We start from the raw sequence: 56108 nt of genomic DNA, 5'->3' as shown, positions 1-56108 counted from the left end.
CAATGCGGTATTCGACGTAGGCCAGCTGGGCGTCCCTGCCGTAGTTGATTAATTGACGATGCCCGCCAACGTGGGACCGTCTTTGTTACCCTTTAAATGCTAATACCCACCCTCCGCGCCCGGCGGGCGGTAGAAGCGGTAGCGGGTGACGGCGCCGTCGATCAGATGCTTTTTCAGGCGCTTGCGCATCTTGTCGGCGTCTTCGATCGTGACGCAGACGAGGCGGGTGCCGCCTGAGGGGAGGGCTTCGATCGCGCTGATCGCGACCTTTGCCGTCTTGCACGATTGGGCGACGTCGCTTTCGGGCAGCGTGACGTTCATCGCGCGGGTCATGGCGTCACCGGCGCGGCGGCGTGGGCGCGGATGGCGGTGGCGACGCGGGCATAGCCCTCGTCGCTCGCGGTCGCGATGGCGAGCGGGCGGCCGCCGAGTTCGGGGTGTTCGGTGTTGAGGAAGGCGATCGCGGTGTCGCGGGCGCTTTCGGTTCCGGTGCCGCCGAGGGTCAGCCAGGCGAGCTGGCTGATATTGCCCTGGCGCCGCGCATCTTCGCGCGCGAGCGGGGCGGCGCGCTTGCGGAAGAAATTGTTCGAGCGCGTCTTTGCGGGAGCGGCGGCTTTTGTATCGGATTGGGGCTTCGGATTCATGGGCAGCGCGGCTCCTCTTGCGTAAGCGGGAGCACGGCCTGTCTCTCGGTCGCGGTGGCTTACGAGAATGCGTACCGCGATTATGTCTATATGGGGGCGCGGGGGCGGATTGTAAGCACCCGTTGCGTGTTTCCGATAGGTCGCGGCCCCTCCACCACCGCTACGCGGCGGTCCCCCTCCCCATCGCTTCGCGACAGGGAGGATTGCGCTTGGGCTTACGCGCCGTTCGCCGCGCTGAGGATGGCGCGGACGCTGGCGGTGGCGACGTCGGTGTCGAGGCCGCAGCCGAACAGGCTTTTGCCGTCGGCGGTGCGACATTCGACATAGGCGGCGGCTTGCACCGTGCTGCCCTGGCCGATTGCGTGCTCGCTATAGTCGATGATGTCCATCACCGGGCCGCCGCTCTCGCTGAGCGCGGCGATCACGCTGGACATCAGGCCGTTGCCGCGGCCGCTGACGCTGCGCGGGGTGCCGTCGATCATGAGCTTGCCCGCGAAAATGCGGTCGGCGCCCGAATGGGTTTCGGACCAGTCGACGAGCTGGAAGCGCTTGTTCTCGGTGGCGAGATATTTGCCCTCGAACGCCTGCCAGATGTCTTCGGCGCCCAGCTCGCGGCTGGTCTCATCCGCCAGTGCCTGCACGACATGGCTGAAGCTTGCCTGCATTTTCTTGGGCAGTTTCAGCCCCTTGTCCTGTTCGATTACCCAGGCGACGCCGCCTTTGCCCGACTGGCTGTTGACGCGGATCACCGCTTCATAGCTGCGGCCGAGGTCGGCGGGATCGATGGGGAGATAGGGGACTTCCCACGTCTCGTCATTCTGGCGTTCGCGCGCGGCGAAGCCTTTCTTGATCGCGTCCTGATGGCTGCCCGAAAAGGCCGTGTAGACCAGCTCGCCGCCATAGGGGTGGCGCGGGTGGACGGGGAGCTGGTTGCAATATTCGACCGTCTGGATGACCTCGTCGATGTTCGAGAAGTCCAGTTCGGGGTCGACGCCCTGCGTGTACATGTTGAGCGCAATGGTGACGAGGCAGGTGTTGCCGGTGCGCTCGCCATTGCCGAACAGGCAGCCCTCGACGCGATCGGCGCCCGCGAGCAGGCCGAGTTCGGCCGCCGCGACGCCGGTGCCGCGGTCATTGTGGGTGTGCAGGCTGATCAATGCGCGGTCGCGGTTCGGCAAATTCTTGGCGAAATATTCGATCTGATCGGCATAGATATTCGCCGTCGAGGCCTCGACCGTCGCGGGGAGGTTGAGGATGATCGGATTTTCGGCGGTCGGTTGCAGTATCTCCATCACCGCTTCGCACACCTCGATCGAGAAATCGATTTCGGCGGTCGAGAAGGTTTCGGGGCTATATTCGAAACGCCAGTTGGTTTGCGGCAGGCGCGCGGCATTGTCGCGCAGCTGCTTGGCGCCGTCGATCGCGATCTGCTTGATTTCGGGCATTTCCATGCCGAAGACGATCTTGCGCCACGCGGGGCTGACCGCATTATAGAGGTGGACGATTGCCGTCTTTGCGCCCGCGAGGCTGTCGAAGCTGGTGCGGATGAGGTCGGCGCGCGCCTGGGTCAGCACCTGTACCGTCACATCGTCGGGGATGCGGCCGTTCTGGACGAGGCCGGAGATGAAGTCGAACTCGGTCGCGCCCGCGCTGGGGAAGCCGACTTCGATCTCTTTCAGGCCGACGCGGCAGAGCAGGTCGAAGAAGCGCGCTTTCTTTTCGGCATCCATCGGGTCGATCAGCGCCTGATTGCCGTCGCGCATGTCGGTGGAAAGCCAGATCGGCGCCTTGGTGGTGACGCGGCTGGGCCATTCGCGGTTCGTCAAGGGAACCTGCGGGAAGGCGCGATATTTGACCGAAGGGTCGCGGAGCATGGTCATGGTCTTTTGGTTCTTCTGCGAAAGGGTGGTTTTGGCCGGCTTACCCTTGGGCGATCGCGCGCCACCTTGGGCGCAGCGTTATCGTCACGCCCAAGGGCGTGTAAGTCGCAGAAGTAGGAGCCCGTTGTGGCGCATGGCCACGCTCTGACATGAAAATGTCGTGTTTGGCAAGGGGGAAGGTGGGAAAATTGCGTTGCGTGGCCCTGCTGCGCCACCCCCGTGAAGGCGGGGATGGCGCGCGGGAGGCCGTCAGGCAGCCTTGCTGCTCTGCTCTTCGGACTCGTCTTCGTCGTCTTCCTCTTCCCACGGCTCGAAGATTTCATCCTCGATCATATTGGCGATCGCGTGGACGCGGATGCCGATCACCCAGTCCTCAAGCGGGCCTTCCCATGCCGCCTCGACCGTGGACGGCGTATCGGCGCCGCCGCCTGAGGGGCGATCGCCGACGAGGTCGAAATCCTGAACGCCGTCGGCGGGCGGATTGATATAGACATGGGGATCGAGCTGGAGGTTCGTCCAGCCCGCGGTGGGGGTGATGCCCTCGGCCTCGACGGTCAGCAGGGCTTTTTCCTCGTCGCCGCCAATATAGGCGTTCACTTCGACAATTTCGCGTACCAGTTCGCTCATCACACGCGCTCCTTGTGAACAAGAGGCGGGGTCGGGGAGACCCCGGCTCTGACTTACCGGCGGCATGTGACAGATTGGAGTGTGGCTAGCCCTTGACCCAGCCCACTGCGGGATCATTGAAGTCGATCACGTCGGCGAGTTCGCGGACATTGGGATAGCCATAGCCGACGAGGTTGATGAAGGTCTGGATATTGAGCGCGAGCGCGGCCGACTTCATCGGTACGGGAGCGGCGTCGTTGCGGAAATTATTGTTGCAATAAATGAGGATAGGGCGGTCCGGGTCGGCGCCGATCACCGCAGCGAGGCTGTCGGCGGTGAAGTCGGTGAGCGGCAGGTTGACCGCGCCGACGATATGCCCGCGCGCAAAAGCATCCTTTGAGCGCGCGTCGAGGAGGAGAATGCCGGGCTTGGCGGCTTCGGCCTTGAAGGCGGCGAAGGGGAGAAGGCGCGCTTCGCGCTCTGGTGCGACGCGGGCGGTGAGCGCCTGGAAGGCGGGATAGTCGATTTGCGGGTTGGTTTGCGCGAGCGCCGGGGAGGCGGTCAGCGCGAGGGCGAAAGCGAGTGGCAGGGTTTTGCGCATGATGATCCTCCCTTGATGATGGGAGGGTAAGCGCGGGTTGCTGGATGGGCGATGAACACCCAATCCGTTGTCATCCCCGCGTAAGCGGGGACCCAGCTTGGGCAGCACAAGGCCTCACTGGGTCCCCGCTTTCGCGGGGATGACGAGAATATTGAGGTGGTTTTACTGCTTTTCGAACGCGGCGTGGATTTCGAGTTCGACGAGGTCGCTGACCACCGGGATGCCATAGTTCACGCCGAAATCGCTGCGGCGGATCTTGGTTTCGGCGTCGAAGCCGATCGTGGCTTTCTTGTTATAGGGGTTGGTGCCGGCGCCGTGGAAGTCGACGTCGAGCGTCACCTGTTTGGTCACGCCATTGAGGGTGAGGTTACCGGTGACCTTGGCTTCGTCGCCCTCATCGTCGAGGACGACGCGGGTCGAGACGAATTTGGCGTCGGCGGGGGCGGGGCCGAAAAAGTCGGCCTTGCCGCCGTCCTTGCCCGCGCGCAGCAGATGGTCGGTGAGGCCGGCGCTGGCGGTGGTGACCTTTGACACCGGGATCGTCACGTCGACCTTCGACGCGGCGGGATTGGCGGGATCGATCACGAGGGTGCCGGTGACGTCGCCGAAAATGCCCGAATATTTGCTGAAGCCGAAATGATCGACTTCCCAGACGACCATCGTGTGTCCGGCATCGGCGGCGTAGGTGCCCGCGGTGACGCGCGTTTTGTCGGGGGCGCCGGGGACGCCCGAGGGGGCCTGTGCGATGACGACGGGGACGGCGACGACGGCGAGCGCGAGAATGGCGATGGGAGCAATGCGACGCATGTGGGGGGCCTCCTGTTTGTTCGGAAGCGCGAAGGCTATGCGACGCAAGGGGGCGGCGTCAATTGCGCGTACCGAAACGCTGGGTTTCCGGCCGCGCGATCAGTCGGCCGCGCGGCGTTCCTCGAACCACTGGCGCAGCATCGCCGACGTGCAGCCGGTGAAGCCATAGCTGCCGACGGGCGAGCAGCTGTTGGGGCGGGTGGCGCGGGCGATATTGTCATACCCCTCGACCGCCGAGGCCCATGAGCCGCCGCCGACCGGGGTGTCGTCCTTCAGCTCTTCGCGCAGTTCCTTCGGGACGCGATAGCGTTCGCTTTCGGGTTGCTGCGCGCAGACGATGATCTCGTCACCCACCGGTTCGGGGCAGGGTTCGTCGCCATAGGTATAAAGGACCGAGGTTTTCTGCGGCGGCGTGCCGGTCTGCGCGAGGCTTTGGTCGAAGGCGTGCGCGGGCGCAGCGAGGGCGAGCGCGGCGAAGATCGGGAAGAGGAGGGCAGGCTTTTTCATTGCAAACAGGCATTCCCTTGGCGTCCATCCCCTGCGTATCACGCTAGCGCCGCGAGATGAACCTAAGCCGAACTATCATGCCCTCCGGCAATGGTTGCCGCCCCTTGATGATGGAGATGGTTTCGCTTCCCGTTCAGTTCAAGGCACGGCATTTCGATTTGGCGTTGTTCATCGCCGGACTGTCCATGAAGCAAAGGACATATTTGTTCCCGCTCGACAGAATGAAGGAATAGGAGGAGATGTTTTCGGAGAACATCTCCGTCTCATAATTGTTGAACCCGACGATCCTCCACCCTGTATTGAGAAGCTCGGTCATCGATTGGGTGAGCGGGACCCAATCGGTGGTGCGCTCATGACTGTCGACAGGTTCCGGTTTTTTGCGCGCCTCGGCACTGGCGAGGGGGAAGACCATCAGGAGCAGCGTGAGAAACAGGCCGGGTTTTTGCATTTTTCGTTCTCCGGGAAGGAGTTAGGGGGATGTTCGGTGTATCCGAATATCAGCCCGGCGCGTCAAGCGACGCCGCGATGACATTCCAGACTTGCGCCAGTTCGTCGGGCTCGATGCAATAGGGCGGCATGACGTAGACGGTGTTGCCGAGCGGGCGGAGGAGGACGCCATGGTCGCGGTAGAAGGCGATCAGGCGCGGCGCGAGGTTCGAGAGATAGCCCGAGTCCGGAACGACGATGTCGAGCGCGGCGATGGTGCCGAGGCGGCGCGGATTGGCGACGCGCGGGTTATGGCCGAGCATCGACAGGTGCGCGCCTTGCGCGACGGCGAGCGCGTCGATGCGTTGCTGGACGGGTTCGTCGCGCCAGATTTCGAGGTTCGCGTTCGCGGCGGCGCAGGCGATCGGGTTCGCGGTGTAGCTGCTCGAATGATAGAAGGTTTTCGCTCGGTCGGTTGACCAGTGGGCGGCGAAGATCGGCTCGATGCAGAGGGTGACGGCGAGTGGGAGGCTGCCGCCGGTCAGGCCTTTGGACAGGCAGACGATGTCGGGGATGACGCCCGCCTGATCGCAGGCGAAGCGGGTGCCGGTGCGGCCCCAGCCGGTCATCACTTCGTCGGCGATGAAGAGGACGCCGTGGCGTGCACAGATGCTGCGCATTTCGGCGAGCACCCATGCCGGATAGATGAGCATGCCGCCGGCCCCGAGGATGAGCGGTTCGACGATGAAGGCGGCGGGCTTTTGCGCGCAGGCGGCTTCGAGCGCGTCGAGCGTCGCTTGTTCCAGGCCTTCGTGCGGGAAGGGGATGGTATCGACGTCGAACAGCAAGGGCTGCCACGCCCGGTTGTAGACGCCGCGCTCGCCGACCGACATCGTGCCGATCGTGTCGCCATGATAGCTATGTTCGAGGACGAGGATGCGGCTGCGCGGCTCGCCGATATTATACCAGTAGCCGAGCGCCATTTTGAGCGCGACCTCGACGCTGGTCGATCCTGAATCCGAGAAGAAGACGCGGGTGAGCGGATCGGGGGTGATGCGGATCAGCTCGGCGGCGAGCATTTCGGCGGGTTCGTGGGTCCAGCCGGCGAAGATGAGCTGGTCGAGCTTTTCGGACTGCGCGCGGATCGCGGCCATGATGCGCGGGTGGGCGTGGCCGTGGGTGGTGACCCACCAGCTGGAGATGGCGTCGATCCAGCTGTTGTCCTGCGCGTCGTAGAGGCGCGCGCCTTCGGCTCGGGCGATCAGCGGCGTGGGGTCGCCGAGGCCGTGCTGGGTGAAGGGGTGCCAGATGGGGGATTGGTGCGAGGTCATGCTGTGCGCCCTACAACCATTTGTCATTCCCGCGAAAGCGGGAACCCAGTTCTGCCGTTGCGTTTGGGAATGGCACCCTGTGGGTGGAGTATTTTGTTCGCTGGGTCCCCGCTTTCGCGGGGATGACGAAGTGGGGGAGGGGGGACGAGATTTAGCGGAAGTCGGCGATGTCGAAGTTCGCGGCGAAAGCGGCAGCAAGGTTTTCGCTCGTCAGCGGATCGATGACCGGCAGGCGGCCCAAGCGGCGGATGCCGCTGATTTCGGCGATCGTTGTCTCGCTGTCGGGCACCGGATCGCCGAGAAAGGCGAGGCCGTGGATCGGGACATTGCGCGACCGAAGCGCCTCGATCGTCAGCAGGCTGTGGTTGATCGTCCCGAGCATCGTGCGGGCGCAGACGATCACCGGGATTTGCCATTTCGCAAACAGGTCGGCGTATAGGGTGGTGCGGGTGACGGGGACGAGCGCGCCGCCGGCGCCCTCGACGATGAAGTTGCCGGGCGGCGGCGTGAGCGTTTCGACGTCGATATTAACGCCGTCAACTTCGGCGGCATAGTGTGGCGAGGCGGGAGTGATGAGGCGGTGGGCTTCGGGGTGGATGGCGACCCCGGCGAGGCGGGCGACGACCTCGCTGTCACTCTCTTCTTCGAGGCCGGCCTGAATCGGCTTCCAGTAGGAAGCGCGGGTCGCCTGCGCCAAAGCCGCAGAAAAGATAGTTTTTCCAATGCCGGTGTCGGTGCCGGTGACGATGAAGCGGGTCATGCGTCGGCCATGGCGGCGGCGAGGGCGTCGGCCATTGCGTCAATGTTATCTTCGTCAACATTGAGCGTGATCGCGATGCGGAGACGGGCGGTTCCCTGCGCCACCGTCGGCGGGCGGATGCCGCGAATGTCGAAGCCCGCAGCCTGCAGTGCGGTCGCGATCCGCATCGTGCGGTCATTCTCGCCGATGATGACGGGCTGGATCTGGGTGCCGCTGGCGGTGATGCCGAGCGGGGCGAGGCGCGCCTCGGTGTGGCGGACAAGCGCGGCGAGGCGCGCTTGTCGTTCAGGCTGGGTCGCGACGATTTCGAGGCCCTGGCGGACGAGCCACGCCATCAACGGCGACGGCGCGGTCGAGAAGATGAAGGGGCGGCCGCGGTTGACGAGAAAGTCGGTGACGACGCGCGGGGCGCAGAGCAGCGCGCCTTCGCAGCCGAGCGCCTTGCCGCAGGTGTGGAGGGTGATCAGATTGTCGCGGCGCGCGAGGTCGCTGGCCAGTCCCGCGCCATTGGCGCCGTAGACGCCGGTGGCATGGGCTTCGTCGACGATCAGCACCGCGTCGAAGCGGTCGGCGACGGCGGCGAGTTCGGCCAGCGGGGCGCGGTCGCCGTCCATGCTGTAGAGGCTTTCGACCGCGATCCACGGCGTTCCTGAGCCGCCACCCGCGCGCCAGCGCGCGATGATGTCGGCGAAGGCCTGCGGATCATTGTGCGCGGCGGCGATGCTGCCCGCGCGGGCGAGGCGCATGCCGTCGTGCGCGCTGGCGTGGATGAGCTCGTCATGGACGATCAGGTCGCCGCGCTGCGGCAGCGTCGCGAACAGCGCGGCGTTGGCGGCGAAGCCGGTCGAGAAATAGAGCGCGGCCTCGCTATCATAATGGCGCGCGGCGTGGGCCTCGAGCGCTTCATGTTCGGCGTGATTGCCGCGCAGCAGGCGCGAGCCGCCTGATCCGGCGGGGATGCCCTGCGCGATCCCGGCGGTCAGCGCGTCGCGCAACGCTTCGGAATCGGCGAGGCCAAGATAGTCGTTCGAGGCGAAGTCGACGCCCGCGCGCGGAGCGAGCGCGCGGAGGCGGGTTTCGGCAGCAAGCGCGCGAAGATCGCGGTGATGGGCGGAGAAGGGAGAGGCGCGGCCCGGCATCGGCGTTCCTTAGAATATGGGGTCGAAATGGCAAACCCGCGCGGTGCAGTTCAACCGGCTTTCTGGGCGAGCCGTTCTTCGCTGGTCATGCGGTGGGGTTTGGCGATGGGTTCGAGGGTTTTGCTGTCGAAAAGCTCGCATTTCCGGCGATCGCCCGACACGAGATCCTTGATCATCCGGGGGAAGAAGCGCCGCATCAGCGCCCCCATGCTCATCTTCGGCAAGTGGCTGGTGTCGCCGACGCCTTCCTCTGTGAAGAGATGCCCGCGGGGCGGGCCGACCAGCCGCGCGCGCGCCGCTGGGTCGCAGGCGCCGAGCTGGGTCGTGATGTAGGGGATTTTGCCATTGGCGTAGGTGTTGAACAGCGGGGTGCGGCAGCATTTGGCATACCAGCGCAGCGTCGGCTTGTCGGTCAGGTGGACGCAGGCGAGCTGGTCGCGGCCCGATGCGATGTGCACGCGCGCGCATCGCGACTGATAGAGCGAGGCGCCGCCATGCTCGTCGAGCATCTGTCCGGCATGGCCGAGATGGTGGGCGAGATATTGGCAATCGGCGCAGTGGCAGACGACATGGTCGCCCTGATCGGGGCCGACGCGTAGCAGCGTGCCCGAGACCGTTCCGCATTCGCAGGCAAAGGGGAGGTCGGATGTCATTGCCCGGCCTTAGTCCTTTGCCTGCGTTTGCGAAAGTGATCGCCGGGGCAGAGCCGGCGGTCGTTAATCCTCCCCATGGCCTGCGGCCACAGGGAGGATTGGCCGTCAGTTCTTCGACTTGTCGACCAGCTGGTTCTTGGCGATCCACGGCATCATCGCGCGCAGTTCGCCGCCGACCTGTTCGATCTGGTGCGCTGCGGCGGCCTTGCGGCTTGCCTTGAGTTCGGGCTGACCAGCCTGGTTGTCGAGGACGAAATCCTTGACGAAACGGCCCGACTGAATGTCCTCCAGCACGCGCTTCATTTCGGCCTTGGTTTCGGCGGTGATGATGCGCGGGCCGGTCTTGATGTCACCATATTCGGCGGTGTTCGAGATCGAGTAGCGCATGTTGGCGATGCCGCCTTCATAGAGAAGATCGACGATCAGCTTGGTTTCGTGGAGGCATTCGAAATAGGCCATTTCGGGGGCGTAACCCGCTTCGACCAGCGTTTCGAACCCGGCCTGGATCAGGTGGGTGACGCCGCCGCACAGAACGGCCTGTTCGCCGAAGAGGTCGGTTTCGCACTCTTCCTTGAAGGTCGTCTCGATGATCCCGCTGCGCCCGCCGCCGACGGCCGAGGCATAGGAGAGGGCGAGCGCCTTGGCGAAGCCGTTACCGGCGTTGCCGCTGGCTTCCTGCGCGACTGCGATCAGGCAGGGGACGCCGCCGCCCTTTTGATATTCGCTGCGCACCGTGTGGCCGGGGCCCTTGGGGGCGACCATGAAGACGTCGATGTCGGGGCGTGCTTCGATCAGGCCGAAGTGGATGTTGAGGCCGTGCGCGAAAGCGAGCGCTGCACCGGGCTTCATGTTCGGGCCGATGTCGTCGGCGTAGATTTTCGCCTGATGCTCGTCAGGAGCGGCGATCATGATCACGTCGGCCCATGCAGCGGCTTCCTTGTTGGTCATGACCTTGAAGCCCGCAGCTTCGGCCTTCTTCGCGGTCGCCGAACCGGCGCGCAGCGCGATGGCGACTTCGGTGACGCCGCTGTCGCGCATATTCTGTGCGTGGGCGTGGCCCTGGCTGCCGTAACCGACAACGGCGACCTTTTTGCCCTTGATCAGATCCTGGTCGGCGTCGCGATCATAATAAACTTGCATGTCATTCTTCCTCATCTTGTTGTTCGTCATGCCGGGCCTGATCCGGCATCCATGGACCCCGGATCAAGTCCGGGGTGACGAGTGTTGGAAACGCAATCTGTAATAATTTAAGCCGCCTCCGCCCCGCGGGCGATGGCGACGACCCCGGTGCGGCCGACTTCGACGAGGCCGCATTCGCGCATCAGAGCGACGAAGCGATCGATTTTCTCGCTCGCGCCGGTGATTTCGAAAATGAAGCTGGTGATCGTCGTATCGACGACCTTCGCGCGGAAGACATCGGCGAGGCGCAGCGCCTCGATCCGCTTGTCGCCGGTGCCCGCGACCTTGACCAGCGCGATCTCGCGCTCGACATGCGCGCCCGCGTCGGTGAGGTCGGTGACCTTGTGGACGGGGACGAGCCGGTCGAGCTGAGCGATGATCTGGTCGATGATCGGTGGCGGGCCATTGGTGACGATGGTGATCCGCGACAGCGCATGGTCCGAACTGATGTCCGCGACGGTCAGGCTTTCGATATTATAGCCGCGCGCGGTGAACAGCCCGGTGATCTTGGCGAGCACCCCGGCTTCGTTATCGACGGTGATGGCGAGCACATGGCGCTCGCCGGCTTCTGTTTGAATTTTCATCAGATTACACCAGTGCCTTGGCTTCGTCGTCCATCGTGCCGGTGACGTCGCTCGGCTGGAGGATCATGTCGGTATGGGCGGCCCCCGATGGGATCATAGGGAAGCAGTTGGCAAGTTGTGCGACGCGGCAATCGACAATCACCGGACCCGGGGTGTTGATCATCGTCTGGATGCCGTCCTCCAGCTCACCGAAATTGTCGATGCGCAGGCCGGTCCAGCCATAGGCGTCGGCGAGCTTCACGAAATCGGGCAGGCTGTCCGAATAGCTGTTCGAATAGCGGCTTTCATAGGTGAGTTCCTGCCACTGGCGAACCATCCCCATCCACTGATTGTTGAGGATGAAGATTTTGACCGGCAGGCGGTACTGGCTGACCGTCCCCATTTCCTGAATGTTCATCTGGAGCGAAGCTTCGCCCGCGATGCAGATGACGAGGCGACCCGGGTGCGCGATCTGCGCGCCGACGGCGGCGGGAAAGCCATAGCCCATCGTACCGAGGCCGCCGCTGGTGAGCCAGCGGTTGGGGCCGCGGAAGCCGAAATGCTGCGCCGCCCACATCTGATGCTGACCGACCTCGGTCGTGATGATCGGGTCCATCGCATGGGTCGCATCGTACAGCGCCTTGACCGCGCGCTGCGGCATGATTTCGGCGGCATCCTCTTTCTTCTCGGGGAAGTCGAGGCAGCGCGTTGCGCGCCAGCCGTCGATGCGCCGCCACCATTCGCCAAGGTCGCGCGGCTTGTGGCCGGCGGTCTGCCAGCCCGCAATGATCGCGTCGAGCGCGCGGCCGGCGTCGCCGACGATCGCGAGGTCGACGGGAACGATCTTGTTCACCGAGCTGCGGTCGATGTCGATGTGGATCTTTTTCGCTTCGGGCGCGAAGGCGTCGAGGCGCCCGGTCACCCGGTCGTCGAAGCGCGCGCCGACCGCGATGATCAGGTCGGCGCGGTTCATCGCCATGTTCGATTCATAGGTCCCGTGCATGCCGAGCATGCCGAGCCACTTGTCGTCGTCGCACGGAAAGGCACCGAGCCCCATCAGGGTCGAGGTGATCGGCGCGCCGGTGAGCGCGACGAGCTGACGCAAGGCCGCACTCGCATCGGGGCCGGCGTTGATCACGCCGCCGCCGGTGTAGAAGACCGGGCGTTCGGACGCGGCGATCATCGCGACGGCTTCGGCGATCGCCGCGCTGTCGGGTTCGACCTGCGGGCGATAGCTTTTATGCTCGATCATGTCGGGCACGATATATTTGCCGGTCGCGACCTGAACATTTTTCGGAATGTCGATCACCACCGGGCCGGGGCGACCGTGGGTCGCGATATAGAAAGCCTCGTGCATGATCGGGCCGAGCCGCGCCGGGTCCATCACCAGATAATTATGCTTGGTGCAGTGGCGCGTGATGCCGACCGTGTCACATTCCTGAAAGGCGTCGGTGCCGATCAGCGTCGTTGGAACCTGGCCGGTCAGCACGACCATCGGGATCGAATCCATCAGCGCGTCGGTGATGCCGGTGACGGCATTGGTCGCGCCGGGGCCTGAGGTCACGAGCACGACGCCGGGCTTGCCGGTCGAGCGGGCGTAACCCTCCGCCGCATGGGTCGCCGCCTGTTCGTGGCGGACGAGAATATGCTGGATCGTCGGATGCTTGAAGAGCGCGTCATAGATGGGAAGGACCGCGCCGCCCGGATAGCCGAACACCGTATCGACCCCAAGGTCGACCAGCGCCTGAACCACCATGTCGGCACCACTCATTTCCGTCACGACTATGCTCCTTCCGTCTTGTGCAGGCGCACGAACCTGTGCGCCCGAGCCGCGCGCTTGTGCGCCGCAGCAAGGTTGCGGGCAATAGGTATATGATTCTATCTTGTCAACAAGCTATCGCGTAATATTATTGCTAATTCATCGATATTGTCGATTGATAATGACGTTTCGTGGCGTGGCCAATCGGCAGGGGGTTGGTTACGGAACCACGTACTTTGGCGCTTCAGATATTGCCGCGTCGCCGCCTGAGCGAGAGTGAGCGCTTCGGCGCGGTCGATCTCGCCCGCCAGATGGCGCGCGATTTGCGGCACCCCGATCGCGCGCATCGCGGGAAGATCGGGGTCGAGGCCGCGCGCGAGCAGCGCCTCCGCCTCGTCGATCGCACCGGCGTCGAACATCATCTCGAGCCGGCGGTCGCAGCGCTCGCGCAGCCAGTCGCGCGGTGGCAGGAGGATCAGCGGGGTGAGGGCGATGGTGTCGGCGATCCCGCCTTCGCGGGCGCCGTGCCAGTCGGCCAGCGGCCGGCCGGTCGAGCGGACGACCTCGAGCGCGCGGGCGACGCGGGTGGTGTCGGCGGGGTGAAGGCGCGCGGCGGCGGCGGGGTCGTGCTGCGCGAGCGCGGCGTGCGCGTCGGCGACCTCCATCGCGCGGACCGCAGCGCGAATCCCGGGATCGATTTCGGGCACCGGCGCGATGCCGAAGAGCAATGTGCTCATATAGAGGCCGGTGCCGCCGACGAGGATGGGGAGTGCTCCCGCGGCATGGGCGTCGGCGATTTCCGCAGTGGCGTCGGCCGCCCAGCGCGCGGCATTATAGGCCTCGGCGCCGTCGATGCAGCCGAACAGGCGGTGCGGGATGCCCGCCATTTCATCCTCCGTCGGGCGTGCCGACAAGATCGCGAGGTCGGCATAGACCTGGCTTGCGTCGGCGTTGATCACCACCGCGTTCGGGACAATTTGGGCGAGCGCGACCGCCAATGCACTCTTGCCGCTGGCGGTGGGTCCGGCGATAAGCGCAACAGGAGGACTGGCCTGAGAGGGCTGGGGCCGGAAAGATGATGAAGGAGATGCCATGTTCGTCGCAACGCTGATAGCAGCCGGGAAGCTGACGGGCGAGGTGGTCCGCGAAGCAATCGACCGGCTCGATGCGACGGGGCATGATGTCGGCGCGCCACACTGGCTGGACGAGGGCGATGCCGCCGATATCGTCTTTCACGGCAGCCTGGTCAGCGCCCGCGCCGAACTGGCGAAAATGGATCATGGCGCACTCGACGTCATCGTCCAGCCGCTGGGCGACCGCACCAAGAAGCTGATCATCGCCGACATGGATTCGACGATGATTACCGTCGAATGTATCGACGAACTCGCCGATTATGCCGGGCTGAAGCCGCAGATTGCGGCGATCACCGAACGCGCGATGCGCGGCGAACTGGATTTCCGCGCCGCGCTGACCGAGCGCGTCGGGCTGCTCGGCGGGATGGCCGAATCGGTGCTGGCCGAATGTCGGATGGAGCGCGTGCGGCTGACCCGCGGCGCGCGGACCCTGGTGCAGACGATGAAGGCGCATGGCGCACATTCGGTGCTGATCTCGGGCGGCTTCACCGCCTTTGCTCGCCCGGTGGGCGAAGCGATCGGGTTCGATAAGGTGATCGCGAACGAACTGGAGATTGCGGACGGCAAGCTGACCGGGCGCGTGATCGAGCCGATCGTCGATGCGAGCACCAAGCTGGAGACGCTGAAGGCCGAAGCGGCGGCGCACGGCCTGCCGCTGGCCGAGACGCTGGCGGTCGGCGACGGCGCGAACGATATTCCGATGATTACCGCGGCGGGGCTGGGGGTCGGCTATTATCCGCATCCGGCGGCGGCCGAAGCCGCTGCGGCGGTGGTGCGGCATCATGATTTGAGCGCGCTGCTGTGGGCGCAGGGCTATTCGCGGCGGAGTTGGGTGCTGGGGTAGAGAGCATCCTGTCCGGCCGGCTCGTCTCTGGCTTCTGGGCATGGCACGGACCGTATCGGCCTCGCCGGTGACAGGAAAAGGCGCCGAATCCGGACTGAAACGGCAGCGGGCGAGAGGCAATGATGATGACGAAGCACCGCATCTATTCGATGAGCGTCGCGAGCGTCTATCCGCATTATATCGCCAAGGCGGAGAAGAAGGGGCGGACGAAGGCCGAGGTTGACGAGATTATTCGCTGGCTGACCGGCTACAGCCAGACGGGGCTGGAGGGCGAATTGGCGAAAGGCACGACGTTCGAGGATTTCTTTGCCGCCGCACCCAAGCTGAACCCCGCGCGCGAATTGATCACCGGAGTGATCTGCGGCATCCGGGTCGAGACTATCGAAGAGCCGTTGATGCGCGAATTGCGCTATCTCGACAAGTTGATCGACGAACTCGCTCGGGGGAAGGCGATGGAGAAGATATTACGGAATTAGGCGGGTTTCGACCCGACATAGCCCCCGCCTTCGCGGGGGGACGCCTTGGCCGTCGGAAAAGCTGGACCCCGGATCAAGTCCGTGGTGACGAAGGGCCGGGAACGATTGGGAGCAGACGAGCGATCCTCCCTGTGCCGCAGGCATGGAGAGGTGGCAGGCGCCGTAGGTGGCTGACGGAGGGGCAGGAGCGCCTCGGCCCCTCCACCGCCGCTTCGCGGCGGTCCCCCTCCCCATCGCTTCGCGACAGGGAGGATGCTTCCCCTGCCAGCGCGCGCCCATCAAAGCCATTTGCCTAGGCTGTATTGTGATTGTAATACGCGAACCAAGCATGACATGGTTCCGTAAAGCCCCAACCCCCGATCCGATCCCCGCCGCGATGGCGGGCGCGCCCTTGGTCGACGCGGACGCGTCGGCGGCGCCCGAATCGCGCCGTCGCAAATGGGCTCGCCGCATCGCGCGCGGCTTTGCGGTTTTCTGCGTCGCCTTCATCCTCCTTGTCGGCTGGCTCGCACTCACCGCGCCCTTGTCGAAGTCGCTCGAGCCGATCGCCCCGCCGCAGATCACCTTGCTCGCGTCCAACGGGTCGCCGATCGCGCGCATCGGGGCGATCGTCGATACGCCGGTGAAGGCGAAGGCGTTGCCCAAGCATGTCACCGGCGCCTTTCTCGCGATCGAGGATCGGCGTTTCTACAGCCATTGGGGCATCGATCCGCGCAGCATCGCGCGCGCGGTGTGGAGCAATGTCACTGGCGGGCGGACGCAGGGCGGCAGCACGATCACTCAGCAGCTCGCGAAATTCACCTTTCTGACGCCGAAGCGCACGCTGGGGCGCAAGGCGCGCGAGGCGCTGATCGCTTTCTGGCTCGAGGCGTGGCTGACCAAGGACGAGATTCTCGAACGCTATTTGTCGAACGCTTATTTCGGCGACAACACCTATGGGCTGCGCGCGGCGTCGATGCATTATTTCTATCGCCAGCCCGAGAAGCTGACCCCGGCGCAGGCGGCGATGCTTGCGGGGCTGGTGCAGGCGCCGTCGCGCCTCGCGCCGACCAAGAACCCCGACCTTGCCGAAAAGCGGATGCGGCTGGTTCTCAATGCGATGGCGGCCACCGGCTATCTCACCGAGCGTGAGGCGAAGTCGCTGCGCGCGCCGCGGATCGACGTGCGCAGCCGCAACACCTTGCCCACCGGCACCTATTTCGCCGACTGGGCGCTGCCCGAGGCGCGTAAATTGAGCGATGTCGGCTATTCGCGCGAGACGATCACCACGACGCTCGACGCACGGCTTCAGGGCGTCGCGCGGCGGGTGACCGGCCGCGCCGGGCTGGGCAAGGCGCAGGTCGCGCTCGTCGCGATGCGCCCGAATGGCGAGGTTGTGGCGATGGTCGGCGGGCGCGACTATGCGGCATCGCCCTTCAACCGCGTGACGCAGGCACGGCGCCAGCCGGGGTCGACCTTCAAATTATTCGTCTATCTGGCGGCGCTCCGCGACGGCTGGAAACCCGATGACCGGATCGGCAATGAGGCGATTGAAACCGGATCGTACCGGCCGAAAAATGCCGGTGGGGCCTATTCGCCGTCGCTCACGCTCGAGGATGCGTTTGCGACGTCGAGCAATGTTGCCGCGGTGCGGTTGCTGCGCGAGGTTGGCGACGACAAGGTGATCCGCATGGCGCGCGACCTGGGCGTCACCGCGCCGATGGCGGAGGGCGACCCGAGCCTTGCGCTCGGAACGTCGAGCATGACGCTGCTCGAACTCACCGCCGCCTATGCTGCGGTCGCGGCGAACAGCTATCCGGTCAAACCGCACGCCTTTCAGGCCGAGGAAATGGGCTGGTTCGAAAGCCTGTTCCGGGGGCCCAGCCGTTTCGGGTCGAAGGAACATGACGCGATCGAACAGATGCTGCGCGCCGCAGTCAACCGTGGCACCGGCCGTGCGGCGCGGCTTCCGCAGGCCAATTTTGGCAAGACCGGGACCAGCCAGGACAATCGTGACGCGCTGTTCGTCGGCTATGCCAATGGTCTGGTCGTCGGGGTGTGGATCGGCAATGACGATAATTCGCCGCTTCAGGGCATATCGGGCGGCGGCCTGCCCGCGCGGATCTGGCGCGATTTCATGACCGAGGCGCATGGCCAGAAGCAGCAGCGCAAGGCGCCCGCGCCAGCGACCGACCCGCGCGGTCCGGTCCAGCCGCTCGACATTCCCGACATTGGGGCGATTCCGGTCGGCGAGAAAACGCGCCTCGGGATCGAGGGGGGTGATGCGGTGATCACGACCGAGATTAGCGGCAATCGCATCGACTTGCGCCTGCCGATCGACCGGCCTCCGCCCGCCGCCGAGCCCGCGCCGCCCCCGCCGTAGCGAGGTCTAGGGAAATTTCCGCTGTCCACCATCCGCGCGCCGCGATAGCGTCGCCGCGATGATATCTCCCCGTTCCAGCGCGCCTGCGCCTTTCTGTTTCTGGACCCCAATATGCTGATCGTCGAATCCCATGAAGCCCAGCCCTGGCCCGATGTTCTCGATTGGGAAGCGCGGGCGGGGGAGGCGGTGGCCGCCGCGCTCAAGCTGACGCCCTTTGCGAGCCTTGCCGATGCGGCGCCGATGGTCGAGGTCGCGGTGCGGCTGACCGACGATGCCGAGGTTCAGACGCTCAACCGCGATTTCCGGGGCAAGGACAAGCCGACCAATGTGCTGTCCTTTCCGCAGGTGCAGGCCGATCTGCTCGAAAGTCTGTCGAACAGCGACGACGGCGAAATATTGCTCGGCGATATCGTGCTGGCGCGCGAGACCTGCGCGCGCGAGGCGGAGGAAAAGGGGATTTCGCTGGCCGACCATGCGACCCATCTGATCGTCCATGGCGCGCTGCATCTGGTCGGTTACGACCATATCGACGACCCCGAAGCATCGGCGATGGAGGCGTTGGAAGTGAAAGCGCTTGCATCGCTGGGCATCGCCAATCCATATGCGTGAGTTGGATTAACTTAGGATACACAGAGCATCATGCCCGACGACCAGGGATCTTCGACCCGATCGGAAGAGGACAGTAGATCCGGCCTTTGGGCCGGCATACGGACATTGTTGTTCGGCGGCGCGAACGAGCCCTCGCTGCGCGAGCAGATTGAGGATGTCATCGACGAAGCCGAAGAAGAGGGGCAGGATCGGCGCGGCAGCAGCGTCGTCGGCGATTTGTCGCCGATCGAGCGCAAGATGCTGCGCAATCTTCTGCATTTTGGCGAACAGACGGTCGACGATGTCGCGGTGCCGCGCGCCGATATCATCGCGATTTCCGAAAGTGCGAGCTTTGCCGACATCATCGCGCTGTTCGTAGAGGCGGGCCACAGCCGCCTGCCGGTGTATCGCGAGACGCTCGATGAAGTGGTCGGGATGATCCACGTCAAGGATGTGTTCGCGGTGCTCGCCGAAGGGCGCCCGCCACCCCCGCTGATCGACCTGCTGCGCCAGCCGCTTTACGTGCCGCAATCGATGGGGGTGCTCGACCTGCTCGCCGACATGCGCGCGCAGCGCACCCATCTGGCGATCGTCATCGACGAATATTCGGGGACCGAGGGGCTGGTCACGATCGAGGATCTGGTCGAGGAAATCGTCGGCGAGATTGAGGATGAGTATGATGACGAGCCGGTGCTGCTGTTCACGCCCGGCGAAAATGGCTGTTGGGAGGCCGATGCGCGCGCCGAACTCGACGACGTCGGCGAAGCGATCGATCCGCGGCTTGTCGAGGTCGAGGAGGATGTCGACACGCTCGGCGGCCTCGCCGCTGTCCTCGCAGGTCATGTGCCCGAGGTCGGCGAGATATTGCTCCACCCGAGCGGCTGGCGCATCGAGGTGACCGAGGCCGACGAGCGCCGCGTCCACCGCCTGCGGCTCCATCCGCCGGTGGCGGTCGACCTTGAGGCGCCGCTGGAACGCCCTGACGACTATTGATGGCGATGGCCGACGCAATTGCCTTTGCGCCGCGATGGGACTAGCGCGGCGCGATGGACGTTTCGGATCTACGCATCGCCCTCTTCAGCGGCAATTACAACATGACGGTCGACGGCGCCAACAAGGCGCTGAACCGTCTGGTCGGCTATCTTCTGGAGCAGGGAGCGGCGGTGCGGGTCTATTCGCCGACCGTCGCCAACCCCGATTTCGAACCGACCGGCGACCTTGTCAGCGTGCCGTCCTTCGCGATTCCGGGGCGTGCCGAATATCGTATTCCAGTGTCTTTTTCGTCGCGGGTGCGGCAGGATATTGCCGAGTTTGCACCCAATATTCTCCATATTTCCAGCCCCGATCGCGTGTCGCGACAGGCGGCGGCGTGGGCGCGGCGGCGCAAGCTTCCGGTCGCCTGTTCGGTGCACACGCGCTTCGAAACCTATTTCCGCTATTATAATCTCTCCTTCGTCGAACCGCTCATGGTGGCGTGGCTGCGCAAGTTGTACCGCAAGTGCGACGCGCTGATCGCGCCATCCGAAAGCTTTGCGCAGGTGCTGCGCGAACAGCGGATGAACTATGACATCGGCATCTGGACCCGCGGCGTCGAGCGGGACATTTTTCACCCGGGGCGGCGAGACATGGCGTGGCGTCAGTCGCTGAACATCGCCGACGAGACGCCGGTCATCGCCTTTCTGGGCCGGCTGGTGATGGAAAAGGGGCTCGACGTCTTTGCCGACACGATCGACCAGCTGGAGCGGCGCGGCGTGCCGCACGAGGTTGTCGTGATCGGCGAGGGGCCGGCGGGCGAATGGTTCGAATCGCGGCTGCCCAACGCCAGATTTGTCGGCTTTCAGGGCGGCGAGGATCTCGCGCGCGCGCTGGCGTCGTGCGACATGTTCTTCAATCCGTCGGTGACCGAAACCTTTGGCAATGTGACCCTGGAGGCGATGGCGTGCGGTCTGCCGGTGGTGGCGGCGCGCGCGACCGGCAGCGCGAGCATCGTCAAACATGGCATTACCGGCTTTCTGGTGTCACCGGGTTCGATCGGCAGTTTTGCCGATGATCTGGAACTTTATTGCCGCGATTGGGCCCTGCGCGCGATGCATGGAGCGGCGGCGCTGCACGAAAGCGGCGCCTATCGATGGGACGTGATCAACAAATCGGTCGCCGACACCTATTTGCGCCTGATCCGCCAGAAACAGCGGCGCCGGGGCTGAGGCGGTGGTGGCCGGGGACTTGTTCGGCGACGATGCGCCCGTTGAGAGTGGCGCTGCGACCGGCCCGGTCCCGCTCGCCGAACGATTGCGCCCGCGCGCACTGTCCGACGTCGTCGGGCAGGAGCATCTGACCGGCGCTGAGGGGGCGATCGGGCGGATGGTCGCGGCGGGGCAATTGTCGTCGATCATCCTCTGGGGACCGCCGGGAACGGGAAAGACGACGATCGCACGGCTGCTCGCCGAAGCGGTGGGGATGCGCTTTGCCGCGCTGTCGGCGGTGTTTTCGGGCGTCGCCGATCTGAAAAAGGCGTTCGCCGAGGCCGAGAAGATGGCGACGGCGGGCAAGCGAACCCTGCTTTTCGTGGACGAAATCCATCGCTTCAACCGCGCGCAGCAGGATGGTTTCCTGCCCTATGTCGAACGCGGTACTGTGGTGCTGGTCGGGGCGACGACCGAGAATCCGAGCTTTGCGCTCAACGCGGCGCTGCTGTCGCGCGCGCAGGTGCTGGTGCTCCAACGGCTGGACGAAGCCGCGCTTGCGACGCTGGTCGAACGCGCCGAAGCCGAAGTCGGCCGCCGCCTGCCGGTGACTGACGATGCGCGCGGGGCGCTGATCGTCAGCGCCGACGGTGATGGTCGTTTCCTGCTCAATCAGGTCGAAACGCTGTTCGCGGCGAGCATCGATACCCCGCTTGACCCCGCCGAGCTGGCGCAATTCCTGCACCGCCGCATGCCCGTCTATGACAAGGATCGCGACGGCCATTATAATCTGATTTCGGCGCTGCATAAGGCGATGCGGGGGTCGGACCCGCAGGCGTCGCTCTATTGGCTCGCGCGGATGCTGGTGGCGGGCGAGGAGCCGCTGTACGTTCTTCGCCGCATTGTTCGCTTCGCGAGCGAGGATATCGGGCTCGCCGACCCGCAGGCGCTGATCCAGTGCCTCGCCGCGAAAGACGCCTATCAATTCCTGGGGTCGCCCGAGGGCGAGCTCGCGATCGTCCAGGCGTGCCTCTATTGCGCGACCGCGCCCAAGTCGAACGCGGCCTATGCGGCGCAGAAAGCGGCGTGGGCGGCGGCGCGCGAGACCGGATCGCTGGCACCGCCCGCGAACATCCTCAACGCCCCGACGAAGCTGATGAAGGATTTGGGCTATGGCGCGGGCTATAGCTATGATCATGACGCGCCCGAGGGTTTTTCGGGCGACAATTACTGGCCCGACGCGATGGCGCCCGTCGATTTTTACCGCCCGGTCGATCGCGGTTTCGAAAAGCGGATCGGCGAGCGGCTCGCCTGGTGGGACGAGCAGCGCCGCCAGCGCGGAGAATAGGGTAAACGGGGCAGGGGAATGCGGCCAATATTCGGCAATTGGGACGATGTGGTCGCTTTCGCGTGCAGCCTGCCCGATGTCGAAATGGCGCCTTTCTATGGCACCCCCTGTCCGAAACTCAACGGCAAGGCGCTGGCGTCGCCGGGGCGCGAGCCCGGCAGTTTTGCCGTGATGTGCAAGCCCGACGAAAAGGAGATTTTGCTTGAAACCGATCCCGAGACTTTCTGGCAGACCCCACATTATGAAGGCTGGCACGCGTTGCTCGTGCATTTCGGATCGGCCGATCCCGAACGCGTCGCCGATGTCATCCGCCGCGCATGGTGGGACCGCGCCAAAAAGCCGCAGCGGCAGGCCTTTGGCGAGCGGCCCTGAGATGCTGCGCCGTCTGACCTTTGGCCTCGCGCTCGCCGCGGCCGCGCTGCCCGCGCACGCCGCCGATGCCAATGCCGAAATTAACCGCGCGTGGGCGGCGGGTTATCGCGCCGGCGTCACCTGTTCGGCGCTTTGGAATGGTGCGGGCAAGTCGCTCGCCGATATCGAGCGCGACGAACTCACCCATATCTATCCCGAGATCGAGGCCGATGTCCGCGCAATCAAGGCCGATATCGACGACAAGGCGAAGCGGGTCAGCGTCACTTACCGCGACGATATGCCGCCGCGCATTGCAGCGTGGGACAGCCGCGAAGGCTGCATCACCCTGCCGATTGGTGCCATGCCAGCGCGGATTGATGGCTTTCTGAATCGCGGTCGGGCGAAGCTCGACGACAGATTATGGCCGCTGGGTGATCAGAAGGCCGTGGCACCGGTCGCGGGGTTTGGCGCGATCGGCACGAAGCGCGCGGGCTTCGGCGGGCGAACCAGTTCGCTGTTGATCGTCAAGGACGGACGGATCGGCTTCGAATGGTATCAGCCGGGGCATGGCCCGCACAGCGCGCAGCGCACCTTCTCGGTCGCCAAGTCGATGGCCGCGACGTTGATCGGCCATGCCGTCCAGCGCGGCCAGTTCGATGTGGCCGCGCCCGCGGCGATCGCCGAATGGCAGAGCCCCGGCGACCCGCGCGCCGCGATCACGACCGAGCAGTTGCTGCGCATGGCGAGCGGCCTGACCAGCGATACGGCGGGAAACCGCACCGACGCCATCTATATGGGCGGTGCATCGGTGCGCCAATGGACGGTGCAATGGCCGCTGCTCCATCAGCCGGGAAGCCGTTATCGCTACGCCAACAACGACACGTTGCTCGCGGTGCAATCGCTCGGCGCGATGCAGCAGAAGGCGCCGGGACGGGCGCTCGATCCGGCGGCCTTTTTCGACAAGATCGGGATGACGCGAACCTTCGCCGAACATGACAAGGATGGCGATTATATCCTGTCGAGCCAGGTATCGACGACCGCGCGCGATCTTGCGCGGCTGGGGCTGCTCTATCAGAATGACGGACTATGGAATGGCGAGCGGCTGCTGCCCGAAAACTGGCGCCATTTCGTCACGACGCCCGGCGGGCCGCAGCCCGATGGTCCCTTCGGCTATGGCGCGGGTTTCTGGCTTTTGAACAAATCGGACGGCATCCCCGGTGACGCGTTCGGCGCCTTCGGCAATCGCGGCCAGTATCTGGTCGTCATCCCGTCGCGTCGGCTGGTGATCGTTCGTCAGGGCTATGACGATGCCGCCGAACGCCTCGATATCGCGGCGCTCGTCAAGGCCGTCGTTGCGGCCGACCGGGCCGGTTGATCGCTTGCCTAGCGATCATAGGGTTTGAATAGCGATGACAGCTAACGACCGGAAGCAGCCGTTCCCCGGCGAAAGCCGGGGTCCAGAGCGCGATGAAACCGGCGTTTACAATGAAGCTCTCTGGGCCCCGGCTTTCGCCGGGGAACTGGAAGGGCAGGAAGCGACCCGAAGCGGACGTCGAGCTTTCAACCCAGTTGCGGACGTGAAAATCCTCCCTGTGCCGCAGGCATGGGGAGGTGGCAGTCGCCGTAGGCGGCTGACGGAGGGGCTTTGGCGCTGACGTCGCTGCCCCTCCACCACCGCTTCGCGGCGGTCCCCCTCCCCATCGCTTCGCGACAGGGAGGATTGGCAACGCCCGCTTCCCACTCCAAAGTCGACACGTCTATTCGAAAGGCGGATAGCGTTCGAACGCGGGCAGGTCGTTCAGCCTCTCCATCCAGCCGATGCGTTCGGCGGTCTGGATCTGTGCGCCCGGCGGGATCAGGTCGGGGTCATCGAGCGTCGCCGACTGGACGTCGATCTTGCCGGGGAAGATCGCTTCATTGGTATAGAAAAGCCCCGTGCCGCAGTCGCCGCAGAAATGGCGGCGGCCGTTTTCCGACGATTCATAGATTTTCGGCGTGCCGCTGACGTCGAGTTCATCCTGCCCGACGAGCGCCCAGCCGACGAGCGGCGCGCCCGAATGGCGGCGGCAATCCTGACAATTGCACAGGGCGTGATGCTCGACCGCGGTCGGCATTGAATAGCGAATGGCGCCGCAATGGCATTGGCCGCTGGCGCGCGGGCTCGAATCGGTCATCTGGTTTCTCCTCACGTTTGATGATGAGAACATATCATAAACATCAGTGTTGACGCAATCGTCGGGGAACTCAGTCGCCGAGGTCGACGCCATGCTTGAGCGCCCAGTCCTGATATTGGCCACGCGGGTTGGACGCGGGCTGGGCGAGGATCGCGGGGATGGCTTCGCGCAGCGCGCCAAGATCGAGCGAGCGGATCATCGCCTTGACCGGTCCGACACCGGCCGGGGTAATCGACAGGCGTTCGATGCCGATGCCGAGCAGCGCCATCGCCTCCAGCGGCCGGCCGCCCATTTCGCCGCAGACGCCCAGCGCGACCCGCGATCCCGCGACGGTCTTCACGACACGCGAGAGGTAGCGCATGACCGTCGGCGAGAGCCAGTCATAGCGTTCGGCAAGCCGGGGGTGCGCGCGGTCGGCGGCGAACAGGAACTGGGTCAGATCGTTCGTCCCGACCGACAGGAAATCGAGGTGCGGCAGCATCAGGTCGAGCGTTTCGAGAAGTCCCGGAACCTCCAGCATCGCGCCATAGCGGATCGCGATCGGCAATTTCTTGTTGTGGCTGGCCAGCCAGGCGCGCTGCCCGACAAACAGGTTGCGCGCGGCTTCATATTCCCACGGTTCGGAGACCATCGGGAACATGACGTTGAGCGTCCGCCCGGCGGCCGCCTCCATCAACGCCCGCGCCTGAACCTTCAGCAGCCCTTCGCGTTCGAGCGCGAGGCGCAGCGCGCGCCAGCCCATCGCCGGATTTTCTTCCTGCGCGGAGTCGCCGGCATTCATATAGGGCAGGGCCTTGTCGCCGCCGATATCGACCGTTCGGAAAATCACCGGCCGGTCGCCGGCGGCGTCGAGCACGTCGCGATAGAGCCGTTGCTGGCGGTCGCGCGACGGCAGCGTCGCCGATACCAGAAACTGGAATTCGGTGCGGAACAGGCCGATGCCGTTTGCGCCGGTCAGGTCGAGCGCGGCGACATCCTCGCGCAGCCCGGCGTTGATCATCAACTCGATCGGGACGCCATCCTTGGTGATCGCGGGCAGGTCGCGCAGCGAGGCGAGGTTGGCGCGCCGTTTTTGCGACACTTCCAACCGGGCTTCGAAGGCGTCCTGCACCGCCTGCGTCGGGCGCACATGAAGCGTCCCGGTCGCGGTGTCGATCAGCAGCAGGTCGCCTTCGCGGATCGAGGTGCGGACATCGCGCACGCGGCCGAGCACGGGCACACCCATGGCGCGCGCGACGATGATGACGTGCGCGGTGAGCGAGCCTTCCTCGAGCACCACGCCTTTCAGGCGGCGGCGATCATATTCGAGCAGTTCGGCGGGGCCGAGGTTGCGCGCGATCAGGATCGAATCCTGCCGCAGGCCCATTTGCGCCGCGGTGCCCATCTGGCCCGACACGATGCGGATCAGCCGGTTCGACAGATCCTCCAGATCGTGCATGCGGTCGCGAAGCAGGGCATCATCGATCTGGCGCATCCGCATCCGGGTGCGTTGCTGGACGCGCTCGATTGCCGCCTCGGCGGTCAGGCCACTGTCGATCGCCTCGTTGATCCGGCGCGACCAGCCTTCGTCATAGGCGAACATCTTGTAGGTTTCGAGAACCTCGTCATGCTCGCCGCCGACGCCGAATTCGGCCTGGCTGGTCATGCGGTCAATCTGTTCGCGCATCTTGTCGAAGGCGGCGTAGACGCGGTGGCGTTCGGCCTCGATATCGTCGGCGACGGTATGTTCGATCGTGATGCGCGGCTGGTGGAACACGGCGATTCCGGCGCCCATGCCGTCGACGAGCTTTTGGCCGGTCAGGCGCTGCGCCGACTGGTCGGCGGTCGCGGCGTCGGTGCGCGCGGCGGTATCGACGAGGTCGGCGTTGGAGATGAGTTCGGACAGGACCATGGCGACGGTCTGCAGCGTCTCAATCTCGATATCGGCATAGCGGCGCGGGTCGCTATGCTGGACGCACAGCACCCCGACCGCGCGTTCGCGGCGGATGATCGGCACGCCGGCAAAGCTGTGGAACAATTCCTCGCCGGTTTCGGGGCGATAGGAAAAGTCGGGGTGCGATGCGGCTTCGTCGAGGTTCAGCGTCTCGATCTGGTCGGCGATCATGCCGACGAGGCCTTCGCCGAGGCCGAGGCGGGTGACGTGCACCGCCTCCTGCTTCAGTCCGCGCGTGGCATAGAGTTCCAGCGCGCCATCGCGCAGCAGATAGATGGAACAGACTTCGCTGTTCAGACATTCGCCGATGATTCCGACGACCTGATTGAGCTTGCCCTGTGCATTGGTGCGCGATGCCATGACCTCGTGCAACCGGGTCAAGATGGTGCGCGCCGATTGGGCGGCCGACGAAGGCGGAAGCGGGGCGTTGGTCATTGCAGCCCTGCTAACAGATGCGCAGCCCGCGCGCCATTGCTGCGCGCGCGACCGTCGCCAATCTCTTCTTGGGCCGGATGAAGCGGCGCGTCAGTTGCTGTTTGTCGTCGTTGTCGACGACAGACCAACCGGGTTCATGGGCGCCGGGGCGCTCATGATTGGCGGCGGCGGGGCATATTTGGCGTCCCACGCGACGGCATCGGACTGATATTTGGCATAGGCTTCATAAAAGTCGAGGAAGGGCTGGTTGAGCCGGGCGAGATGCGTCGGAGCGTCCGTGATGACCTGCGCGGCCGGGGTGCTCGCGACCAGTTGCGCGACCTCATTGGCGCGCGGGCAGAAAGCGCGCTGCGCCGGCGGCTGGGCGAAATAGTTGAACAACTGCGTCGACAATTTGTCGCGCGCGGCGGTGCCATTGGTGCGCATTTCCTTGCCGAGCTGCGAGATCACCGTCTTTTCGGTCGACCGGATCGTCTTGCCGTGGGTCTTGATGATATTGTTATAGGCCGAAACCAGCGTCGCTTCCTCGGGGCCGCGGCAGCCGATTGCGGCGACGTTCAGCGCGATCTTCATCTGCCAGAAGGCGCGGTCGCCGGTGACATTGCTGTTCGCCGTCACAAAGCGGCCGTCGATCCCGCGCGCGGGCAGGATTTGCGTGACTGCGGCATTGCCGGGCGGCATCGGCCGCGGCGGGATGACGATGGCGACCGGCGGCAGCACCGGCGGCGGAGGCGGCGCGACGGGCTTGGGTGCGCAGGCGGCGACGCTCGCGAGCAAACCGGCGACGATGATCTTACGCGACAAATTCATGATATTCTCCCCAGCCGTAACGTCTTGCGGCTTCAACCCCGAGCATGCAACGCGGCAGCGGCCTGTTGCACCAGCGACGCGATGATTGCCGCGACGCTCTCTTCTTCCGATACCATGCCGACAGATTGCCCTGCCATTAACGATCCGTTTTCGACGTCGCCGTCGATCACGGCGCGGCGCAGCGCACCGGCCCAATAATGTTCGATTTCCAACTGTGCGGCCGCCATGTCAACCTGCCCGCTGTCGAGCATGTTGGCGACCTCGCGCTGCTTGACGGTAAACGCCTCGGTCCCCGCATTTTTGAGCGCGCGGACGGGAATGACGGGCAGGCGGGGGTCGATCTGGACGCTCGCGACGGCTTCGCGCGCGGAGGCGCGCATGAAGGCCTTTTTGAAGTTCGGATGCGCGATGCTTTCGGTCGCACAGACGAAGCGGGTGCCAAGCTGGACGCCCGACGCGCCCATTTCGAGATAGGCGGCGATCGCCTCGCCGCGACCGATGCCGCCCGCGACGAAGATCGGGACTTCTTCGGCGAGCGTCGGCAGGATTTCCTGCGCCAGCACGCTGGTCGAGACGGGGCCAATGTGGCCGCCGGCCTCCATTCCCTCGATCACCAGCGCGTCGACGCCCGAGCGCACGAGTTTTTTGCCCATCGCCAGCGTGGGCGCAAAGCAGATGACTTTCGCGCCCGATGCCTTGATCGCCTCGAGACTGCCCTTGGGCGGCAGGCCGCCCGCGAGAACGACATGGCCGACGCCATGCTTGGCACAGACGTCGATCAGTTCGAACAATTGCGGGTGCATGGTGATCAGATTGACGCCGAAATTGCGGGTCGCGAGCGCCTTGGTTGCGGCAATTTCTGCATCCAGCTGCTGCGGGTTCATCGCGCCGCAGGCGATGACGCCAAAGCCGCCGGCGTTGCTGATCGCGCTGACGAGGTTGCGTTCGGAAACCCAGCTCATCGCACCGCAAAGAATAGCATAGTCGCTGCCCAGCAGGTCGGTGCCGCGCGCCATCAGTTGTTGAATTTTATCCATCCCTGCGCCTTTGCCAGCACTGGGACTCGCGCGCAATCCCTGGCGTCCGCAATGGGCGAATTGGAGGGCGAGCAGGGAAATCGGCTGGCCGCGCGAACCCAACCTTTCGGCGCAGAAAGCAAATCAATCATTGTCAACTAAAACAGTTGGCATATGCTTGTGGGCGAATCCAAGAGGGAAAGGGATCCACATGACACAGCCGACACATGCGGCTCAAAGCGAACGCGACAGCGTTCCGCTTGCCGTGCAAACGGTGCTCGATGCACTTGAGAAACTGCGCTTTGGCGCGATCCAGCTGACCGTCCACGAGGGGCGGCTGGTGCAGGTCGATGTCACCGAGCGCCACCGCTACCCCAATTAGGGCCATCGTTTTTCAACCCTGATTTTCCACTCCCAACGGGGGAAGCCTCCCCCGGCCTTGCCGCAGACCGGACCACCGGATGTGGCGATTTTCTTCGCAACAGGAAATTGCCATGACCGCCAGATATCCTTCGCTTCGCCGGCGCCTTCCGGCCGCCTCGCTGACGCTTTCGCTTTTGCTCGCGATTGCCGCCACGCCCGCCGCCGCCAATGAAGCGGCCGCCGATACCGCCGCCGACGCCGCAACCTCCACCGCCGATGAAGGCGCCGCCACGCAGGGCAGCTATGGCGGCGATATCGTCGTCACCGCGCGCCGCCGTCAGGAAACCGCGCAGGACGTGCCGATCGCCATGTCGGTCGTCGCGGGCGAACAGATCGACAATACGGGCAGCTTCAATGTCGGCCGCCTGACGCAGCTGACCCCGACGCTGCAATATTATTCGTCGAACCCGCGCAACACCGCGGTCAATATCCGCGGCATCGGTGCGCCGTTCGGGCTGACCAACGACGGGATCGAGCAGGGTGTCGGCATTTATGTCGACGACGTCTATTATTCGCGCGTCGCCTCATCGACCTTCGACTTTCTCGACGTCGCGCAGATCGAAGTGCTGCGCGGGCCGCAGGGCACGTTGTACGGCAAGAACACGACCGCGGGCGCGATCAACATCACGACCAACCAGCCGACCTTCGATTTCGAGGGCAAGGCCGAGCTCAGCATCGGCAATCTGAACTTCAAACAGGCGAAGGCCGCTATTTCGGGCCCGCTGTCCGACACGCTGGCGGCGCGCGTCGCCATTTCGTCGACCAGCCGGCGCGGCACCATTCGCAATGTCGCGACGGACCGCTGGGTCCAGAGCCAGGACAATATCGGTGTTCGTGGCCAGTTGTTGTGGCAGCCGAACGACGACCTCAGCGTCACCCTGTCGGGCGACTGGAACAAGCAGGACGCGGTGTGCTGCGCCTCGGTCTTCGTCCGTACCGGTGCGACGCAGCGGCCGCTCAACCGTCAATATGCGGCGCTCGCCGCGGCGCAAAATTATGTCGTCCCCAGCGATAATCCCTATGACCGGTTGACCGATCTCGATGCCAATCTCAACGCGGGCAACAAGATCGGCGGCGCCGCGCTCCGCGTCAAATGGGACGTTGGCCCCGGCACGCTGACATCGGTCACCGCGTGGCGCTTCTGGGACTGGCAGCCCGAAAACGACCGCGATTTCACCGGCCTGCCGATCGTCACCAAATCGCAGAACCCGTCGCAGCAGGATCAATATACGCAGGAGTTGCGCTATAATTACACCGGCGACCGGTTCGACTTTGTGGTTGGCGGCTTCTATTATTACCAGCGCATCGACACGCAGGGCACCGAAGCGCATGGCCCCGCGTCGAGCCGCTGGACGCTCAATCCGACGAGCGCGCTCGCCAATAATCCGGCGGTGCTCAATGGGCTGACCGCGATCAACACCCAGTATCTGAAAAACACCAGTGCGGCGCTGTTCGGGCAGGCGAGCTGGAAGGTGACCGATCAGTTCACGATCCAGCCGGGCGTGCGACTGAATTATGACAAAAAGGATGGTTTCTATCAGCGCCGGGTCTTTGCCGGCGACGGAACCCCGGTTGTTTTCGGTCCGACCGATGCGATCACCGTCGCGCGGCTTGGCGTTTTCGCGCCGCAGGAAATCTCGCCGTCATTCAGCGACTGGAACTTCAGCTATGATTTGACGGCGACGTACAAGGCGACGTCGGATCTGCTTTTCTATGCAACCTATGCCAAGACGTTCAAATCGGGTGGGATCAACCAGAATGGCGTGCCGACCGACGGCGCGAACAATCCGATCCTCGCCGCCGCGACGGTGAAGCCGGAATCGGTCAATCACCTCGAAGCGGGGGTGAAGAGCGAGTTTTGGGACCGGCGTATCACCTTCAACCTCACAGCGTTCCGCACCGACATCAAAAATTATCAGGCCAATGTGAACAACGGCCAGTTCGGGGTGCTGCGCGGTTATCTGGCCAATGCCGGGAAGGTGCGGACACAGGGTGTCGAGGTCGACTTCTCGGTCCGGCCGAGCGAGCGGTTCCGCGCCTATGCCAATGGCGCCTTCACCGATGCGAAATATAAGCGCTTCGTCGATGCGCCATGCCCGCCCGAATTGTCGGGCGGCGGGACCGGGGCTGTGATTGCGGCACCGGGGACGCCGGGCAACAGTCCGGCGAACTGCGACATTTCGGGTCAGCGCCTGCCGGGCGTGTCGAAGCTGGCGCTCTCTTTCGGGGCGGAGGCGAACACCGAATCCAAGCTGTTCGGCAAGGATGGCCAATTCTACCTCGGCTATGACGGCAGCTATCGTTCGCGCTTCTCGTCGAACCCGTCGCCGTCGGCCTACACCTGGATCGAAGGCTATTCGCTGTCGAACTTCCGCGCCGGTTTCCGGACGGAATCGGGCTTCGATGTCTATGGCTGGGTCCGCAATGCGTTCAACCAGAATTATCTGGAACAGCTGAGCGTCGGTCCGGGCAACACCGGGTTGATCGTCGGGCTGCCGGGTGATCCGCGCACCTGGGGCGGGACGATCAAGGCCAGTTTCTAGAGGACCGCGTTGTCCTAGTTTAATTCGTCATTGCGAGCGCAGCGAAGCAATCTCCAGCTGCCGACCTTGCGCAAGGTCGATGGCTGGAGATTGCTTCGTCGCTCCGCTCCTCGCAATGACGAACTTGTTGGCGATGGATTCGGGCCAGCTTCTGACGCATGAAAGAGGGCAGCTTTGGCTGTCCGCCAAAGGAAAAGGGGCCGCCCGTGGGCGGCCCCTTTCTCATGCCGGCTGTGGATCAGCCCTGCTGCGGACGGTTGCGGTCGCGATCGGGTTCGCTGCCCGCTTCTCCGCCCGGCTGGCGGTTCTGGCCGCCCTGCTGCTGTTGCTGGCGGCGCTGTTCTTCTTCGCGCTGGGCCGGCGTTTTCTTCTGGTTCTGGTTGGGGTCGTTAGCCACTTTCCTTCTCCTTGCAGTCGCGGCATGCGATCATGTCGTGACCCTTTAGCAACCCTTGGCCGCCGCCCATGTTCCCGCCGCGGCCCGCTCATCGCCGGGGCGTGGCGCTTTTGAGACGAGGGCCATGATCGGTCCCGCGCTGGCGCGTCGGTGATCGGATCACTCACTTACTGAATTCAGCATATTTGGTTTTGTCGATGGGAAGGCGCCGCCTATCCTCCCCCGGTCAGAGCGAAAGGATGATGCCATCGACTCATGGTTTTCCTGCGTTTTTCGGGATTCGGCGACTTCGCCGTCATCCCGCCGTCATGCGCCGGTCATCCCGACACGCCATCCTGTCCAACGATCATAAGAGGAGAGACTGTATGAACGCCGAAACCCCCGTGGACCCCGCAAAGGGCTGTCCGATCAACGGTGACCGGTTCCGCTCGCTGCTCGGCCGGACGAACCGCGACTGGTGGCCCGATCAACTGCCGATCGACATATTGCATCAGGGCGGCGTGTCGCCCGACCCGATGGGCCCCGATTTCGACTATGCTGCGGCGTTCAAATCGCTCGACTATCAGGCGGTCAAGGATGACCTCACCGCACTGATGACCGACAGCAAGCCATGGTGGCCCGCCGACTATGGCCATTATGGCCCCTTCTTCATCCGCATGGCCTGGCACGCCGCGGGCACCTATCGCACCGCCGACGGACGCGGCGGCGCGAACAGCGGGCAGCAGCGCTTCGCGCCGCTCAACAGCTGGCCCGACAATGGCAATCTCGACAAGGCGCGCCGCCTGCTGTGGCCGATCAAGCAGAAATATGGCAGCAAGATCAGCTGGGCCGATCTGTTCATCCTGACCGGCAATGTCGCGATTGAATCGATGGGCGGGCCGGTGTTCGGCTTCGGTGGCGGTCGCAAGGACGTCTATGAGGCCGAGCGCGACATTTACTGGGGCGCCGAGGATCAATGGGTCAATGAAGGCGTCCAGACGCGCATCGATCCCGACAAGCAACTCGATCTCGAAAACCCGCTCGCGGCGATCCAGATGGGGCTGATCTACGTCAATCCCGAAGGGCCGGGGGGCAATCCCGACCCGCTGCTGTCGGCGCGTGACATCAAGGTCACCTTCGAACGCATGGCGATGAGCCATGAGGAAACGGTGGCGCTGACCGCCGGCGGCCACACCTTTGGCAAGGCGCATGGCGCGGGTGATGCGAGCCTGGTCGGTGCCGCACCCGAAAGCGCGGACATCGCGCTGCAGGGCCTCGGCTGGACCAGCAGCTTCGAAACCGGGGTGGGCGCGCATGCGATCACCAGCGGGATCGAAGGGGCTTGGGTCAACACGCCCACCGAATGGTCGGAGAATTTCTTCCGCCTGTTGCTCGACTATGACTATGAACTGGTGCGCAGTCCGGCGGGCGCGCAGCAGTGGCAGCCGATCAACCAGAAGGAAGAGGATAAGGCCCCCGACGCCCATAATCCGGGCAAGCGCGTGCCGACGATGATGACCACCGCCGACATGGCGCTGAAGGTCGATCCCGAATTCCGGGTGATTTCGGAGAAGTTCCGCAACGACCATGAAGCGTTTAAGGACGCTTTTGCGCGGGCCTGGTTCAAGCTGTGCCACCGCGACATGGGGCCCAAGGTTCGCTACCTCGGCCCCGAAGTGCCCGCCGAAGATCTGATCTGGCAGGATCCGGTTCCGGCCGGACTGACGCCGTCGGATGCCGATGTTGCTGCGTTCAAGGTGGCGATCCTCGGTTCGGGGCTGAGCATTGGCGAGCTGGTCAAGGCGGCCTGGGCGTCGGCGTCAACCTATCGCAAGTCGGACTATCGTGGCGGCGCCAATGGCGCGCGCGTCCGGCTGGCGCCGCAGAAGGATTGGGCGGTCAATGATCCGGCCGAACTGTCCAAGGTGCTTGCGAAGATCGACGAACTGCGCGGCAATCTGTCGATGGCCGATGCGATCGTGCTGGCGGGTGGCGCGGCGGTCGAGAAGGCGGCGAAGGATGCCGGCTTCAATGTCGCGGTGCCCTTCACCGGCGGGCGCGGCGATACGACCGACGAATGGACCGACGCCGAAAGCTTTGAGGTGATGGAGCCGCGGGCCGATGGTTTCCGCAACTATCTGGCGACCAAGCATCGCGTGAAGACCGAGGAACTGCTTCTCGATCGCGCGTCGCTGCTCGGCCTGTCGGCGCCTGAAATGACGGTGCTGATCGGGGGGCTGCGTGTGCTTGGCGCCAATACTGGCGGCAGCAAACATGGCGTGTTCACCAACCGCGTCGGCCAGCTGACCAACGACTTCTTCGTCAACCTGCTCGACATGGATACGAGCTGGGAGGTCGTTGATAGCAGCGGCGACGAGGAGTTCATCGGCTATGATCGCGGCGGGCGCACCCAGCGCTGGACCGCGACGCGCACCGACCTGATCTTCGGTTCGAACTCGCAACTGCGCGCGACGGCCGAAGTCTATGCCGAGAAGGGGCATGAAGAGAAGTTCGTGCGCGACTTTATCAAGGCGTGGACCAAGGTGATGAACGCCGACCGGTTCGACGTCGGCTGATTGCTGCGGCGACGGATTGCAAGCCCGCTCCCGGCGAAAGCTGGGGGCGGGTTTTGATTATGGAGTCCGAAGAGCGACCACGTCCAACGACCGATTGCAGGCGTTGAGGCGCTCACTATCAAAACCAAATGGAAACCGCCGTGTTCGGTCTTCAACTGCCGCGCATGCACTCGTCGACTATGGGCTCAAGCAAAGCATCATCGTAAGCACCATAATCCTTGAAGGCGCCGCGCTCGGCTGCTTTCTTGACTATGCACCCACATATCTGGCGGTGTGTGGACAAGTCGGGTCCAGATTTGACGGCCGTAGTGACGCACGCCTCGATGCGAGCGTTTTCGGTGCTGCTCGACGCGTCGAGCGCCTCCATCTCATTGCTGGTGCCCGCGGCGTCCCAGACGATCAGTGGGATGCCCACAATTGCGAAGAGGAGGCCAAAGCCTTTTGGTACCTGCGTGCCAGCCATGCCTCAGTCATGGCAGATACAAGTAAATGAGGCGTAATTGGAGTAGTCTGATGGTGTGGAAATCGCTTTGTCCGGGCGTCAGATTTTCCGGACGTTTACTTCGTTCCAGACAGTCGCACCCAATCCGGCCATAATGATCGCTCACGACCAGACGCCGCCAACCACTATATCGTCATCCCGGGCTTGATCCGGGATCCCGCTTTTCGAGACATCGACAAGTGCTTGATTTCGAGCGGGACCCCGGATCAAGTCCGGGGTGACGAATGGAGGTCAGCTTTCTGCCCCGAAGTGGGTAGTCACTTCGAATGTGCGATTGCGCTGCCTCAGTCCAGCGTCAGCATGTCGTCGAGCAGCGCCATCGCGTCGGCTTTGGGCGCGCCCGCGTCGAGGAGCGGGTTGAGGCGGTCGTCGAGGAGCAGGATCGCATAGCCATGGACCATGCTCCACGCGCGGGCGGCGTGGGCGCGGGCGGCGCGTTTGGCGGCGGGGTCGTCGGTGTGGAGTGCCTCGACTGCGCCGGTGAGTGTACTGAAGGCGCGGGTCATGGCTTCGTTTAGCGCGGGGCGCGTCTTGTCGAGGCGCTCGCCGCGAAACATCAGCTGGAACAAGCCGGGCTCGGCGAGGGCGAACAGGACATAGGCGCGGCCGGTGGCGTTGAGCTTGTCTCGCGGCGAGACCTCGGCCGCTGCCGCATTCGCCATGCTGTCGGCAAAGCGGGTGAAACCGATCGCGGCGAGTTCGCTCAGCAAGCCGGTCAAATCGTCGAAATGATTTTTGGGCGCGGCGTGCGAGGCGCCGACTTCGCGCGCGACGCCGCGCAGGGTGAGACCGGCGACGCCATCGCGGTTCACGATTTCCTCCGCTGCGGCGAGCAGGGCGGCGCGCAGGTCGCCATGATGATAGGGCTTGGTCATGGCGCGGCTTAGCGCTGTCATATTGACGCTGTCAATTTTGCACTTGACTTGGGCGGATGGCCTTCGCAATATTGACAGTGGAAATATTGGAGGTGCATCATGTCCAAGCAGCTTTTCTACGCCCTCGGCCCGCTGATCTTTGACTCGCTCGGGGTGATCGTCTTTGCCTTGCTCCTCGCGCTCGATGTCGATCTGATCGTCGCGACCGCTGCCGGAACCGCCGTCGCATGCGCGGTGGTGGGATGGGAACTGTTGCGCGGCCGCCCGGTGGCGGCGCTGCAATGGCTCAGCCTGGTGATGGTGCTGTTTTCGGCGGGGGCGACGATGCTGACCGGCGATCCGCGCTTTGTGATGGCCAAGCCGTCGATCGTCTATGTCGTGATCGGGGCCGCGATGCTGCGGCGGGGGTGGATGAACCGCTATGTCGCGCCCGAGGAATTGCCGCTGATCGGCGATGTGATGGAGAAATTTGGTTTCGTGTGGGCGGGCATGATGTTCGCGACCGCGGTCGCCAATCTGGTCGTTGCGATTGCCTTCACGCCGTGGTGGCCGGCGTTCATCGGCTTTTTCCCGATGGCGTCGAAGCTGGGGCTGTTCGCCGTCCACTTTGCGATTGTCCAGATTGTCGCGAACCGGCGGCGGCGGATGGGGGGCGCCGTTGCCGTCGAGTGATGACGAGACAGGCGCTAGACCTCTCTCGTCATCCCCCCTTCCCGGGAACGCCGATGTTATCGCGCGCCGGGAATGGCGACCCAGAGTTTCAGGGCGATCAACGATGCGGCGGCTTTTGCGCCGCATTGCCGCCGATCACGGCTTGATCCCATATCCGGCATAGATTTTGTCGATCTGGCCATTTTGAAGTCGGGCGAGGGTCAGGTCGGCGAGCGCGCCGACCTTGTCTTCGCTACGACCACGGATGATCCCTCGCATATAGAGCGAAGTGGGCTCGCCGGGGTTGAGCTTCAGCGCGGCATCCAGATCGGCGCGCGCTTCCTCGGCCCGGCCGAGCCTGAAATAGATCATCGCCCGGCTGTCGAGTGCCTCGGCGGCGTTCTCGCTCAGCTCGATCGCGCGCGTGCAGCCCTTGAGTGCGACATCCAGCTGGATCTCGCGTACTCCGCGAAGCCAGCATAATGCGTTGAGCAGGAAGGCGTCGCCGGGGCGGTCGCCGAGCGCTTCTGTGAGCAACACCGCACCTTCTTCGGCGCGAGCGGCTCTGCCGAGCGCTTCTGCCTTGAGGGTGACCCAATCGCGCTTGTCCTTGGCGCCTGCCATCTGTTCATCGGCGATCGCGATTGCGTCGGCGGTTCGGTCCAATTCGGTGAGCAAGCCGACTTTTTGCGCGAGCGCGTCTGTCGATCCGGGATTGAGCGCCAACGCCTCCTCGACATCCGCCAGCGCCCGCGCATTGTCGCCAAGCATGGCGTTCAGCCAGGCCCGCTGTTGATATATCTCTGCGGTCGGCGCGCGCGCGATTGCGGCATCATAGTCGGGGATCGCCGACTTATAGTCGAAGATGCCACTGTTGAAGGCCGCACGGTTCAGATAGTTGGCCGCTTCGTCGGGATTATCGTCAATCGCTTTCTGATAGGCGGCGAGAAGCGGGGCGAGGCGACTCCCTTTTCGAGCGCTCGCAATTTCTTCGACTCGTGACGGATAGCCTGCGGGCGCGCGCAAACGAAATTGGTTTTTCTTGAGCGCCGCCGCCTGTGCGCGCGCAGCTGGAAGCGCACTGGCGGGCAACTCGATGCCCTTTGTCCACATGCTCTCATGATCTTCGAACCGGTTTCCGTCCAGCCGCGCGTCGCGTTTCAAGACAAATCCGGCGATCTCGCGATCGGTCTGCGCTTCACCTTCGGCCGCGAAAGAGGCTTCACGCGGGAGCGTCAGGCCGACCCGATACTCCATGTACATCGGATTGCCGGTAGCGACGGGAATGTCCCGCCAGGCGGCCCGCGCGCGGTCGATTTCGAGCTTGAAATCGCCGATCATCCCATTGATCGCAAGATAGGGGCGTTCTTCGCTGCGATCCCAGATCAGATTGCCGATACCCTTGGCGCGGATCGTGCCAAGTCCCCGTTTCTCGTCGATCTCGATCGAGCGGCTGTAGATCACGCCGTTGCTGATAAAGTTGCCAAGCGTAGCCTGCGCGAACTCGCGAAGCTGATCGGGTTTTGCCTGCGCCTTCCATGTTGCCAGCGGTGCGGCCATCGCGCCACGAAGCGTGAAGGTGAGATCGAACAGCGGCGGAAAGGCCGTGCCCGCCGACTGGTCATAGTCGATGGCGATCGCCATTTGCGGCCGTGCCGGGCGCCGCTCCGGAAGCGCCGCGATATCATGACCCTCGCGTGTCAGCGGCAGCGTGAAGGCAAAGGAAGGCACATCGGCCAAGTCTTCGATATGCGTACCCGCGGTCGTACCGTCCAGCCAATGGTCGATGCCGTCGATCCTGGCTTCGACGATAACATGGTCGAAGGCGCCAAGCGTCGGCAACCGGTCACGCAGAAAATCACCGGATGTCGAATGAACAAGCGCCGCGCGCGCCTCGATACCCAGGCGGTCGAGTATCGCGAGCAAGAGCAGCGTCTTCGCCTTGCAGTCGCCATAACGGAGCGACCATGTCGCTTCCGGGGACTGCGGCACATAATTGCCATTCTCCATTCCGCGATAAAGATAGCGGATTTCGTTCTGTACGAGGCGCAGCGCAGCGTTGGCACGCGCCTTTGGATCGACGGTTGTGGCGGCGATCCGTTCGATTTCGATCGCGAGTGCCCCGCCGTCCTTGATCGTGCCTGCGGTCGCATAGACCGGCGCGATCGTACGCGACAAATCCGCCCAGGAGGTGAAAGTCGAGAATTCGAGCCCGGGCATCCGGCGGAAACGCAATGGCGCATCCTGCGGCATTTCGTCCTGTTTGGTGAGCGGGGAAGATTGTGTGAGGATATGATAGCCGGCCTGATCGCTTTCCGCAGGCGCGATACCCTTGCCGAACATCTTCCATTTGACGGGAAGGTCCTTCGGCCACAATATTCGTACCGACCCGGTCGCGATCGGCGCCGGTTCGGCGGGCAGATCGATCACCGCCTCGCCATTGCCCTTGAGCACGGACGTGCGTTCGACATGTGTCGTTGAAAAACGGACTGTGTCGCCAACGCGCAAATCCTCGATGGGCGCTATCGCGGTCAGTTGCCCATCGATCGCGCGCTGCTCCAGATCTTTTTCACGCCGCAGCACGTTGAGTTTCAGCCCCTGCGCAAGCAGGTCGATCGGTTTGCCATCGCGGATGATCTCGATCTTGTGGACAATCAGATCGCCGCGGTCGGGTTGCCAATCGAAGCTCATGTCGCTCCAGTTCCGCAGCGCCTCCGCTGTCTGGATGCGAAAGGCGCTGTCAGCGAAGGTCGATCTTTTGTCCCCTTCGATCAATATTTGCCGGTCGAGGAGCAGCCATGGCCGTGCGTCCGTTCCGTCGGTCAGCGGAGCCTTGTTCGGTGTGACCCAAGCGCCCGGCGGCGCATAGAGCGGCGCGTCAGCCGCAACCACCGGCGTCGCAAAAGATATCGCCGTAATGGCGAGATAAACTTTATAATCCAAGATATTCGCTCCCCAGTTTGGAGGAGCCTAGTCAAGAGTCGCCGTGGCGGCAATGTGCGACAGGACGCAAGATGGTGTTAGTTGGAGGAGATACCCGTTTTTGACACTTTATCTTCTCCAATGCTTGCGGGTGGGGCGGGCAGATGATCGCGTCCCAGCGTTTTTCGTGTCATTCCCGCGGAAACAAGACCAGGCGTTCGTCACCAAAGATCCGCGACCCCAATTATATGATGGGCGTGGGAGCGTAGCCCAACTTACCTTCGACATTTGCGGGCAAAAAAGCCATGGATCGTTTATTTGCCGTGAGATGGTCTGATCTGAAACACGCCGTATCAACTCCAGCTTGTTCCCGGGCGCCGAGTCCCGCTTTGCCGTTTGCAAATCAGGTCGAAGAAAACAGCTTCGTGCCGACAACGCCGATGACGATCAGCGCCATGAAGCCCATTTGTACGCCATTCACCTTCTCGTCAAAATAGATGATCCCGCCGATGATGACGCCGACGGCGCCGAGCCCTGTCCAGATCGCATAAGCCGTGCCGGCCGAAATGCCGCGCATCGCAAAGGCAAGCAGCGCCATATTCACAAAGCTCAAGGAAACGGGAACGATCGAGGCTTGCCATGTGCCGACGGTTGCGGCCCATTTCAGGCTGAGCGCCCAGACGATTTCGGTGCAGACGGCGATTGCGAGGATGATCCACGCCATATCAAATTCCTTCGAGTGCGGGCTCGAAAGAAATGGGCGCAAACCGGAAACCCGAAAGAGGCTGCGCGTATCGACAGGCGATGTTGTGCGGGCGCCATTAGGACCAGCGGTGTGAAATGGCAACCCGGGGTATGTTTGACGCGTGGCCGTGCGTCCCACCCCGCTGCGACTAGCGGAACAAGTCCGCAAGTCTCGCTATCCCTCCCGCTTGCGGGAGGGGAGGGGCGACGTTCTATGACCCCAGCCAGCCCGCTACATCGGTGGCGACCTTGTTGGCCGCGCGGGTCAGTGCGGCACCTGCGGCCTTCGCCTCGACCTTGCCGCCGAGCGCTTCGCGGGCCTCGAAACGCCGCTGGGTGACGCTCTTGCCCGCCGTCGATACCAGCATCGCCTGATAGACGACGACCGCTTCGTTGGTCTGCTCGTCGACGCCGAATTCCATCAGCTGTCCGGCGAGCTGTTCGCCCGGCGCGGTCAGATATTGGCCTTCGTCGAGGACGACGCGCGACGTGCGCGCCGACACGGTTTCGGAGAGCAGCCGCTGGAAGAGGCGCGACGGCGCCTCAACCCACTGCGCATCCTTCACATAGGCAACGCTGCCGGCGCCTTGCTGGACCGGGATACGAACCGTGCGCAGTTTTTGCGGCGCGGTGGGGATCAGGATCGTCAGGGTTGCTGCGTCGGCGGCGGTGCGTGCCGCGCCTGCCGCCGGGGCGGCATCGGCGTCGAGCGTGAGCAGGAAGGGCGGCGGCTTGGCACCGAAACTGACGCAGGCCGAAAGCGACACGGCGCCAAGGGCCAGGAGCAGGGGCATGCGAAGACGGCGGGTCATAGACAGGATCCTCATGGCTTGTAATCCGGCAGCTTGTTGCCGCCGATGACCGCACCCGCGCCCTGCTGGTCGAGCTTGTCGGTCAGGCTGGACAGGGTGGACGACGTGCGGCGCAGGTCGCGGATCAACGCATTGGCTTCGGGAATGGTCGTTTCGCTGAAGGTCTGAAGCCCGGGTCGTGCGTCGGCGATCGCGCCTTCGAGCGTCGCCATCGATGCGCTCGCCGATTTCAGCGTGTCGCGCAAATTGGCCATTGCCGGGTCGACGTTGCGATCGATCGTGCCCTGCGCCGACGCCGCGAGGCTGCCGATCTGCTCTGCGGCATTGCCCGTCTGCTGGATCGCGATGCGTGTATCGGCGAGCGCCTTTTCGATCGCGGGGCCGTTGCGCGCGAGGATTGCGGTCGACTGTTCGACATTTTTCAGGATGCCGGTGAAGCTCGCCTGATTTTCATCATCGGCCAGCTCGGCGAGCCGTTCGGTCAGCGTCGACAGCCGCTGAAGCAGTTGCGGCGCGGTGTTGAGCAATTCGCCGAGCCCGCCCATGCGGTTGGGAATCACCGGTTTTCCCGCGGGGCCCTTGTCGGCGATCGGCGGCGCGCCCTTGACCCCGCCGTTGAGCGAAATCTGCGAGACACCGGTAAAGCCGACGCCTTCGAGCGCTGCGGTGGTGCCCTGAACGATCGGGATGCCTTCATTGACCTCGATGCGGACGCGGACGAATTGCGGGTCGTCGGGAAGCAGCGCGATTTCGCGGACCTGGCCGACCGGCACACCCGAATATTGGACCTGCGCGCCCTTGGTCAGCCCGTCGACCGATTGTTTGAAGAAAATATCAAATTCGCGCTTGGGCCCGCCGCTGTCGTTGGCGAGCCAGACGACGAAAAAGGCAAGCGCCGCCGTGAACAGCAGGACGAAGGCGCCAACCAGCACATTGTTCGACCGTGTTTCCATCAGCTTTTCCTATCCTGCCGCTCGGCGGCGATATTGCAGCCCGCTGCGGCGCGGCCACGCGGCCCGTTGAAATAATCCTGTATCCACGGATGCTCGGTGGCAAGCAGTTCCGGGATCGTCCCGACCGCGATCACCTTCTTTTCCGCGAGCACCGCGACCCGGTCGCAGGTGGCGTAAAGCGTATCGAGATCATGGGTGATCAGAAAGACGGTCAGGCCCATCGTATCGGCGAGTTCGCGGATCAGTTCGTCGAATTTCGCGGCGCCGATCGGGTCGAGACCAGCGGTTGGTTCGTCGAGGAAGAGCAGCGCGGGGTCGAGCGCGAGCGCGCGGGCGAGCCCGGCGCGCTTGACCATACCGCCCGACAGTTCGGCGGGAAATTTGGGACCGGCGTCGGGGGGAAGGCCGACCATCGCAACCTTATAGGCGGCGATTTCGTCGAGAAGCTGCTGGTCGAGCCGCGGATAATATTCGCGCAGCGGGACCTGAATATTCTCGGCGACGCTCAGCGTCGAGAAGAGCGCGCCGCCCTGAAACATCACGCCCCAACGGCGGCGCAGGTCGCGCGATTCTTCTTCATTGGCGATGGTGTCGAGCGTCTTTCCATAGACCTCGATCTCGCCCGCCGCCGGGGTTTGCAGCCCGACGATCGAACGCATCAGTACCGATTTTCCGGTCCCCGATCCGCCGACGACGCCCAATATTTCGCCCGAGCGGACGTCGAGGTCGAGCCCCTCGTGGATCACCGCTTCGCCGAACTGGTTGCGCAGCCCGCGAATACGGATCGCATAGTCGAACTTTTCGGGGCGCACGGCGTCGGCGGCCGCCAGCTCTTCCTGAATCTCGGCCCGGGTCTCGTCGCTCATCAATTCCACCCGATCGACGAGAAGAAGACGGCGAACATCGCGTCGAGGACGATGACGAGGAAGATCGCGGCGACCACGGCCGACGTCGTGCGTTTGCCGACTTCCTCGGCGTTCTGGCGCACCTGCATCCCTTCGTAACAACCGGTGACGCCGATCAGCAGGCCGAACACGGGTGCCTTGATCAGCATGATCCAGAAATCGGTCATCGGGATGATTTCGCGCAGCCGCTGGATATAGGTCAGCGGCGGCATATCGAGCCCGACCCAGACAAAGGCGCCGCCGCCCATGATCGCACAAATGCTGGCGTAAAAGCCGAGCAGCGGCATGGTGATCGTCGCCGCCGCGACGCGGGGCAGCACAATCGCTTCCATCGGTGACACGCCGATCGTCCGCATCGCGTCAATCTCTTCGGTCAGCTTCATCGTGCCGATCTGCGCGGCAAAGGCCGACCCCGACCGGCCCGCGACCATGATCGCGGTCATGAGCAGACCCAGTTCGCGGATCGAGGCGCGGCCGACGAGGTTGATCGTGAACACCTCCAGCCCGAACTGCCGCAACTGTACCGCGCCCTGCTGCGCGATGACGATGCCGATCAGGAAGCTCATCAGGCCGATGATCGGCAGGGCGTCGAGGCCGACGGTCTGGAAACGGGTGACGATGGCGTTCCAGCGCAGACGGCGGCGCGCGCGAATCTGGATGCCGAGCGCGATGATCATCGCGCCGAAAAAATCGACGATGCCCAGCAGTTCGTGCCAGATCGAACGGCTGGCGGTGCCGATTTGATCGAGCATGCGGAGCCATGCCGGGCGGCGGTCGTTGTGGACGCGATATTCGCTCTTGTCGCTCGCAAGGGCGTCGAGCAGGCGGCGTGCCTCGTCGCTCGCACCGATGACCTTGGCGCCATGTTCGTTGACCGTGCGCGTTACGATCCACGCGCCGACGGTGTCGATTCGGTCGATGGACGACAGGTCGAGCGTTGAAATGGGGCCAAGCTCGCCAAGCCGTGTGGGCACATCGCCTAGGCGCGCGAGCGTCAGCCGACCCGAAAACCGGACCTCGGCGCCACTGGCACCCTCGCTATGTTCGAAATCCGCACTGGCCACCATCGTGCGGAGGACATTGGAGGATTTGCCCTGGAACGGCAAGTGAATCCCGCCCCTTGGCCGCCGGGCGGCGCGGCCCTATGAGCGGGGGATGGAAGTGCCGCCGACCCCCGACTACGCCCACCGCGTTGCCATGTACGATATGGACCGCACGATCACCCGCGCGGGGACCTACAGCGGTTTTTTGATCCATGTGGCGCGCCGGCGTCAGCAGTGGCGACTGCTGCTGTTGCCGCTCGTCGGAATCGCCGGGGCGGCTTACTCGCTCCGCCTGATCGACCGTTCGCGATTGAAGGCGATCAACCTGCGCCTGCTCGTCGGCAAGCGCTTTGCGCGCGCCGAAATCCTGCCGCTCGCGGAAAGCTATGCCGACAAGGTGGTCGCTGGCGGGCTACATCCCGCCGCGCTCGAACAGATCGCGGCCGATCGTGAGGCCGGATATCGCCTGTTGCTCGCGACCGCATCCTTTCATCTTTATGTCGACGCGATTGCGCGGCGGCTGGGCATCGATGACGTGCTCGCGACGCGGCTCGACGAGCCCGACGGCGCCGACCATATCCATGCCCGGCTGGCGGGCGACAATTGCTATGGCGAGGCGAAGTTCGCGCGGATCGCCGACTGGCTGGCCGCGAACGCGATCACCCGCGATGGCGCCCATATCCGGGCTTATTCGGACCATGTGTCCGATCACCCGATGCTGCGCTTCGCCGACGAGGCGGTGGCGACGACGCCGTCGCGAAAGCTCAAGCGGCTGGCGCCACGCATGGGGTGGCAAGTCGTCGACTGGCGCGCGCGAAAGTAAGGCCCCTCCCGCAAGCGGGAGGGGGAGCAAGCTCAAACCGCCGTCAGCGCCTGTTCGAAATCGGCGATCAGGTCGTTCGCATCTTCGATCCCGATCGAGATGCGCACCAGATTGTCGGTGATTCCCATTGCCTTTTTGCGCGCGTCGGGAACCGACAAATGCGTCATCGCGGCCGGGTGGCTGGCGAGGGTTTCGGTGCCGCCGAGGCTGACCGCGAGTTTGGCGATCTTCAGCGCGTCGAGGAAGCGGAAACTCTCTTCCTCGCCGCCCTTGATGAACAGCGAAAAGGTCGATCCGGCACCGGTGCAGTGGCGGTCGAAAATATCCTTTTGCGACCCGTCTTTCAGGAAGCCGAGATAGCCGAGCCCATCGACCTTGGGATGATCACGCAGGTAAGCGCAGACCTTTTCGGCATTTTCACCCGCACGGCTCATCCGCAGCTCGACGGTTTCGAGGCTGCGCAGCAGCATCCACGCGGTGTGCGGGTCGCAGATCGTGCCGATCGTGTTGCGCATCATGCGAATGGGGCCGAGCCAATGCTTTGACCCCAGCACGCCGCCCGCGACCAGATCGCTGTGGCCGCCGGCATATTTGGTCAGGCTATAGAGGACGATGTCGGCGCCATGCGCGAGCGGTTTCGACCAGAGCGGGCCGAGGAAGGTATTGTCGATCGCGATCGGCGGCTGTGCGCCTTCGGGAAAGGCGGCGGTCACTGCGGCGCGCATCGCCTCGACATCGACGAGCGCGTTGGTAGGGTTTGCCGGGCTTTCGAGATAGACCATCGCGACCTTCCCGCCCTGCGCCGCCGCCATTTCCTTTGCGCGTTCCAGAATCGCATCCATCTCGGCGCGCGATGCTTCGGCGGGGAAGTCGACATAGGTGGCGCCGAAACGCGACAGGATGCGCGCGATCAGCGTTTCGGTCGCGGCATAGAGCGGACCCGAATGGACGATCACGTCGTTCATGCTGACATGGGCGAGCAGCAGCGTCGCGATCGCCGACATGCCGCTGGAAAAGACCAGCGCATCCTCGGCCTTTTCCCATACGCCGAGGCGGGCCTCGAGGATTTCCTGATTCGGGCCGTTGAAGCGCGAATAGACGAGGCCGTCGGCGCCGCCGGGGCGCTTGCCGGTGATGCCTTCGAAATGGCGTTTGCCCGCCGCCGCGCTTTCGAAGGCGAAGGTCGAGGTCAGGAAGATCGGCGGCTTGAGCGATCCTTCGGACAGCATCGGGTCATAGCCATAGCCCATCATCAGCGTCGACGGCGACAGCGGATGGCCGCCGATTTCGGTGACGTCCTTCTTCGGCTTGCGGCGCGAAGTGGTGCCGGTCAGGTCGCTATTGTCGATGGGGGGCATGGGGTAACTCCGATAAAATGGTTTCAACGGAAACTAGCGACCTTTTGCCCCGGGGTCACCCCAGCATTGCGATCGCCCAGATCACCCCGATCAGCAAAGGCACGCCGATGATGTCGAGCGCGAGGCCCGCCTTCAATATGCGCGGCAGCGCGATATGGTCGGTCGCCCAGGCGAGCGCATTGGGTCCGGTCCCCGACGGCAGCATGAAGCCCCAGCTTGCCGCCATCGCGACGGGCAGGGCGAGCAGGACCGGATCGACGCCGGTCGTCGCGATCAGTGCCGCGAGTACGGGCATGATCCCGCTTGCGGTCGCGACATTGCTGGCGAATTCGGTGACCAGGATCGTCAGCGCGACGATGATCGCCGCGAGCAGGATCGTGGGGATGCTGCCGAGCGGCGCGAGCACCGCACCGAGCCATGCGGCCAGCCCGCTGGCGGTGATCGCGGCGGCGAGCGCAAGGCCGCCGCCGAACATCATGATCACGCCCCATGGCGCGCGGTCGGCCTCTTTCCAGACGAGCAAAGGCCGGCCGGTGCCGTCGGGCAGGACGAAGAGCAGCAGGCTTCCGGCGACGGCGATGGTGCCGTCGGTCAGAGCCCCCTTGGGCAGATAGGGCTCGAGCCAAGGCTGCGCGATCCAGGCGGTGAGGACGAGCAGGAAGACGGGGACGACGCGGCGCTCGGCGGTCGACCAGATCGCCTGATTACCGAGCGCGGCGGCGGCTTTCCGGCCGTCGAAGGGATGGTCGGCGAGCCGCTGGACTCGCGCGATGATGACCATCGCGATCGGGATGGAAAGCAGCACGATGGGGACGCCATAGATCGCCCAGTCGAGGAAGGAAATGCGCAGACCCAGCGACTTTTCGATGAGGGCCGCTGCGATCGCGTTGGTCGGGCTGCCGACCAGCGTGCCGAGCCCGCCGAGCGACGCGGCGAAGGCGATGCCCATCATCACCGCGCCGGCAAAGCCGTTCGTCTCGCCTTCGCCAATCCCGCCGGCGCGGACGACCGCGAGCGCGATCGGGATCATGATCAGCGTGGTCGAAGTGTTCGATATGAACATGCTGAGCAGCGCGGTCGCTGCCATGAACGCGAAGAGCAATCCGGTCCCGGTCGGAGCCGCGCGTTTGAGCAGTGCCAGCGCGAGCCGCCGGTGCAGCCCGACGCGCTCGATCGCGAGCGCGAGAAAGGCACCGCCGAGGATCAGGAACAGGATCGGCGAATAATATTCCTTGGCGATGGCATTGGCGTCCATCACCCCGAAGGCCGGGACGAGCAGGAAGGGCAGGAGCGCGGTGACGGTCAGCGGCAGCGCCTCGGTCATCCACCAGATCGCCATCAGCACCGTCATCGCGGCGACGTGCCAGGCGGTGGTTTCCATACCCGCCGGGGCCGGAAGCATCAGCATCGCGATAAAGACGGCGAGGCCGCCGCCGAGCCCCCACAGGCGCGTTTGTGTCATCCGTCCCCCTTATATGTCGTTGTTCGTCCGTCGCTATTTCAGGCCGATCACCGACAATTGGCGGCCATAGCTGTTTTCATTTTTATGGCACGCGCGGCGATAGCTGAAATAATCCTCGGCCTCGACATAGGTGTCCTGCCCGCCGATGGCAATTCGCCGCACCCCCGCCGCCGCGACGCGCGCGGCGACATAGGCGGCGATGTCGAACATCGCATGGCCCGGTCGTCCCGCGGCGAAGAAATGCTCGTTGGCGGGATCGTCGGCGGTGAAACGCTCCACGAAATTCTCGTCGACCTCGTAGGAAGCACGCGCGATGCACGGTCCGATCGCGACCGCGATGTTGGCGCGGGTGGCGCCGAGGCTTTCCATCGCGGCGATCGTCGCGTCGGTGACGCCTGCCAGCGCGCCTTTCCATCCAGCGTGGGCCGCGCCCACGACGCCTGCTTCGGGATCGGCGAACAGCACCGGCACACAGTCGGCGGTCAGGATACCGAGCAAAATGCCGGGGGTTCGCGTCGCGAGCGCATCGGCCTCGGGCCGCGCGGCCAGATCGCTGTCACCGTCGACGATAAGGCAGCGGTTGCCATGGACCTGATAGAGGCCGGTCAGCGTTGCACCGGGCAGCACCGCATCGGTCACACGCCGCCGGTTCTCGGCGATCAGCGCGGGATCGTCGTTCGATCCCAGTCCGCAGTTGAGCGAGGCGAGCTCGCCGGTCGACACCCCGCCGCGGCGTCCGAAAAAGCCATGCGCGATGTCGCCCAACGACGGTGCGGTGGCGAAAGGGACTGTCACAGGTCGAGTCTCCATATCCGGTCCTCGTCGATATGATTGCCGACGCGAAACGGGTTGCGGCCGACATCGACGAAGCCATAGCGGCGATAAAAGGCCTGCGCGCGCGGGTTTTCGGTGAAGACCGAGAGGTAGAGGATCGACGCGCGCTCGCGCGCCCACGCAATCCCCCATTCCATCAGCGCCGCGGCGATGCCGGTGCCCTTCGCGGCCTCGCCGACATAAAGCTGGTGGAGCTCGGTCGCATCGTTGCCCGGCTGGCCCGCGGGAAGGTTGAAATCGATCGGCCCCATTTTAACGAAACCCGCAATTTCGCCGTCCTCGCCGCGGGCCAGCGCGATCGTCCAGTCGGGATCGGCCAGCTGGGCGCGGATGCGTTCGGGTGGATTCCAGTCGGTCAGGAAGGTCGCCAGATCGGCGGGGTCATAAATATGGCCGAAGGTGCGTTTGAAGGCCTCGGTCGCGAAGCGGCTCAGAGCCTCGGCATCTTCGTCGCGGGCCAGAATCAAATTCGTCATGCTGCCTTTCCAGTCGCGCCAAATCCTTCGGGGTGGGGCCAGCCCGGCGCGTGGATGGCCATGACCTTGAACAATTCGCCCATCGCGTCGGGCTTCACCAGCCGGTCGCGTTGCGCCGCCAGTTCGTCGGCACGACCGGGCGCGGCGCGGGCCAGCGCCTGCGCCCGCGCGTCGATGCCAAGGGCTTGCAGCCACGCCCCTTGGCCCACAGGGCCCATGATGCGGACCCCGGCGCGCTTCGCGGCGTTGGCGAGCGCGGTGAAGTCGACATGGGCGGTCAGGTCAACCTCGCCCGGATCGACGAACGGATCGGCGAAGGCGTGCGCCTTGACCGCCTGCAAAGTGTCGCCCGCGGCGGGGCCGCGATAACCATAGTCGATTGTCAGCATCGCGCCGCCCTGACGCGCGATGCGAAAGGCACATTCCTGCATGATCGCGGCGCTGATGGGGGCGGTTTCGACGATCGCGCCCTCGCTCCGCTGGCGCAGTGCGGCGGGGACGGCATCGTCGGCCGGAAGGTCGCCGGGAAGGGGCACCAGCTTTCCGTCTCGCTGTCTCACCACCCGCTCGCGCCAGCCGTCTGCAGTCTTCACATATTGGTGGATCGGCAGCGCGTCGAAAAATTCATTGGCGACGATGATCGCCGCGTCGGTGTGGGGAAGGTCGGCGACATGGTCATGATGCTGCGCCGTCGGCAGCCGCGCCAGTTGCGCCGCGCGCAGCGTCGGGCTGGTTTCGACCAGATGGACCCCCAACGGCGTGCAGCCGAAGCGCGCCATCGCGCGCAGCGCATCGGCGGCGAGCGTGCCGCGTCCGGGGCCAAGCTCGGCATAGCGAAAGGCGGGGCTTCCCGCGCGCAGCCATAGGTCGGCGATCCATATGCCGACCATTTCGCCGAACATCTGGCTGATCTCGGGCGCGGTGGTGAAATCGCCTGCGGCACCCAGCGGATCGCGCGTTGCATAATAATGCGCGTTGGCCGCCGCCATATAATCGGCGACGGTCATGGCGCGTGCGGCGGCGATATCCCTGATAATCTGCTCGGGGCTTGGTGGGCCGTCAGGCAATGCTGTCGATTCCCGCGACGGGCTCGACGCGCTGGCGGCGGCCCTTGGCGGTGGCGACGAGCCACACGCCGATCAGGATCATCGGCACGGTCAGCGTCTGGCCCATCGTCAGCCCCCACGACAGGGTGCCAAGCTGGACGTCGGGTTCGCGCACAAACTCGACCGCGAAGCGGCTGAGGCCATAGATGATCGCCGCCATTCCGAACAGGAAACCGGGCTTGTAACGCGCATCGGTGCGCCAGAAGAAAAAGGCGAGGATGGCCATCATCAGCAGGCCTTCGAGCCCCGCTTCGTAAAGCTGGCTCGGGTGGCGCGGGTCCATCGTGCCGCTGCCCGGAAAGATGATCGCCCAGGGAACGGTCGTCGCGCGGCCCCACAATTCGCCATTCACGAAATTGGCGAGGCGACCGAGGAACAGGCCAAAGGGAACGACGCAGGCGACATAGTCGCAAAAACGCAGGAAGCTGAGCTTGTCCTTCTTCGCCATATACCAGATCGCGATCAGCACGCCGATCGTCCCGCCGTGCAGCGACATGCCGCCGTCCCACAGACGGAAGATGCCGATCGGGTCGTCCAGATAGGCGCCGAGATTATAGAAAAGCACATAGCCAAGCCGTCCGCCGATGATGATGCCGAGCATGGCATAGAAGATCAGATCGTCGGCGTGGCGGCGCGCCATCGGGGCGCCGGGCTGGGCGATCAGCTTGAGCAGATACCAGTAACCGAGGAAGATGCCGGCGAGATAGGCGAGCGCGTACCAGCGGATGGGCAAACCGAAGACGCTGAACGCGATTTCGCTATTCTCTCCCATCAGATCATGGAAGTTCACATATTGCGTTGCTTCGGTTAGAGTTGCAAAAAGAAACATAAGTTCTCGAGACCTTCCCCAGGATAGGCCTTCCCCATAAGGGGTAAGTGCATCGAGACCAAGAGGAGAGATACCCCATGCCATCCGCGCTCGATCTGCGCCTGGAAGCTGCCTTTAATCTGATCACCGGCCCCGGTGGGCCGATCCAGATCGGGTCCGTCGAACGCTTTGGCCGGCAGCTGCCGTTCATCACCAATGCGCCGACCAATCTGGCCGATTATGTCGCCTTTTTCGCGATGCAGCATGGCGACGCGACCTTCCTCGTCGAGGGCGACGAGCGGCTGAGCTTCAAGCAGGTCTATTTGGCGGCGCGTCAGGTCGCGGCCGGGCTGATCGACGGCCACGGCGTCCAGCGCGGCGACCGCGTCGCGATCGCGATGCGCAACGCCAATGCCTGGTGCGTGACCTATTTGGGCGTGCTGATCGCGGGCGGCTGCGCGACCCTGCTCAACGGCTGGTGGCAGGGCGCCGAGCTTGCCGCGGGGATCGAGGATAGCGAAGCCAAGCTCGTCATCGCCGATCCGCAGCGCGCGGTGCGTCTGGCCGAAGCGACGCATGGCGCTAAAGTGATTACGCTCGATATCAGCAAACCCCTTGCCGAGGCGATCGCTCCGATCACCAGCGCGGGCGGGAGCGCCGACACGGTGTTGCCGACGCTGACGGGACAGGATCTGGCGACCATCCTCTTCACCTCGGGCTCGACCGGCCAGTCGAAGGGCGCCTATTCGCGGCATGAAGCGGTGGTGCAGGCGATCTTCAATTATGTCGCCCAGACCGCGGGCATCGTTGTTCTGCTGACGCAGGACGGCCAGATGTCGGACATTCAGCCTGCGACGCTGGTTTGCACTCCGCTCTTCCACGTCACCGCCGAAATTCCGGTGTTCATGCAGAGCCTCGCGCTCGGCCGCAAACTGGTGCTGATGCCGAAGTGGAACGCCGAGGAGGCGATGCGGCTGATCCAGGACGAGCAATGCAATTATTTCGTCGGCGTGCCGCTGATGAGCTACGAGATTCTCGTCCATCCGAACCGCTCGAAATATGATCTGTCGACGTGCAAAAGCTATGCGGCCGGCGGCGCCCCGCGCCCGCCCGAGCATGTGAAGCGCCTTGCCGAGGGGATGGACGGCGGCAAGCCGCTGCTCGGCTATGGCCTTACCGAAACCAACGCCGTTGGCTGCGGCAATCTCAACGAAAATTACATCGACAAACCGCTGTCGACGGGGCCGGCGTCGAAGCCGCTCGTCGATCTCGCGATCCTCGACGACAATGGCAATGAACTGGCGCAAGGTCAGGTCGGCGAAGTGTGCATCCGTTCGGTCGCCAATTTCGAGGGCTATTGGAACAATGAAGCGGCGACAAAGGCGGCCTTCTTCGACAATGGCTATTTCCGTTCGGGCGACCTCGGCTATCTCGACGAGGACGGCTATCTCTTCATCGTCGACCGCAAGAAGGACATCATCATCCGCGGCGGCGAAAATATCAGCTGTCAGGAAGTCGAAGCCGCGATCTACGAGCATCCCGAGGCGAATGAGTGCGCGGTGTTCGGCCTGCCCGACGAGCGCCTCGGCGAAATCGTCGGCGCGGTGATCTGGATGAAGCCGGGCAGCACGGTCGACGCCGATGCGATGTGTGCCTTCCTAGGTCAGCGTCTGGCGCCCTATAAGGTGCCGGCGCAAATCTGGATGTCGAACGACGCCTTGCCGAAACTCGGTAGCGAAAAGATCGACAAGGTCTCGTTGCGCAACCAGTATCGCGAGGCGTTTGGCGCGCAGGCGGTCGCGTAGCGAATCAAGGGAAGGAGCGAATGGGGATGTTGGCCGCGCCGGATGCCCCCGTCGTTCCTTCCGAAGCTGCGCCGCCGGTGCGCGTCTATCGCCACCGACTGCCCACCCGCATCTGGCATTGGGTCAATGCCGTTACCCTGCTGATCCTGCTGATGAGCGGGTTGATGATCTTCAACGCCCATCCGCGCCTCTATTGGGGCGAATATGGCGCGAATGCCGACCCGGCGTGGCTGGCGATCGGGGCGACGCCGAAAACCGGCTATTTGCGCGTTGGCGAGTGGCGGGTCGAGACGACCGGCGTGCTCGGCCGCTGGACCGACGCGACGGGGGAGGAGCAGACATGGGCCTTTCCCGGCTGGGCGACGATCCCGACCAGCTATAATCTCGCCGATGGGCGGCGCTGGCATTTGTTCTTCGCCTGGGTGCTGTCGATCGGGCTGACGCTCTACATGCTGTGGACCGTCTTCGGGGGCCATTTGCGCAAGGATTTGCACCTCCGCCGCGCGGAATGGTCGCCGCGGCATATCTGGCGCGACATCAAGGATCATGCCCGGCTGCGCTTCCCGACCGGCGAGGCCGCAGCGCGCTATAATATTCTCCAGAAATTCAGCTATATATCGGTCATCTTTATCATGCTGCCGCTGATGATCGCAACCGGGCTCACCATGTCGCCGGGGTTCAACGCCACCGCGCCGTGGTTGCTCGATCTGTTCGGCGGGCGCCAGTCGGCGCGTTCGATCCATTTCATTATCGCCTTCGGCCTCGTCGCCTTCTTCCTCGTCCATATCGTCATGGTGCTGCTCGCGGGGCCGGTGAACGAGATACGCTCGATGATCACGGGCTGGTTCCGCCTGCGGCCCGATCGGGGCGAGGGCGCATGAGCGAATTCATCCTTCCGCGCCGCCAGTTGATCGCGCGCGCCGCGGGTTTCGCCGCGCTGCCGCTGCTTTCGGGCTGCGACGCGATCAACGACGCGCCGGTGGTGCGCAAAATCCTGTCGATGGGCGAGGTGATGCACCAGCATAGCCAGCGCGCGCTGACCGATCGCAATGCCCTCGCGCGCGAATTCACCCGCGCCGATCTGTCGCCGACATTCCGTCCCAACGGCACGCGGCTGCCCGAGGGCGCAGCTTATGCTGCGCACGCCGCGCGGGGATTTGCCGATTGGCGCGTTACGGTGTCGGAGCTGGTGAACACGCCGCTGTCGCTGTCGCTCGCCGATATTCGCGCGATGCCGCAGCGGACCCAGATCACCCGTCACGATTGCGTCGAGGGATGGAGCGCGATCGGCGAATGGACGGGGGTGCAGCTGAGCCATCTGCTCGCAGCGGCAGGGCTCAGGGATCGTGCGCGTTTCATCGTCTTCCGCTGCGCCGACCGTATCGGTGACGCCAATTATTACGAAAGCTGCGACCTTGTCGACGCGCTGCACCCGCAAACAATCCTCGCCTGGGCGCTCAACGGCCAAGTCTTGCCGATCGCAAACGGCGCGCCGCTGCGGCTGCGCATCGAGCGGCAGTTGGGATATAAACACGCCAAATATCTGACCGGGATCGAGGTCGTCGCTAGCCTTGACAGTATCGGTTCAGGCAAGGGCGGATATTGGGAAGATCGTGTTGATTATGAATGGTATGCGGGCATCTGAACGCAACCTTCTCGCGCCCGAACTGTTGTGAGATTGCTCCCATGTCGATATTGCGCCCGTTTCTATCCCGAATTGTCCGACAAGGCCGACTGACCGTCGTTGCGCCCGATGGGACGACGGAAATCTTCGGGCAATCCGCGCCCGGCTATCCCGACATCACCATCCGCTTTGCCCACAAGGCCGCGATGCGCCGCATCATTCTCGACCCGCGGCTCGGCGCGGCGGAGGCCTTCATGGACGGCGATCTGGAACTGGTCGACGGTGACATCATGGATTTCATCGGCCTGATCCGCATGAACACGCCCTGGGATCGCGGCGAGAAGCTCAAGGATAAAACGCGCGTCGGCGAATGGTTCGACGGGATTAAAACGCGGCTGAACTCGATCAATCGCCGCCGTCAGTCGCGCGCCAATGTCGCGCACCATTATGACACCGGCAACGACCTCTACCGCCTCTTCCTCGATGAGGACATGCAATATAGCTGCGCTTACTGGTCGCGGCCGGACATGACGCTCGACGAAGCGCAGGTGGCCAAGAAGGCTCACATCGCCGCCAAGCTGGCGCTGAAACCGGGGCAACGGATACTCGATATCGGCTGCGGCTGGGGCGGTATGGCGATCACGCTGGCGAAGCTCGAACAGGTCGAGGTGCTGGGCATTACCCTTTCCGAAGAACAGCTCGCGCTCGCGCGGCAGCGCGCAAAGGACGCCGGGGTGGCCGACCGCGTGCGCTTCGAACTCATCGACTATCGCGACCTTGCCGAGCGCGAACCCGGACGGTTCGACCGTATCGTCTCGGTCGGCATGTTCGAGCATGTCGGGGCCGCCAATTTCGAAACTTTCTTCCGCGCCGCCGCCAATCTGATGACCGCCGACGGTGTGATGCTGCTCCATACCATCGGCCGCTTCGGCGGACCCGGTGCAACCGATGCCTTCACGCGCAAATATATCTTCCCGGGCGGCTATATCCCGGCGCTCAGCGAAACGCTGGCGGCGAGCGAGAAAAGCCGCCTGATCGCCACCGATGTCGAGACGCTGCGGCTCCACTATGCGCTGACGCTGCGCCAATGGTATGTGCGGACGGTCGCGCATGAGGGCGAGATCGTCGCGATGATGGGCGCGCGCTTTTTCCGCATGTGGACCTTCTACCTCGCCGGGGCGACCGCGGCGTTCGAAAGCGGCGGCATGGGCAATTACCAGATCCAGTTCGCGCGCAGCCGCCACGCGCTGCCGCTGACGCGCGACTATATGGGCGAGGCCGAAAAAAGCTATCTTCAGCGTCGCGACGTGAAAGGTGGACGGACATCCGCTTAGGGGTGGGAAGCGGACAGTCTGCTTCATGTTAGGTAGGCATGCGTGCAGACCAATAAACTCGAGCAGCTTCATTGCTTGCGCGCAGAACTTCTCGTTTACTATCCAGCGCTATCTTTACTGAAAGCACAAACTTGAAGGGAAGTGATGTGGCGAACGAACAGGAGTTTAGCGAGCGAGCCAAAGCTAGAATATTTACAGACGATCCAAGCCACCGGCCTGCCTTGGACGACGCGACGGAGTTCGCCAGGAATCTGAAGCAGCGCGGCGAAGCAGCAAGAGGTTTGAATAGAGACCTCCTGACTGACGTCCCATTGCTCTATGGATCGCCCGGTCCTTTGGAAGCCAATGGGGATTCCGGTATCGTTCTCGCACAAATTCACCGCGAAGAAATGGTTCGGAAAAATGGGGGCGGAATTTCAAGTTTCGGACCTGAAGCGCCTACCGCCCGACTTCCCCTTGAACGCGCGACGACAGCGCTGGCGATGCTACTCGCGATAATCTATTTTTTGGCACGTTAGACTAGGCCGTGTTGACAAAAGACTTCAGCCATAGGCGCGTAGCGGCGAGGTTGAGGAAGCTCTCGAACGAGAGCAGGGTTTTGTCATAGCGGGTTGCGATGCGTCGTTGCTGTTTGAGTTTGCCGAA

54 protein-coding genes are annotated in these 56108 nt (G+C 64.1%); 19 read left to right on the top strand and 35 right to left on the bottom strand.

Annotated elements, in window-relative coordinates:
- Positions 1–99: 99 nt before the first annotated feature.
- The 16 genes from CDQ91_RS18800 to miaA form a co-directional block, all read right to left on the bottom strand.
- On the bottom strand, positions 100–333 hold the full coding sequence (locus CDQ91_RS18800) for a hypothetical protein (protein ID WP_088474241.1): 234 nt from the start codon (positions 331–333) through the stop codon (positions 100–102).
- Complete coding sequence (locus CDQ91_RS18795; RefSeq protein WP_088474240.1) at positions 330–644, bottom strand: DUF2384 domain-containing protein; 315 nt, start codon at positions 642–644, stop codon at positions 330–332. The genes CDQ91_RS18800 and CDQ91_RS18795 overlap by 4 nt, the downstream gene beginning before the upstream one ends.
- 215 nt (positions 645–859) lie before the next feature.
- On the bottom strand, positions 860–2524 hold the full coding sequence (leuA, locus tag CDQ91_RS18790) for a 2-isopropylmalate synthase (protein WP_088474239.1): 1665 nt from the start codon (positions 2522–2524) through the stop codon (positions 860–862).
- A 249-nt stretch (positions 2525–2773) separates the two neighbouring features.
- Positions 2774–3151 (bottom strand): hypothetical protein, encoded by a 378-nt coding sequence (locus CDQ91_RS18785; RefSeq protein WP_088474238.1) that lies wholly within the window; start codon positions 3149–3151, stop codon positions 2774–2776.
- A gap of 85 nt (positions 3152–3236) precedes the next feature.
- Positions 3237–3731, bottom strand: coding sequence for a rhodanese-like domain-containing protein (locus CDQ91_RS18780; protein ID WP_088474237.1), 495 nt, complete (start codon positions 3729–3731; stop codon positions 3237–3239).
- 162 nt (positions 3732–3893) lie between these two features.
- The gene (locus CDQ91_RS18775) at positions 3894–4538 is read right to left on the bottom strand and encodes a YceI family protein (RefSeq protein ID WP_088474236.1); all 645 of its coding nucleotides are present in this window, start codon (positions 4536–4538) and stop codon (positions 3894–3896) included.
- 99 nt (positions 4539–4637) lie between these two features.
- The gene (locus tag CDQ91_RS18770; RefSeq protein WP_088474235.1) at positions 4638–5045 is read right to left on the bottom strand and encodes a hypothetical protein; all 408 of its coding nucleotides are present in this window, start codon (positions 5043–5045) and stop codon (positions 4638–4640) included.
- 133 nt (positions 5046–5178) lie between these two features.
- A complete protein-coding gene (locus tag CDQ91_RS18765) occupies positions 5179–5493 on the bottom strand; it encodes a hypothetical protein (protein ID WP_088474234.1) in 315 nt (104 codons plus the stop codon).
- 49 nt (positions 5494–5542) lie between these two features.
- A complete protein-coding gene (locus tag CDQ91_RS18760) occupies positions 5543–6802 on the bottom strand; it encodes an adenosylmethionine--8-amino-7-oxononanoate transaminase (RefSeq protein ID WP_088474233.1) in 1260 nt (419 codons plus the stop codon).
- A 151-nt stretch (positions 6803–6953) separates the two neighbouring features.
- Entirely contained in the window at positions 6954–7562 is a 609-nt protein-coding gene (bioD, locus tag CDQ91_RS18755; protein ID WP_088474232.1) for a dethiobiotin synthase, read from the bottom strand.
- Positions 7559–8701 (bottom strand): 8-amino-7-oxononanoate synthase, encoded by a 1143-nt coding sequence (locus tag CDQ91_RS18750; protein ID WP_088474231.1) that lies wholly within the window; start codon positions 8699–8701, stop codon positions 7559–7561. Before CDQ91_RS18750 ends, bioD begins: the two co-directional genes overlap by 4 nt.
- 50 nt (positions 8702–8751) lie before the next feature.
- A complete protein-coding gene (locus CDQ91_RS18745; protein WP_088474230.1) occupies positions 8752–9354 on the bottom strand; it encodes a DUF6151 family protein in 603 nt (200 codons plus the stop codon).
- A gap of 105 nt (positions 9355–9459) precedes the next feature.
- On the bottom strand, positions 9460–10509 hold the full coding sequence (gene ilvC / locus CDQ91_RS18740; RefSeq protein ID WP_088474289.1) for a ketol-acid reductoisomerase: 1050 nt from the start codon (positions 10507–10509) through the stop codon (positions 9460–9462).
- A gap of 92 nt (positions 10510–10601) precedes the next feature.
- Entirely contained in the window at positions 10602–11117 is a 516-nt protein-coding gene (gene ilvN / locus CDQ91_RS18735; protein ID WP_088474229.1) for an acetolactate synthase small subunit, read from the bottom strand.
- Between the two features lie 4 nt (positions 11118–11121).
- Positions 11122–12876, bottom strand: a complete 1755-nt coding sequence (gene ilvB, locus CDQ91_RS18730) for a biosynthetic-type acetolactate synthase large subunit (protein WP_164499278.1) — start codon at positions 12874–12876, stop codon at positions 11122–11124.
- 98 nt (positions 12877–12974) lie between these two features.
- The gene (miaA, locus tag CDQ91_RS18725; RefSeq protein WP_088474227.1) at positions 12975–13949 is read right to left on the bottom strand and encodes a tRNA (adenosine(37)-N6)-dimethylallyltransferase MiaA; all 975 of its coding nucleotides are present in this window, start codon (positions 13947–13949) and stop codon (positions 12975–12977) included.
- On the opposite strand from miaA, the gene serB reads away from it, so the two are divergent.
- The 9 genes from serB (at position 13948) to CDQ91_RS18680 (ending at position 23515) form a co-directional block, all read left to right on the top strand.
- Complete coding sequence (serB, locus tag CDQ91_RS18720; RefSeq protein ID WP_088474226.1) at positions 13948–14832, top strand: phosphoserine phosphatase SerB; 885 nt, start codon at positions 13948–13950, stop codon at positions 14830–14832. The two genes, miaA and serB, sit on opposite strands and share 2 nt — an antisense overlap.
- A gap of 119 nt (positions 14833–14951) precedes the next feature.
- Positions 14952–15308: a DUF2200 domain-containing protein gene (locus CDQ91_RS18715; protein WP_237246054.1), complete on the top strand. Its 357-nt coding sequence runs from the start codon at positions 14952–14954 to the stop codon at positions 15306–15308.
- Positions 15309–15636: 328 nt separating this feature from the next.
- Positions 15637–17670 carry a transglycosylase domain-containing protein gene (locus tag CDQ91_RS18710; RefSeq protein WP_088474225.1) on the top strand — a complete coding sequence of 678 codons (2034 nt, stop codon included), beginning with the start codon at positions 15637–15639 and terminating at the stop codon, positions 17668–17670.
- 111 nt (positions 17671–17781) lie between these two features.
- Positions 17782–18279: an rRNA maturation RNase YbeY gene (gene ybeY / locus CDQ91_RS18705; RefSeq protein WP_088474224.1), complete on the top strand. Its 498-nt coding sequence runs from the start codon at positions 17782–17784 to the stop codon at positions 18277–18279.
- A gap of 30 nt (positions 18280–18309) precedes the next feature.
- Entirely contained in the window at positions 18310–19251 is a 942-nt protein-coding gene (locus tag CDQ91_RS18700) for a hemolysin family protein (RefSeq protein WP_088474223.1), read from the top strand.
- Positions 19252–19304: 53 nt separating this feature from the next.
- Positions 19305–20462: a glycosyltransferase family 4 protein gene (locus tag CDQ91_RS18695; RefSeq protein WP_088474222.1), complete on the top strand. Its 1158-nt coding sequence runs from the start codon at positions 19305–19307 to the stop codon at positions 20460–20462.
- Between the two features lie 7 nt (positions 20463–20469).
- Positions 20470–21789 carry a replication-associated recombination protein A gene (locus CDQ91_RS18690; protein ID WP_088474221.1) on the top strand — a complete coding sequence of 440 codons (1320 nt, stop codon included), beginning with the start codon at positions 20470–20472 and terminating at the stop codon, positions 21787–21789.
- An 18-nt stretch (positions 21790–21807) separates the two neighbouring features.
- Positions 21808–22161 (top strand): MmcQ/YjbR family DNA-binding protein, encoded by a 354-nt coding sequence (locus CDQ91_RS18685; protein WP_174688530.1) that lies wholly within the window; start codon positions 21808–21810, stop codon positions 22159–22161.
- A gap of 1 nt (position 22162) precedes the next feature.
- Positions 22163–23515, top strand: coding sequence for a serine hydrolase domain-containing protein (locus CDQ91_RS18680; protein ID WP_088474220.1), 1353 nt, complete (start codon positions 22163–22165; stop codon positions 23513–23515).
- 382 nt (positions 23516–23897) lie between these two features.
- Here CDQ91_RS18680 and CDQ91_RS18675 read toward each other — a convergent pair whose 3' ends face one another.
- The 4 genes from CDQ91_RS18675 to CDQ91_RS18660 all read right to left on the bottom strand — a co-directional run bounded on the left by CDQ91_RS18675 (position 23898) and on the right by CDQ91_RS18660 (position 28529).
- The gene (locus tag CDQ91_RS18675; RefSeq protein ID WP_088474219.1) at positions 23898–24314 is read right to left on the bottom strand and encodes a GFA family protein; all 417 of its coding nucleotides are present in this window, start codon (positions 24312–24314) and stop codon (positions 23898–23900) included.
- A 70-nt stretch (positions 24315–24384) separates the two neighbouring features.
- Positions 24385–26682 carry a phosphoenolpyruvate--protein phosphotransferase gene (gene ptsP / locus CDQ91_RS18670; RefSeq protein ID WP_088474218.1) on the bottom strand — a complete coding sequence of 766 codons (2298 nt, stop codon included), beginning with the start codon at positions 26680–26682 and terminating at the stop codon, positions 24385–24387.
- Positions 26683–26772: 90 nt separating this feature from the next.
- Positions 26773–27492 (bottom strand): hypothetical protein, encoded by a 720-nt coding sequence (locus tag CDQ91_RS18665; protein ID WP_088474217.1) that lies wholly within the window; start codon positions 27490–27492, stop codon positions 26773–26775.
- A 32-nt stretch (positions 27493–27524) separates the two neighbouring features.
- Positions 27525–28529: an NAD(P)H-dependent flavin oxidoreductase gene (locus CDQ91_RS18660; RefSeq protein WP_088474216.1), complete on the bottom strand. Its 1005-nt coding sequence runs from the start codon at positions 28527–28529 to the stop codon at positions 27525–27527.
- Positions 28530–28719: 190 nt separating this feature from the next.
- Between CDQ91_RS18660 and CDQ91_RS18655 the strand changes: the two genes are divergently transcribed.
- Both CDQ91_RS18655 and CDQ91_RS18650 read left to right on the top strand, forming a co-directional pair.
- A complete protein-coding gene (locus CDQ91_RS18655) occupies positions 28720–28890 on the top strand; it encodes a YezD family protein (RefSeq protein ID WP_088474215.1) in 171 nt (56 codons plus the stop codon).
- Between the two features lie 112 nt (positions 28891–29002).
- Complete coding sequence (locus CDQ91_RS18650; RefSeq protein ID WP_088474214.1) at positions 29003–31474, top strand: TonB-dependent receptor; 2472 nt, start codon at positions 29003–29005, stop codon at positions 31472–31474.
- Between the two features lie 238 nt (positions 31475–31712).
- On the opposite strand, the gene CDQ91_RS21345 is transcribed toward CDQ91_RS18650, so the two are convergent.
- On the bottom strand, positions 31713–31871 hold the full coding sequence (locus CDQ91_RS21345; protein WP_158213722.1) for a hypothetical protein: 159 nt from the start codon (positions 31869–31871) through the stop codon (positions 31713–31715).
- Positions 31872–32236: 365 nt separating this feature from the next.
- Between CDQ91_RS21345 and katG the strand changes: the two genes are divergently transcribed.
- Entirely contained in the window at positions 32237–34426 is a 2190-nt protein-coding gene (gene katG, locus CDQ91_RS18645; RefSeq protein ID WP_088474213.1) for a catalase/peroxidase HPI, read from the top strand.
- A 151-nt stretch (positions 34427–34577) separates the two neighbouring features.
- On the opposite strand, the gene CDQ91_RS18640 is transcribed toward katG, so the two are convergent.
- Entirely contained in the window at positions 34578–34889 is a 312-nt protein-coding gene (locus CDQ91_RS18640; RefSeq protein ID WP_088474212.1) for a hypothetical protein, read from the bottom strand.
- Between the two features lie 323 nt (positions 34890–35212).
- On the bottom strand, positions 35213–35803 hold the full coding sequence (locus tag CDQ91_RS18635; RefSeq protein ID WP_158213721.1) for a TetR/AcrR family transcriptional regulator: 591 nt from the start codon (positions 35801–35803) through the stop codon (positions 35213–35215).
- A gap of 99 nt (positions 35804–35902) precedes the next feature.
- Between CDQ91_RS18635 and CDQ91_RS18630 the strand changes: the two genes are divergently transcribed.
- The gene (locus CDQ91_RS18630) at positions 35903–36475 is read left to right on the top strand and encodes an inner membrane-spanning protein YciB (protein WP_088474210.1); all 573 of its coding nucleotides are present in this window, start codon (positions 35903–35905) and stop codon (positions 36473–36475) included.
- Between the two features lie 135 nt (positions 36476–36610).
- On the opposite strand, the gene CDQ91_RS18625 is transcribed toward CDQ91_RS18630, so the two are convergent.
- From CDQ91_RS18625 to CDQ91_RS18600, 6 genes are all read right to left on the bottom strand, one after another.
- Positions 36611–39397 carry a DUF3857 domain-containing protein gene (locus tag CDQ91_RS18625; protein WP_088474209.1) on the bottom strand — a complete coding sequence of 929 codons (2787 nt, stop codon included), beginning with the start codon at positions 39395–39397 and terminating at the stop codon, positions 36611–36613.
- A 382-nt stretch (positions 39398–39779) separates the two neighbouring features.
- Complete coding sequence (locus tag CDQ91_RS18620; protein ID WP_088474208.1) at positions 39780–40100, bottom strand: DMT family transporter; 321 nt, start codon at positions 40098–40100, stop codon at positions 39780–39782.
- 232 nt (positions 40101–40332) lie between these two features.
- The gene (locus tag CDQ91_RS18615) at positions 40333–40932 is read right to left on the bottom strand and encodes an ABC-type transport auxiliary lipoprotein family protein (protein WP_088474207.1); all 600 of its coding nucleotides are present in this window, start codon (positions 40930–40932) and stop codon (positions 40333–40335) included.
- An 11-nt stretch (positions 40933–40943) separates the two neighbouring features.
- The gene (locus CDQ91_RS18610; protein ID WP_088474206.1) at positions 40944–41885 is read right to left on the bottom strand and encodes an MlaD family protein; all 942 of its coding nucleotides are present in this window, start codon (positions 41883–41885) and stop codon (positions 40944–40946) included.
- Positions 41885–42751: an ABC transporter ATP-binding protein gene (locus CDQ91_RS18605; protein ID WP_237246053.1), complete on the bottom strand. Its 867-nt coding sequence runs from the start codon at positions 42749–42751 to the stop codon at positions 41885–41887. Before CDQ91_RS18605 ends, CDQ91_RS18610 begins: the two co-directional genes overlap by 1 nt.
- A complete protein-coding gene (locus CDQ91_RS18600) occupies positions 42751–43857 on the bottom strand; it encodes an MlaE family ABC transporter permease (RefSeq protein ID WP_088474205.1) in 1107 nt (368 codons plus the stop codon). The genes CDQ91_RS18605 and CDQ91_RS18600 overlap by 1 nt, the downstream gene beginning before the upstream one ends.
- Positions 43858–43945: 88 nt before the next feature.
- On the opposite strand from CDQ91_RS18600, the gene CDQ91_RS18595 reads away from it, so the two are divergent.
- Positions 43946–44656, top strand: coding sequence for an HAD family hydrolase (locus CDQ91_RS18595; RefSeq protein WP_088474204.1), 711 nt, complete (start codon positions 43946–43948; stop codon positions 44654–44656).
- A gap of 32 nt (positions 44657–44688) precedes the next feature.
- Here the strand turns inward: CDQ91_RS18595 and CDQ91_RS18590 are convergent, their stop codons facing one another.
- The 6 genes from CDQ91_RS18590 to lgt are packed head-to-tail and all read right to left on the bottom strand — an operon-like array spanning position 44689 to position 50721.
- Complete coding sequence (locus CDQ91_RS18590) at positions 44689–46014, bottom strand: cystathionine gamma-synthase family protein (protein WP_088474203.1); 1326 nt, start codon at positions 46012–46014, stop codon at positions 44689–44691.
- Between the two features lie 55 nt (positions 46015–46069).
- Positions 46070–47476 (bottom strand): SLC13 family permease, encoded by a 1407-nt coding sequence (locus tag CDQ91_RS18585; RefSeq protein WP_088474202.1) that lies wholly within the window; start codon positions 47474–47476, stop codon positions 46070–46072.
- A gap of 33 nt (positions 47477–47509) precedes the next feature.
- Complete coding sequence (gene pgeF / locus CDQ91_RS18580) at positions 47510–48286, bottom strand: peptidoglycan editing factor PgeF (protein WP_088474201.1); 777 nt, start codon at positions 48284–48286, stop codon at positions 47510–47512.
- Entirely contained in the window at positions 48268–48786 is a 519-nt protein-coding gene (locus CDQ91_RS18575; RefSeq protein WP_088474200.1) for a GNAT family N-acetyltransferase, read from the bottom strand. Before CDQ91_RS18575 ends, pgeF begins: the two co-directional genes overlap by 19 nt.
- Positions 48783–49793, bottom strand: a complete 1011-nt coding sequence (locus CDQ91_RS18570; RefSeq protein ID WP_088474199.1) for a class I SAM-dependent methyltransferase — start codon at positions 49791–49793, stop codon at positions 48783–48785. The genes CDQ91_RS18575 and CDQ91_RS18570 overlap by 4 nt, the downstream gene beginning before the upstream one ends.
- A gap of 52 nt (positions 49794–49845) precedes the next feature.
- A complete protein-coding gene (gene lgt, locus CDQ91_RS18565) occupies positions 49846–50721 on the bottom strand; it encodes a prolipoprotein diacylglyceryl transferase (RefSeq protein ID WP_088474198.1) in 876 nt (291 codons plus the stop codon).
- Positions 50722–50798: 77 nt separating this feature from the next.
- Here lgt and CDQ91_RS18560 point away from each other — a divergent pair, with 77 nt between their 5' ends.
- The 5 genes from CDQ91_RS18560 (at position 50799) to CDQ91_RS21090 (ending at position 55981) form a co-directional block, all read left to right on the top strand.
- A complete protein-coding gene (locus CDQ91_RS18560) occupies positions 50799–52505 on the top strand; it encodes a class I adenylate-forming enzyme family protein (protein WP_088474197.1) in 1707 nt (568 codons plus the stop codon).
- 26 nt (positions 52506–52531) lie between these two features.
- Positions 52532–53386: a cytochrome b/b6 domain-containing protein gene (locus tag CDQ91_RS18555; protein WP_088474285.1), complete on the top strand. Its 855-nt coding sequence runs from the start codon at positions 52532–52534 to the stop codon at positions 53384–53386.
- The gene (locus CDQ91_RS18550; protein ID WP_088474196.1) at positions 53383–54150 is read left to right on the top strand and encodes a molybdopterin-dependent oxidoreductase; all 768 of its coding nucleotides are present in this window, start codon (positions 53383–53385) and stop codon (positions 54148–54150) included. Before CDQ91_RS18555 ends, CDQ91_RS18550 begins: the two co-directional genes overlap by 4 nt.
- Positions 54151–54191: 41 nt before the next feature.
- A complete protein-coding gene (locus CDQ91_RS18545; RefSeq protein WP_088474195.1) occupies positions 54192–55463 on the top strand; it encodes an SAM-dependent methyltransferase in 1272 nt (423 codons plus the stop codon).
- A gap of 146 nt (positions 55464–55609) precedes the next feature.
- On the top strand, positions 55610–55981 hold the full coding sequence (locus tag CDQ91_RS21090) for a hypothetical protein (RefSeq protein WP_144036822.1): 372 nt from the start codon (positions 55610–55612) through the stop codon (positions 55979–55981).
- Positions 55982–56108 lie beyond the last annotated feature (127 nt).

This window comes from Sphingopyxis witflariensis, from assembly GCF_002205635.1.
GTDB classification, from domain to species: Bacteria; Pseudomonadota; Alphaproteobacteria; order Sphingomonadales; family Sphingomonadaceae; genus Sphingopyxis; species Sphingopyxis witflariensis.
This window is presented reverse-complemented; position numbering and strand designations above follow the sequence as displayed.

Excerpts from the sequence above, each read along its gene's own strand:
- CDQ91_RS18800 (WP_088474241.1), bottom strand. The coding sequence starts at position 333 with ATGACCCGCGCGATGAACGTCACGCTGCCCGAAAGCGACGTCGCCCAA.
- CDQ91_RS18795 (WP_088474240.1), bottom strand. The coding sequence starts at position 644 with ATGAATCCGAAGCCCCAATCCGATACAAAAGCCGCCGCTCCCGCAAAG.
- leuA (WP_088474239.1), bottom strand. The coding sequence starts at position 2,524 with ATGACCATGCTCCGCGACCCTTCGGTCAAATATCGCGCCTTCCCGCAG.
- CDQ91_RS18785 (WP_088474238.1), bottom strand. The coding sequence starts at position 3,151 with ATGAGCGAACTGGTACGCGAAATTGTCGAAGTGAACGCCTATATTGGC.
- CDQ91_RS18780 (WP_088474237.1), bottom strand. The coding sequence starts at position 3,731 with ATGCGCAAAACCCTGCCACTCGCTTTCGCCCTCGCGCTGACCGCCTCC.
- CDQ91_RS18775 (WP_088474236.1), bottom strand. The coding sequence starts at position 4,538 with ATGCGTCGCATTGCTCCCATCGCCATTCTCGCGCTCGCCGTCGTCGCC.
- CDQ91_RS18770 (WP_088474235.1), bottom strand. The coding sequence starts at position 5,045 with ATGAAAAAGCCTGCCCTCCTCTTCCCGATCTTCGCCGCGCTCGCCCTC.
- CDQ91_RS18765 (WP_088474234.1), bottom strand. The coding sequence starts at position 5,493 with ATGCAAAAACCCGGCCTGTTTCTCACGCTGCTCCTGATGGTCTTCCCC.
- CDQ91_RS18760 (WP_088474233.1), bottom strand. The coding sequence starts at position 6,802 with ATGACCTCGCACCAATCCCCCATCTGGCACCCCTTCACCCAGCACGGC.
- bioD (WP_088474232.1), bottom strand. The coding sequence starts at position 7,562 with ATGACCCGCTTCATCGTCACCGGCACCGACACCGGCATTGGAAAAACT.
- CDQ91_RS18750 (WP_088474231.1), bottom strand. The coding sequence starts at position 8,701 with ATGCCGGGCCGCGCCTCTCCCTTCTCCGCCCATCACCGCGATCTTCGC.
- CDQ91_RS18745 (WP_088474230.1), bottom strand. The coding sequence starts at position 9,354 with ATGACATCCGACCTCCCCTTTGCCTGCGAATGCGGAACGGTCTCGGGC.
- ilvC (WP_088474289.1), bottom strand. The coding sequence starts at position 10,509 with ATGAGGAAGAATGACATGCAAGTTTATTATGATCGCGACGCCGACCAG.
- ilvN (WP_088474229.1), bottom strand. The coding sequence starts at position 11,117 with ATGAAAATTCAAACAGAAGCCGGCGAGCGCCATGTGCTCGCCATCACC.
- serB (WP_088474226.1), top strand. The coding sequence starts at position 13,948 with ATGTTCGTCGCAACGCTGATAGCAGCCGGGAAGCTGACGGGCGAGGTG.
- miaA (WP_088474227.1), bottom strand. The coding sequence starts at position 13,949 with ATGGCATCTCCTTCATCATCTTTCCGGCCCCAGCCCTCTCAGGCCAGT.
- CDQ91_RS18715 (WP_237246054.1), top strand. The coding sequence starts at position 14,952 with ATGATGATGACGAAGCACCGCATCTATTCGATGAGCGTCGCGAGCGTC.
- CDQ91_RS18710 (WP_088474225.1), top strand. The coding sequence starts at position 15,637 with ATGACATGGTTCCGTAAAGCCCCAACCCCCGATCCGATCCCCGCCGCG.
- ybeY (WP_088474224.1), top strand. The coding sequence starts at position 17,782 with ATGCTGATCGTCGAATCCCATGAAGCCCAGCCCTGGCCCGATGTTCTC.
- CDQ91_RS18700 (WP_088474223.1), top strand. The coding sequence starts at position 18,310 with ATGCCCGACGACCAGGGATCTTCGACCCGATCGGAAGAGGACAGTAGA.
- CDQ91_RS18695 (WP_088474222.1), top strand. The coding sequence starts at position 19,305 with ATGGACGTTTCGGATCTACGCATCGCCCTCTTCAGCGGCAATTACAAC.
- CDQ91_RS18685 (WP_174688530.1), top strand. The coding sequence starts at position 21,808 with ATGCGGCCAATATTCGGCAATTGGGACGATGTGGTCGCTTTCGCGTGC.
- CDQ91_RS18680 (WP_088474220.1), top strand. The coding sequence starts at position 22,163 with ATGCTGCGCCGTCTGACCTTTGGCCTCGCGCTCGCCGCGGCCGCGCTG.
- CDQ91_RS18675 (WP_088474219.1), bottom strand. The coding sequence starts at position 24,314 with ATGACCGATTCGAGCCCGCGCGCCAGCGGCCAATGCCATTGCGGCGCC.
- ptsP (WP_088474218.1), bottom strand. The coding sequence starts at position 26,682 with ATGACCAACGCCCCGCTTCCGCCTTCGTCGGCCGCCCAATCGGCGCGC.
- CDQ91_RS18665 (WP_088474217.1), bottom strand. The coding sequence starts at position 27,492 with ATGAATTTGTCGCGTAAGATCATCGTCGCCGGTTTGCTCGCGAGCGTC.
- CDQ91_RS18660 (WP_088474216.1), bottom strand. The coding sequence starts at position 28,529 with ATGGATAAAATTCAACAACTGATGGCGCGCGGCACCGACCTGCTGGGC.
- CDQ91_RS18655 (WP_088474215.1), top strand. The coding sequence starts at position 28,720 with ATGACACAGCCGACACATGCGGCTCAAAGCGAACGCGACAGCGTTCCG.
- CDQ91_RS18650 (WP_088474214.1), top strand. The coding sequence starts at position 29,003 with ATGACCGCCAGATATCCTTCGCTTCGCCGGCGCCTTCCGGCCGCCTCG.
- katG (WP_088474213.1), top strand. The coding sequence starts at position 32,237 with ATGAACGCCGAAACCCCCGTGGACCCCGCAAAGGGCTGTCCGATCAAC.
- CDQ91_RS18640 (WP_088474212.1), bottom strand. The coding sequence starts at position 34,889 with ATGGCTGGCACGCAGGTACCAAAAGGCTTTGGCCTCCTCTTCGCAATT.
- CDQ91_RS18635 (WP_158213721.1), bottom strand. The coding sequence starts at position 35,803 with ATGACCAAGCCCTATCATCATGGCGACCTGCGCGCCGCCCTGCTCGCC.
- CDQ91_RS18630 (WP_088474210.1), top strand. The coding sequence starts at position 35,903 with ATGTCCAAGCAGCTTTTCTACGCCCTCGGCCCGCTGATCTTTGACTCG.
- CDQ91_RS18620 (WP_088474208.1), bottom strand. The coding sequence starts at position 40,100 with ATGGCGTGGATCATCCTCGCAATCGCCGTCTGCACCGAAATCGTCTGG.
- CDQ91_RS18615 (WP_088474207.1), bottom strand. The coding sequence starts at position 40,932 with ATGACCCGCCGTCTTCGCATGCCCCTGCTCCTGGCCCTTGGCGCCGTG.
- CDQ91_RS18610 (WP_088474206.1), bottom strand. The coding sequence starts at position 41,885 with ATGGAAACACGGTCGAACAATGTGCTGGTTGGCGCCTTCGTCCTGCTG.
- CDQ91_RS18605 (WP_237246053.1), bottom strand. The coding sequence starts at position 42,751 with ATGAGCGACGAGACCCGGGCCGAGATTCAGGAAGAGCTGGCGGCCGCC.
- CDQ91_RS18600 (WP_088474205.1), bottom strand. The coding sequence starts at position 43,857 with ATGGTGGCCAGTGCGGATTTCGAACATAGCGAGGGTGCCAGTGGCGCC.
- CDQ91_RS18595 (WP_088474204.1), top strand. The coding sequence starts at position 43,946 with ATGGAAGTGCCGCCGACCCCCGACTACGCCCACCGCGTTGCCATGTAC.
- CDQ91_RS18590 (WP_088474203.1), bottom strand. The coding sequence starts at position 46,014 with ATGCCCCCCATCGACAATAGCGACCTGACCGGCACCACTTCGCGCCGC.
- CDQ91_RS18585 (WP_088474202.1), bottom strand. The coding sequence starts at position 47,476 with ATGACACAAACGCGCCTGTGGGGGCTCGGCGGCGGCCTCGCCGTCTTT.
- pgeF (WP_088474201.1), bottom strand. The coding sequence starts at position 48,286 with ATGGAGACTCGACCTGTGACAGTCCCTTTCGCCACCGCACCGTCGTTG.
- CDQ91_RS18575 (WP_088474200.1), bottom strand. The coding sequence starts at position 48,786 with ATGACGAATTTGATTCTGGCCCGCGACGAAGATGCCGAGGCTCTGAGC.
- CDQ91_RS18570 (WP_088474199.1), bottom strand. The coding sequence starts at position 49,793 with ATGACCGTCGCCGATTATATGGCGGCGGCCAACGCGCATTATTATGCA.
- lgt (WP_088474198.1), bottom strand. The coding sequence starts at position 50,721 with ATGTTTCTTTTTGCAACTCTAACCGAAGCAACGCAATATGTGAACTTC.
- CDQ91_RS18560 (WP_088474197.1), top strand. The coding sequence starts at position 50,799 with ATGCCATCCGCGCTCGATCTGCGCCTGGAAGCTGCCTTTAATCTGATC.
- CDQ91_RS18555 (WP_088474285.1), top strand. The coding sequence starts at position 52,532 with ATGTTGGCCGCGCCGGATGCCCCCGTCGTTCCTTCCGAAGCTGCGCCG.
- CDQ91_RS18550 (WP_088474196.1), top strand. The coding sequence starts at position 53,383 with ATGAGCGAATTCATCCTTCCGCGCCGCCAGTTGATCGCGCGCGCCGCG.
- CDQ91_RS18545 (WP_088474195.1), top strand. The coding sequence starts at position 54,192 with ATGTCGATATTGCGCCCGTTTCTATCCCGAATTGTCCGACAAGGCCGA.